The sequence below is a fragment of the Proteiniborus ethanoligenes genome (genome assembly GCF_900107485.1).
GTDB lineage: Bacteria > Bacillota > Clostridia > Tissierellales > Proteiniboraceae > Proteiniborus > Proteiniborus ethanoligenes.
In genome coordinates this window covers 1-47,009 of record NZ_FNQE01000029.1, presented here as the reverse complement: position 1 = coordinate 47,009, position 47,009 = coordinate 1, and the positions used below count along the sequence as shown (strand labels likewise).

Annotated in this window: 46 protein-coding genes, 1 other RNA gene and 2 riboswitches; of the genes, 10 read left to right on the top strand and 37 right to left on the bottom strand. The window is 33.5% G+C overall.

From position 1 onward, the window contains the following. Nucleotides 1–356 precede the first annotated feature (356 nt). The 6 genes from BLV37_RS11930 to BLV37_RS11905 all read left to right on the top strand — a co-directional run bounded on the left by BLV37_RS11930 (nt 357) and on the right by BLV37_RS11905 (nt 3,040). On the top strand, nt 357–542 hold the full coding sequence (locus BLV37_RS11930; RefSeq protein WP_091731802.1) for a hypothetical protein: 186 nt from the start codon (nt 357–359) through the stop codon (nt 540–542). Nucleotides 543–602: 60 nt separating this feature from the next. Beyond that, nucleotides 603–941, top strand: coding sequence for a hypothetical protein (locus tag BLV37_RS11925; protein WP_091731799.1), 339 nt, complete (start codon nt 603–605; stop codon nt 939–941). A 16-nt stretch (nt 942–957) separates the two neighbouring features. Then, on the top strand, nt 958–1,527 hold the full coding sequence (locus BLV37_RS11920) for a JAB domain-containing protein (RefSeq protein WP_091731797.1): 570 nt from the start codon (nt 958–960) through the stop codon (nt 1,525–1,527). A 174-nt stretch (nt 1,528–1,701) separates the two neighbouring features. Next, nucleotides 1,702–2,169, top strand: a complete 468-nt coding sequence (locus tag BLV37_RS11915; RefSeq protein WP_091731794.1) for a DUF4177 domain-containing protein — start codon at nt 1,702–1,704, stop codon at nt 2,167–2,169. Nucleotides 2,170–2,250: 81 nt separating this feature from the next. Beyond that, complete coding sequence (locus BLV37_RS11910; protein ID WP_143031516.1) at nt 2,251–2,517, top strand: hypothetical protein; 267 nt, start codon at nt 2,251–2,253, stop codon at nt 2,515–2,517. A gap of 13 nt (nt 2,518–2,530) precedes the next feature. Continuing rightward, a complete protein-coding gene (locus tag BLV37_RS11905) occupies nt 2,531–3,040 on the top strand; it encodes a hypothetical protein (RefSeq protein WP_091731790.1) in 510 nt (169 codons plus the stop codon). A 40-nt stretch (nt 3,041–3,080) separates the two neighbouring features. Here the strand turns inward: BLV37_RS11905 and BLV37_RS11900 are convergent, their stop codons facing one another. Then, complete coding sequence (locus BLV37_RS11900) at nt 3,081–3,383, bottom strand: hypothetical protein (RefSeq protein ID WP_091731787.1); 303 nt, start codon at nt 3,381–3,383, stop codon at nt 3,081–3,083. Between the two features lie 230 nt (nt 3,384–3,613). Then, nucleotides 3,614–4,114 (bottom strand): hypothetical protein, encoded by a 501-nt coding sequence (locus tag BLV37_RS11895; RefSeq protein WP_091731785.1) that lies wholly within the window; start codon nt 4,112–4,114, stop codon nt 3,614–3,616. A 97-nt stretch (nt 4,115–4,211) separates the two neighbouring features. Between BLV37_RS11895 and BLV37_RS11890 the strand changes: the two genes are divergently transcribed. Beyond that, nucleotides 4,212–5,825 (top strand): recombinase family protein, encoded by a 1,614-nt coding sequence (locus BLV37_RS11890; protein WP_091731782.1) that lies wholly within the window; start codon nt 4,212–4,214, stop codon nt 5,823–5,825. Nucleotides 5,826–6,111: 286 nt separating this feature from the next. On the opposite strand, the gene BLV37_RS11885 is transcribed toward BLV37_RS11890, so the two are convergent. Together BLV37_RS11885 and BLV37_RS11880 are read right to left on the bottom strand one after the other, a co-directional pair. Continuing rightward, nucleotides 6,112–6,897, bottom strand: coding sequence for an APH(3') family aminoglycoside O-phosphotransferase (locus BLV37_RS11885; protein WP_176967972.1), 786 nt, complete (start codon nt 6,895–6,897; stop codon nt 6,112–6,114). A 46-nt stretch (nt 6,898–6,943) separates the two neighbouring features. Beyond that, nucleotides 6,944–7,183 (bottom strand): hypothetical protein, encoded by a 240-nt coding sequence (locus BLV37_RS11880; RefSeq protein ID WP_091731776.1) that lies wholly within the window; start codon nt 7,181–7,183, stop codon nt 6,944–6,946. A gap of 419 nt (nt 7,184–7,602) precedes the next feature. Here BLV37_RS11880 and BLV37_RS11875 point away from each other — a divergent pair, with 419 nt between their 5' ends. Further along, complete coding sequence (locus BLV37_RS11875; RefSeq protein WP_091731773.1) at nt 7,603–7,971, top strand: AbrB/MazE/SpoVT family DNA-binding domain-containing protein; 369 nt, start codon at nt 7,603–7,605, stop codon at nt 7,969–7,971. A gap of 2 nt (nt 7,972–7,973) precedes the next feature. After that, entirely contained in the window at nt 7,974–8,264 is a 291-nt protein-coding gene (locus tag BLV37_RS11870; protein WP_091731770.1) for a type II toxin-antitoxin system RelE/ParE family toxin, read from the top strand. 283 nt (nt 8,265–8,547) lie between these two features. Here BLV37_RS11870 and ssrA read toward each other — a convergent pair. The 33 genes from ssrA to BLV37_RS11705 form a co-directional block, all read right to left on the bottom strand. Then, nucleotides 8,548–8,898, bottom strand: a transfer-messenger RNA (tmRNA) gene (gene ssrA / locus BLV37_RS11865). Between the two features lie 149 nt (nt 8,899–9,047). Then, the gene (gene smpB, locus BLV37_RS11860) at nt 9,048–9,515 is read right to left on the bottom strand and encodes an SsrA-binding protein SmpB (RefSeq protein WP_091731768.1); all 468 of its coding nucleotides are present in this window, start codon (nt 9,513–9,515) and stop codon (nt 9,048–9,050) included. A 137-nt stretch (nt 9,516–9,652) separates the two neighbouring features. Beyond that, entirely contained in the window at nt 9,653–11,770 is a 2,118-nt protein-coding gene (gene rnr / locus BLV37_RS11855; RefSeq protein ID WP_091731767.1) for a ribonuclease R, read from the bottom strand. 17 nt (nt 11,771–11,787) lie between these two features. Continuing rightward, entirely contained in the window at nt 11,788–12,339 is a 552-nt protein-coding gene (locus BLV37_RS11850; protein WP_091731764.1) for an HD domain-containing protein, read from the bottom strand. A 226-nt stretch (nt 12,340–12,565) separates the two neighbouring features. Continuing rightward, a complete protein-coding gene (locus tag BLV37_RS11845; protein WP_091731762.1) occupies nt 12,566–13,735 on the bottom strand; it encodes a D-alanine--D-alanine ligase family protein in 1,170 nt (389 codons plus the stop codon). A gap of 47 nt (nt 13,736–13,782) precedes the next feature. Further along, the gene (locus BLV37_RS11840; protein WP_091731759.1) at nt 13,783–15,426 is read right to left on the bottom strand and encodes a UDP-N-acetylmuramoyl-tripeptide--D-alanyl-D-alanine ligase; all 1,644 of its coding nucleotides are present in this window, start codon (nt 15,424–15,426) and stop codon (nt 13,783–13,785) included. A 44-nt stretch (nt 15,427–15,470) separates the two neighbouring features. After that, a complete protein-coding gene (locus BLV37_RS11835) occupies nt 15,471–16,244 on the bottom strand; it encodes an alpha/beta fold hydrolase (protein WP_091731755.1) in 774 nt (257 codons plus the stop codon). Nucleotides 16,245–16,529: 285 nt separating this feature from the next. Then, complete coding sequence (locus BLV37_RS11830; protein WP_091731752.1) at nt 16,530–18,533, bottom strand: sodium-translocating pyrophosphatase; 2,004 nt, start codon at nt 18,531–18,533, stop codon at nt 16,530–16,532. Nucleotides 18,534–18,563: 30 nt separating this feature from the next. Continuing rightward, nucleotides 18,564–18,794 (bottom strand): preprotein translocase subunit SecG, encoded by a 231-nt coding sequence (secG, locus tag BLV37_RS11825; RefSeq protein WP_091731749.1) that lies wholly within the window; start codon nt 18,792–18,794, stop codon nt 18,564–18,566. Between the two features lie 163 nt (nt 18,795–18,957). Continuing rightward, complete coding sequence (eno, locus tag BLV37_RS11820; RefSeq protein WP_091731746.1) at nt 18,958–20,253, bottom strand: phosphopyruvate hydratase; 1,296 nt, start codon at nt 20,251–20,253, stop codon at nt 18,958–18,960. 119 nt (nt 20,254–20,372) lie between these two features. Further along, a complete protein-coding gene (gpmI, locus tag BLV37_RS11815) occupies nt 20,373–21,905 on the bottom strand; it encodes a 2,3-bisphosphoglycerate-independent phosphoglycerate mutase (protein ID WP_091731743.1) in 1,533 nt (510 codons plus the stop codon). Nucleotides 21,906–21,920: 15 nt separating this feature from the next. After that, nucleotides 21,921–22,664 carry a triose-phosphate isomerase gene (tpiA, locus tag BLV37_RS11810; protein WP_091731741.1) on the bottom strand — a complete coding sequence of 248 codons (744 nt, stop codon included), beginning with the start codon at nt 22,662–22,664 and terminating at the stop codon, nt 21,921–21,923. 16 nt (nt 22,665–22,680) lie between these two features. Then, complete coding sequence (locus BLV37_RS11805) at nt 22,681–23,877, bottom strand: phosphoglycerate kinase (protein ID WP_280140144.1); 1,197 nt, start codon at nt 23,875–23,877, stop codon at nt 22,681–22,683. A 140-nt stretch (nt 23,878–24,017) separates the two neighbouring features. Further along, a complete protein-coding gene (gene gap / locus BLV37_RS11800) occupies nt 24,018–25,028 on the bottom strand; it encodes a type I glyceraldehyde-3-phosphate dehydrogenase (protein ID WP_091731734.1) in 1,011 nt (336 codons plus the stop codon). Nucleotides 25,029–25,054: 26 nt separating this feature from the next. Beyond that, nucleotides 25,055–26,098: a sugar-binding transcriptional regulator gene (locus tag BLV37_RS11795; protein WP_091731731.1), complete on the bottom strand. Its 1,044-nt coding sequence runs from the start codon at nt 26,096–26,098 to the stop codon at nt 25,055–25,057. A 336-nt stretch (nt 26,099–26,434) separates the two neighbouring features. Further along, a complete protein-coding gene (gene rpoN, locus BLV37_RS11790; RefSeq protein ID WP_091731728.1) occupies nt 26,435–27,814 on the bottom strand; it encodes an RNA polymerase factor sigma-54 in 1,380 nt (459 codons plus the stop codon). 313 nt (nt 27,815–28,127) lie between these two features. Continuing rightward, entirely contained in the window at nt 28,128–29,060 is a 933-nt protein-coding gene (locus tag BLV37_RS11785) for an ABC transporter permease (protein WP_425287125.1), read from the bottom strand. Then, nucleotides 29,060–30,166 carry an ABC transporter permease gene (locus tag BLV37_RS11780; protein WP_091731723.1) on the bottom strand — a complete coding sequence of 369 codons (1,107 nt, stop codon included), beginning with the start codon at nt 30,164–30,166 and terminating at the stop codon, nt 29,060–29,062. Before BLV37_RS11780 ends, BLV37_RS11785 begins: the two co-directional genes overlap by 1 nt. 21 nt (nt 30,167–30,187) lie before the next feature. Continuing rightward, nucleotides 30,188–31,708, bottom strand: a complete 1,521-nt coding sequence (locus tag BLV37_RS11775) for an ABC transporter ATP-binding protein (protein ID WP_091731720.1) — start codon at nt 31,706–31,708, stop codon at nt 30,188–30,190. A 107-nt stretch (nt 31,709–31,815) separates the two neighbouring features. Then, nucleotides 31,816–32,898 (bottom strand): BMP family lipoprotein, encoded by a 1,083-nt coding sequence (locus BLV37_RS11770; RefSeq protein WP_091731718.1) that lies wholly within the window; start codon nt 32,896–32,898, stop codon nt 31,816–31,818. 229 nt (nt 32,899–33,127) lie between these two features. Further along, nucleotides 33,128–34,312 (bottom strand): glycine/sarcosine/betaine reductase complex component C subunit alpha, encoded by a 1,185-nt coding sequence (gene grdD / locus BLV37_RS11765; protein WP_091731715.1) that lies wholly within the window; start codon nt 34,310–34,312, stop codon nt 33,128–33,130. Nucleotides 34,313–34,323: 11 nt separating this feature from the next. Next, the gene (grdC, locus tag BLV37_RS11760; protein WP_091731712.1) at nt 34,324–35,862 is read right to left on the bottom strand and encodes a glycine/sarcosine/betaine reductase complex component C subunit beta; all 1,539 of its coding nucleotides are present in this window, start codon (nt 35,860–35,862) and stop codon (nt 34,324–34,326) included. Between the two features lie 180 nt (nt 35,863–36,042). Beyond that, the gene (gene grdB / locus BLV37_RS11755) at nt 36,043–37,353 is read right to left on the bottom strand and encodes a glycine reductase complex selenoprotein B (protein WP_091731710.1); all 1,311 of its coding nucleotides are present in this window, start codon (nt 37,351–37,353) and stop codon (nt 36,043–36,045) included. A gap of 36 nt (nt 37,354–37,389) precedes the next feature. Next, a complete protein-coding gene (grdA, locus tag BLV37_RS11750) occupies nt 37,390–37,866 on the bottom strand; it encodes a glycine/sarcosine/betaine reductase complex selenoprotein A (protein ID WP_091731708.1) in 477 nt (158 codons plus the stop codon). Between the two features lie 45 nt (nt 37,867–37,911). Beyond that, complete coding sequence (locus BLV37_RS11745; protein WP_091731706.1) at nt 37,912–39,198, bottom strand: glycine/sarcosine/betaine reductase component B subunit; 1,287 nt, start codon at nt 39,196–39,198, stop codon at nt 37,912–37,914. Between the two features lie 107 nt (nt 39,199–39,305). Beyond that, nucleotides 39,306–39,623, bottom strand: a complete 318-nt coding sequence (trxA, locus tag BLV37_RS11740; protein WP_091731703.1) for a thioredoxin TrxA — start codon at nt 39,621–39,623, stop codon at nt 39,306–39,308. A 46-nt stretch (nt 39,624–39,669) separates the two neighbouring features. Then, on the bottom strand, nt 39,670–40,614 hold the full coding sequence (gene trxB / locus BLV37_RS11735; protein ID WP_091731700.1) for a thioredoxin-disulfide reductase: 945 nt from the start codon (nt 40,612–40,614) through the stop codon (nt 39,670–39,672). A 109-nt stretch (nt 40,615–40,723) separates the two neighbouring features. Beyond that, nucleotides 40,724–41,110: a GrdX family protein gene (locus BLV37_RS11730; RefSeq protein WP_091731697.1), complete on the bottom strand. Its 387-nt coding sequence runs from the start codon at nt 41,108–41,110 to the stop codon at nt 40,724–40,726. A gap of 81 nt (nt 41,111–41,191) precedes the next feature. Next, nucleotides 41,192–41,264: riboswitch (glycine riboswitch) on the bottom strand. A 1-nt stretch (nt 41,265) separates the two neighbouring features. Continuing rightward, nucleotides 41,266–41,368: riboswitch (glycine riboswitch) on the bottom strand. 182 nt (nt 41,369–41,550) lie between these two features. Then, on the bottom strand, nt 41,551–43,152 hold the full coding sequence (locus BLV37_RS11725; RefSeq protein WP_091731694.1) for a Na/Pi cotransporter family protein: 1,602 nt from the start codon (nt 43,150–43,152) through the stop codon (nt 41,551–41,553). A gap of 86 nt (nt 43,153–43,238) precedes the next feature. After that, nucleotides 43,239–43,709, bottom strand: a complete 471-nt coding sequence (gene trmL, locus BLV37_RS11720) for a tRNA (uridine(34)/cytosine(34)/5-carboxymethylaminomethyluridine(34)-2'-O)-methyltransferase TrmL (protein WP_091731692.1) — start codon at nt 43,707–43,709, stop codon at nt 43,239–43,241. Nucleotides 43,710–43,819: 110 nt separating this feature from the next. Beyond that, entirely contained in the window at nt 43,820–44,296 is a 477-nt protein-coding gene (locus BLV37_RS11715; RefSeq protein ID WP_091731689.1) for a hypothetical protein, read from the bottom strand. Nucleotides 44,297–44,392: 96 nt separating this feature from the next. Continuing rightward, complete coding sequence (locus BLV37_RS11710) at nt 44,393–45,445, bottom strand: FecCD family ABC transporter permease (RefSeq protein WP_091731687.1); 1,053 nt, start codon at nt 45,443–45,445, stop codon at nt 44,393–44,395. 19 nt (nt 45,446–45,464) lie between these two features. Next, nucleotides 45,465–46,421, bottom strand: a complete 957-nt coding sequence (locus tag BLV37_RS11705; protein WP_091731684.1) for an ABC transporter substrate-binding protein — start codon at nt 46,419–46,421, stop codon at nt 45,465–45,467. A gap of 336 nt (nt 46,422–46,757) precedes the next feature. Here BLV37_RS11705 and BLV37_RS11700 point away from each other — a divergent pair. Further along, nucleotides 46,758–47,009: transposase (locus BLV37_RS11700; RefSeq protein WP_091731681.1), on the top strand; the 252-nt coding region annotated here is incomplete at its 3' end.

Here is a 47,009-nt window from a genome sequence, read left to right as displayed (position 1 = left end):
AAAGGATCTTAAAAGAGCATGAAGACAATAACCAGTAGGTCCAACTTTAGACGAATGATATTTTGGGAAACTAGACAAATCAATGATATCGAAGATTTTTTCATAAAATTTTGTTTTGCTATTAGATGTAAATAAATCAATGTTATTAAAGATTAATTGACGTTCAAACAAGGGCTTCGCCTCCTTAATATAATATTTGGTGGTACTTATATTATTTGACATAAAGAGGCGAAAACCCTTTTTGAAAATAGAAATATTTTTGAGTGATAAGAAAAAATCACTGTATAGAACACAGTGATTTCAAGCGTTGCAAGTTATGACAAACGCTAGTAATAAAAGATAAGGAGGTGATAATTATGAACAATAATATACTTTTGAATAACGGTAAAAACTTTTTAAAGGCTGGTTTAACACTAGTTATTTACAATACTAGTAGGGATATGCTTAATCAAATATCTAGAAATACTATCGAAACACTAGTAAGAGATATTAGAAAAGTAAGGTCAGAAATAAAAGACAGAAAAGCTATTAATGCAAATTAACAGTGAAGGAACTCATTTTATATGAGTTCTTTTTTTACTTATTGAAAGGAGGAATAGTAAATGGAACAAGAAGCTATTGATTTATTTTATAGTGAATTTGGATATCTTCCAGATCAGAATGAATTAGAAGATTTTATCGAAGAAAGGTTTGGTTATGGAAACTTTAAATCGTATAAACACAATAAATCTTACGTTAGTAATCCTACTTTAGATTTAATTAATGAAGTTAAAGATATAATTGATGAAATTCGTAATAAAGCTAAGTCCTCGTCGACGATTAAAGATAATGATAAATCAAGCGAGTTTATTTTTATGCTTTTAACTTTCTTATTAAAGTCAGGAATCTATTTTCTTATGCAAGAAGGTTATAAGCGAGACTATCAGAACATGAATATATAACAAAGAGGTGACTACAATGAAGGAATTGCTACGAAGTATTTTAAAAGAAGAAAGTGTTCAATATATAGAAAATAACTATCCAAATCTCAAAACCTTAGCCAATTCTACAAAAAAAGAGTTATTACAAATTCCTGGAGTTGGTGAAAAAAGTGCTAAACAACTAAAAGCAATCTTTGAAATAAGTAAACAATTATTACTGCCTAAAGATTCATCTTGCTATATAAAATCGCCTAAAGATATCTATGATTATGTTAAATCAGTAAGTCTTTTCGAAGAAGAAAGAGTAATTGCAATTCTTCTTAATACTAAAAACAAGGTTATCAGTCATACAACAATATCTGTTGGAAGTTTAAATTCTTCAATAATTCATCCTAGAGAGTTCTTTGCTCCAGCAGTAAGACTTAGGGCTCATAGTATAATCGCTGCACATAACCATCCAAGTGGAGATCTCACCCCCTCAAAAGAAGATATTGAGATTACAAAGCGATTAAAAGACTCTGGTAACGTATTAGGAATTAAGCTCCTTGATCATATTATTGTAGGGGATAATAAATATGTTAGCTTAAAGGAATATGACATAATATAAAGTCTAGTATAAGTAATAAAAGGGAAATCAGTTAGCTCTTTTGGAACCATGCAAGCAATATTAACATGGCTCATTTGTTTCTTACAATATTACCTGTTAATTATTAGAGGAAAATGCAGTTTTATGTAGAACTGAGTATTAATAATACTTTTTTATAAGGGAGGATGTATAATAATGTCTGATAATTCAATAGCTTCAGAAGAAGAACAAATAACTACTCAAGAATCTATTACTCAAGATGAAATTAAGGCAAAAAAGAAGAAAACAAAAAACTGGTCACAAATACTGATAACAACTTGCTTAATATTGATTCTCTTTATGACTTTCTTAATTTACACAGGTCAGGAAGTGCAAGTTGCACCACAGCAATGGGAATACAAAATCATAGATGTTTTCCCTAATCAATCAAATAATAGAACTGGTGCAGGCTCTGGTGAATATAATTCAATATCTCCATCACCATTTGAACTCAATGAATTGGGTTCTGAAGGATGGGAGCTAGTAACTTCATATCTTGAAATGGAAACTGCCTATCCTAACTTTGGAAACGAAGATTATGTTACAGGAATTAGAGAAAATGTGAGGCCACAAAGGTTAGTGTTGATTTATAAACGTCCAATTACTTCACAAAATTCAAATTAAGGATATAAAAACGAGGTTATATAAATATAACTTCGTTTTTTATTTTGGTTTGAAAAAAAATATAAAATTGGGAGATGAATTTTGATGTTTAATATAAAGCTAGAGCCACAAGAACAACCATGTGGAGCAAGATTTAATAATCAAGTTGTTATGACTAAAGGGTTCAATGAATTATTTGAACCCTTTTCTTCTTTGATAGCATTAACTACATTGCAAAAAATTATCAAGGAAAGAGTAAATAGTAAAGAAGAAGCTGATTATCTCCAGGTCGCAATGTGTCAGGATAATAAATTCTGGGTAATAGACGATGGATCTTATGTCACTTTCTTATTACCGAGTGAATATTAAAGGAGTGTTTTTTATGGTTGATACTAGATTTATTGTTAGATTGAACGGTAAAGAGTTTGTAAAATATGAAGGTCTACTGAATGCAGCGCATGAAATGGGCTTAAAGTCTATCAGGGTTGAAATAATCCAACTTCCTAACGATTCTAATAATATGACTGCCATATGCAGAGCTAACGTTGAGAACGATGCTAGCGGTGTGTACGTTGATTATGGAGATGCAAGTCCTCAATCAGTTAATTCCAAAATAGTCCCACATATTATCAGGATGGCTAGTACTAGAGCTAAAGCAAGAGCATTAAGAGATTTCACTAATATTGGTATGACAGCTATTGAGGAACTTAATCCTAATGACGTAGAAGTATCAGAACCACCTACTATTCCTCAATTAAATTTATTAAAGAAGTTATCAAAAGAGCTTAATCTTAGAATTGACTTTAATGAACTAGACAAGAAAAGTGCATCGGAGATGATTGAAGAATTTAGTAAAGCCAAACGAGAATACCAGCAGAAGAAGGCTACTTAATATTCTTGGGAGTGTTAATAACAACCCCCTATTTTAAATCTCAACCGATCAAATACTTTTCTAATTCCCAAGTCTTATCATTCTTAAATAATTGAATCCTTGGCTCTTTTCTTATATATATTTGGTAATGTTTAATGTTTCCTGACTTGTCTTTTCGAGTATTAGCAATCTTGGTGTACTCAAGAATTATTTCTACTGGGACTTCAATTATACATTCATGTTTCATTTCAAATTCTATGTATTGATCTTTAGACGATTTAATATTTTCTAACGACCCAGGTGAAATACCAAACCAATAGCATTTATTGGCTTCATGATATTTTGAAGAGTATCGTTTTGTCAAATTAAACACCCTCCTTCTTCAGCTACAGTCAATAAATTTATTACTTTTTCTTTTAACCTCAACATAATACTAGCAACTAGAAATACTTCAACTATATCTCTACACTACTACATCAAGAACCTTCTAAAGACTTAATGTGCCAACATATTTACGATTAGGAAAGATATTGAAATGTTTTTCTTACTTGATCTCACGCTCTTAAATTTGTTACCATATATAGAAATTTTATATCACATGATTTCAATCAAGTGGAAACTGTTTTTAGGATAACTTCTATAATCTTCATAATAATAATTATCTATTGAGTCATTGTCTAAATCTACAATTTGTACATTGCATATTCTTGTAACATCAAGATAAAACTCGCTTTTCGATGACGGATGAAATCTCACAATCATATTATCCTCAATATCTACCTCTATTCCAGAATTAAAAGATATATATCCCCAATCCCATGAAATTAACAGGTCTACTTTCAAAATTCTATCTTTAATAATGGTATCAATAAATTTCATACTGGCAAAGTAATCTTTATCTGGATTAAATTCATTATCTTCAAGTTTATTAATGTCTAATGCCTTAATATCAATAAGAGACTTGTTATTATAGGCTATATTTATTGCAGCCCTAATAATTTTACTTTTATCACTATCAAATTCATCTACCAACTCAAGAAGTCTCTTATTATCTTCATTAGAAATTCTTGCAATAACTCTTTCATCTTTATCCACCTAAATCACTCCTTTTCATTTTTATTATATCATTCTATAAATGATATTTTATTTTGTATGACATTAAATTTTTAATAATTTTCAGGAGGTTTTTGTTATGACAAATCAAATAAAAGCTGTAGCTTACGCAAGAGTATCAACTAGAGAACAGGCTGAAAATGCTACTTCTATCCCAGCTCAACTTGAAGCTATAAGGAATTTTTGTAAACAAAAGGGTTGGATTTTAGTAAATGAATTTATTGATGCTGGCAGAAGCGCCAAAACTGATGAAAGACCAGAATTCCAACATATGATAGCCTTAGCCAAAAAATCTAATAGAGGTTTTGATGCTATAGTAGTCCATAAATTCGACAGATTCAGTAGAAATCGTGAAGACCACGTCATTTACAAGTCTCTTCTAAAAAAAATAGGGGTTCATGTCTATTCAGTAACAGAACAAACAGATCCAGAGACACCTCACGGTTTTTTAATAGAGGGTATATTAGAGGTTATTTCTGAATTTTATAATCTTAACCTCAGAAAAGAAGTATTTAAGGGTATGACTGAAAACACTAAAATGGGATATCGAAATGGTGGAGTTGCCCCTTATGGGTATAGGCTTTCTAAAGTTTCAACTACTGATGGAGGTGTAAAAACAATATTAGTTTTGGGACCTGAAGAAGAAGTTAATATAGTTAAAAGAATATTTCATATGTATGTATACGAGGGACATGGTGCAAAAAAAATAGCTAGTATATTAAATGAAGAAAGTATTCCATCTGCTACAGGTGGTAAATGGCCATATACCTCTATTCACACAATACTTCATAATGAAGTTTACATGGGTGATATGATATGGAATAAATTTGACTATAACAATGGAAAGAAAATGAAACCTGAGTCTGAATGGATAGTGCACAAAGATGCACATCCGGCAATAATAAGTAGAGAAACATTTAGGCTAGTTAAAGTAAAAAGCAAAGAGAGAAGCCCGCACGAAAAACCTTTTGTACCAGGTAGGTCGCCTTTTATTTTGAGAGGATTATTAAAATGTCCTAAATGTAATGCTAATATGGTAAGTAGTCAAAGTGGAGGTAAAACTAAAGCTGGAATCTCTAGAAAATACTATGTTTGTGGTACATACCTGAGAAAAGGTAAACAAGCTTGTGATTATATTAGCTATAACAAAGAAAAAATTGAAGCTAGTGTTAAAGAAGTTATTCTAAAAGAGTTTACTATGATGTGCCTGCCGAACTCTTTGCTTAATGAAATAGAAAAATATAATAGTGAAAAAAATAGAGAACTTAGATATCAATGCGAAACTCTACAAAGAGATATTCAGCTATCAAAGGATAGAATGAAAATGTTACAACAAGATCTTAATCTTGCTCCAAACAACGAGACGCTAAAAAGGTATATTGATGATTTGAAGGTACAAATTGAAAATAATAAAAAGCAACTTTCTAGTATTGGAAATTCTCTTAAGTCTACTAATAACTATGATAATGATATTGAAATAATAATTGGAGACTTGAAAAATATATTAACAACATTTAACTCAAAACCCCCAACTGAGCAGAATATCATTTTGCATAAATATATCGATAAAATCACAGTAAATAGTATAAATAACGTAATATCGATATATATCAAAATACTAAGCCCAAGTATCAAAAGTACTGAATCATTAATATTATTAGAAAAGGTTTTATATGGTGAATATCTTAGATAATAGAGCCATCCGCAACATCGTTATGAGATTTTAGTCTTATCATATAGACATAGATAAAAAGCATAGAAAAATTGCTATACCCGTAACCACTACGAGTATAGCAATTTATTTTTTTCTCTACATTTTATTCAAAACGTAAAAATTCTTATGAGTTTGTCTAATAACTCCAATCTTAATACAATTTAGCAATACTCTATTATCGCTAAAAGGTATATTAACGCTAAATTGTTTGCACCTACCTATAAAGACTTTTTAATATATATTCTAGTTTATAGATAACACATAATTAAAACAATTCATCCAGTAGAATAAAATATTTGATTTTATTCCAATCTGGTACTATATTTAACTCCTCAAAAAGTATTGAGGCATCAAACCCTTCATACACCTTTCCTCCATACTTTCCATCATAGTTATGCTGTAAGCTTCTATAAAAAAGAGCAATATCCTGGTATTTATCGGCAATACCGCTTCTCCCTAAATCTATAAAACCATTAATTTTATCATCTTTAATAATAATATTGGGCAGACAATAGTCTCCATGAGAAAATACAAGCTCTTCATCTGGTTTGTTTTCCTTTAACCATTGTAATAATTTTTCTGGACTTTCAAACCCTTCAGCCCCATAAGTTGTGGGCTCTGCATCTTCCATATCACAAAGGTTATTTCGAACACGAAACTCAGCCTGTCTTAATTTATTGTCAATTGAATTATTAAATGGACATTTAGATATGTCAACACTCCATAGCATTTTCAAGCCATCCGCTAACAATTTTACTAAATGCATTGGATTTTCAAGTAGTTCTGATGAACATGACATCTTGCCTTTAATTCTGCTCATTAGTAGATAGTTTATCCCATTATGCTTTTCAAAACATAAGACTCTTGGGACAGGAAGTTTATCAGATATCCATAACATCATTATGTGCTCATTATCTGATTCCTCCTGTTGCTTTTCAATCTTTAATACCATATCTTCAAAGCAAATCACTTTTGCGTTTGACATTCCGATTGTATCTATTGAATAAGGTATGCCCCCAATTATCTCTTTTATCTTATTTGGTAGGTTCAATGCTATCCTCCTTAAATCTATATAATACACATAAAATATTGTGTCCTTACTTAATCTTTTTAATTTCCTCAATAATAGTCATTGTACAATAAAATATTGTAAAAATGGTACTTATGCAAAAACTAATTATAAGGGAAGCGTCTCCACCATGAAATACTAAATCAATAATAAATGCTACTCCAAACATTGTAAACAAGAATATAAGAAAAGTATATAATGCTGATTTTAGTACCTTCTTCATAAATCTATCGTTGTATTCTTCTATTTCTTTTTCTTTATCGTTCATATAATCTTCTCCTTTCTATTGCGTATAAATATACATATATACATCAATTATTTTAATTTTATATTCTGAATTGTCTTTATTCTATCATATGTATTAACTAATTTCTACCAGATTATATTTGAAATAAAAAAACAACCCACTAGTCTAAGGCTCTGTAACCTCCAAACCAGCGGGTTCTGACTTTTTATAATAATTCCTGTTTAATTTTAGTTCCATCCCTGAAGTAAAATGTAATATCATTTTCAATAACTACCTTATCTATGGTTGATGTCCATAAAACTTCATCAAAGTTTTTCTACAACTTCCTCCTTATTTTTTATTGAATTTTCTTTGTATCCTTGTTATAATGGTTATAAGGATACAAAGATATAGGTATTATATTTATGAATTTAGCATATACTATAAAGGAGGCTATAAATATGTCTACGATTAATATGGAGCGTGATATTATGGATCGTAAAATAATCAGCGTTTCAAAGAAGCGTCAAATTACGATACCTTTACAATTCTATAAACATCTTGAACTTGGAAGCGAAGTTGAATGCTCACTTGAAGATGGTAAAATTGTCATTCAGCCTCTTCATAGAGAACCTAGTGAATTTTCCGTTGAAATCCTCGAGGACCTAGTTTCTCAAGGATATTCAGGTGATGAACTAGTAAAGCAGTTTAAAATACAAAGTAAAAATATCAAAAAAGCTGTTACCAATATGCTTGAAGAAGCAGATGTCATTGCAGCTGGTGAAAAATCCTCAGCAAACTTTGATGACATCTTTGGTTCAGAGGACTGATTATGTACGAAATACTATTCAGTCCTCAAGCTGAACGCTTTTTTAAAAAATTAAAGGAAAAACCTCTAAAAAATGCATATAAAACAGCTTTACTAAAATTAAGTGAAAACCCTTATATCGGTCAACCAAAACGTGGTGATTTATCTGGTGTTTATGGTTTCGATGTAAAATATAAAGGTATCAATTATGAAATTGCCTATACCATAAGTGAGGTTGATGGTAAAAAAATTATTGTACTTCTTGCTGGAACTCGTGAAAACTTTTATGAACAACTAAAGCGATATATTAAATAGCTCTCAAAAAAGGGCTATTTTGCTTCTATACCCTTGATAGCCCATATAAAGAAATAATATTAATATATAGAAATAGGAAGCCTTTCTTAATTGTTAACTCCCCCAATCCTTATCGTTAAAAAGTGCACCCACCCAAAAAAACTGCACACCCGTGTGCATAATTTAGCATTACTGTGTGCAAATATAGAAAATTCATCTTAATTTTATCCCCAAAAACAACGAAAACCCCTTGAAATCAAGGAGTTTCTATTGTATCTATTGTATCAATATTTAAGTTCTTTTATGGTGGAGGCGGTGGGAATCGAACCCACGTCCGAAAGCACTTTATAAAGAGCTTCTCCGAGTGCAGTTGCTAGTTTAAGTTATCGCCTCATAGGCCGCCTAGCAACAGGCTTCCTACTACACTATCTCCAATTTATCCACTATAGGTCGAAGAACCCCTATAATAGTTCCCTGCTTACTTGGCGCCTAGCTTCTAACGGGCAGGACCGTTAGAGTAGACGTAGCTGCTCTTAGGCAGCTAGTGCGTAATTATCGTTTGCGTTTAATTTAAGTTTGCCACTTTTAACGTTGCTTGGCGACAACGACTCGCTACTCTTTACTCCACACCCCCGTCGAAACCATTTTCGCCCCCAGGATGTATATTAATTAAGAATTAAGAATTAAGAATTAAGAATTAAGAATTAAGAATTAAGAATTAAGAATCTTAATACTCATCATACATCTTAATTAAAATCTAAATTGAAAATCAATTATAAAAGATAAAGAATTACAATTATATTTCTAGCTGTATTTTTCACTCATGTGTTTTTGAATTCTTCTTTCTGCGTCTTTTTTTGCTATGTCTTCTCTTTTATCGTATAGCTTTTTACCCTTAGCAATGGCTAATTCTATCTTTACCTTGCCGTTTTTTAGGTATGCACTTAGTGGTACTAGGGAATATCCTTTTTGAGTAATATAGCCAATTAGCTTTCTTATTTCGCTTTTGTGTAAAAGTAGCTTTCTCTTTCTTAAAGGGTCTACATTGTATATATTACCTTGTTCATAGGGGCTTACATGCATGCCATGAATAAATACCTCATTGCTTTCAACTATAGCATAGCTTTCCTTTAAATTGACCTTACCTTGTCTAAAGGATTTAACCTCAGTGCCAGTGAGAGCAATGCCAGCTTCTATAGTATCCTCTATGAAGTAATCATGCCTAGCTTTCCTATTGGTAGCTAATGTTCTATTCTGTCCTTTTGTACTCATAAAAATCCCACCATTACCTAATTTAAGTGCAAATTAAATTATAGCAAAAACATATTATTATGTCAACTATAGTTGTTGAAATAATTTTCCATTTGAAAATTTCAATATAGAAAAAACTAGCTATATAAATAAAATAGCTAGTCTTGAATTATATTGAAATCAATTTGTCTGTTAGCAATATTTGTTCCTACTACTTTAATATTAACTTTGTCACCGATTCTATATATTTTATTTGTTCTTCTTCCAATAAATCTATAGTTTGGTTGGTCGTATTCATAGTAATCATCTATTAAACTACTTATATGCACTAGCCCCTCTATTGTGTTGTCAAGCTCTACAAATATGCCAAAAGGCATTACTCCGGATATAATACCCTCGTATTCTTCTCCAATTCGACTTGACATATACTCTACCTTCTTCAAATCATCTGTTTCTCTAGAGGCTTCATCTGCTATTCTTTCTGTAGTAGAGGACTGTTCTGCTACCTTAGGAAGTATTGAATTTAATTTACCTATCCTTTTTTCATTAATCTTGTTGTTTATAAATTCTTTAATTATTCTGTGAATCTGCAGATCTGGATATCTTCTTATAGGTGCTGTAAAGTGGGAATAGTATTTTGCCGCTAATCCAAAATGACCTTCTGGCTCTGAGCTATATTTTGCTTTTCTTAAGGATCTTAGCATAAGAGTATTTATAATATTTTCTTCTCTCGTATTCTCTATTTTCTTAATTAATTCTTGTAGCTCCTTTGGATGTATTTCTTGAGTTCCCTTTAGATGGTAGCCAAAATTGTGGATAAATTTATTAAATTCATTTATTTTTTCCATGTCTGGGTCTTCGTGTATTCTGTATAAAAATGGAATATCTGCCCAATACATGTATTCGGCCACTGTCTCATTGCTTATGAGCATAAATTCTTCTATCATTCGGTTAGCTATTCTTCTATCAAACTTTTTAACCTCTATAGGATGACCTTTTTTATCTAATATTATTTTAGCCTCTGGAAAATCAAAATCTATGCTTCCTCTTTCTTCTCTTTTCTTAGTTAATATATGACATAGCTCTTCCATTAATTTTAAATCATCTAAAATATGGGCATATCTTCCCAATTGCTCTTGATCATTATGTTCCAACAAGTCAGATATGTTATCATATACTAGTCTTTCTTTACTTTCTATAACCGTCTCAACTATTTGATGATCTACAACTTTTCCACTTTTGTTTATTTCCATAAAAACACTTAATGTAAGCCTTGGTTCTCCTGGATGTAAGCTACATACTCCATTTGAAAGCTTCTTTGGTAGCATTGGTATTACTCTATCTACAAGATATACGCTAGTTCCTCTTTTAAGAGCTTCCTTATCCAAGGGCGAATTTTCTCTTACATAATATGTTACGTCTGCTATATGTACTCCCAGTTTGTAGTTACCATTATTAAGCTTTTCTATAGAAATGGCATCGTCTAAATCCTTTGCATCTGCCCCGTCTATTGTAATTATAGTCTTATCTCTTAAATCTAATCTTCTCTTTATTTCAGCCTCATGTATTTCCTCTGGTATCCTTTCTGCTTCTGCAATGACTTCCTCCGGGAAATTTTCTGGTAAACCATATTTTTTTATTATGGCTAGTATATCAGTACCTGTATCATTTTTATGCCCTAGTATCTCAACTATCCTTCCTTCAGGATTTCTCCTTTTCTCAGGCCATTTTGTAATTTCGACTATTACTATTTGATTAGTTTTGGCATTGTTTATATCTGACTTTGGAATGAATATATCCATGTTTATTCTTGTATCACTAGGTATTACAAAGCCAAAATTTTTACTATTTTCAAATGTTCCTACAACAGTTTTATTAACTCTTTCTAAAATTCTTATTATTTCTCCCTCTTGGCTTCTACCTTCTCCGTTTTTGCTTATAAGTCTTGCTACTACCTTGTCTCCATGTAGTGCTCCATTCATATCATCCGATGAAATAAATACATCCTTAAGCTCTTTATTATCCGGTATTACAAAACCAAATCCCCTCTGATTACACTGGAGTTTTCCTACTACTAGATTCATTTTTTCTGGAATACCATATCTATCTTTATGAGTCTTTATAATTAACCCTTCCTTTTCCATTTCATCTAATAGTTTATAAAAATCTCTATAATCTACAGAATCAATTTCAAAGGCTCTTGCAAGCTCTTCTCTAAGCATAGGCTTATATGCTTGCTTTTCCATGAATTCTACTACCTTACTCTTTGTATTCATAAGATTCCTCCATTTTATTAAAGTCCCAATACAACATTAATTTGCCTCATTGCTTCAAGTCCTATACCAATAAATTCTTCTAAAGTTAAGCCTATATGACTGCAAGCTTTAATTTGTTCCCTATTTGCTCCTTTTGCAAAAGTTTTTTCATGGAATCTATTTATTATGAACTGTGTGTCTATGGCATATAGCTTCTTCTCTGGTGATATCAGGGCAGAAGCTACAATAAGTCCTGTTAGTGGGTCTGTACAAAATAGTGCCTTATCCATTAGGGATTTTCTTTCTAGCCCATGAACTTCATTATGTGCCTTCACTGCATGAACAATTTCTTCATCATAGCCTAGATTCTTAAGCATATCCCCGCCAACTAGACTATGTCTTTCTGGATCATCTGCAGTTGTATCATAATCAATATCATGAACTAATCCTGCAATCCCCCATTGATTTATATCCTCTCCAAATCTCTTCGCTAGTCCCATCATTACTGCTTCCGTTGCATACATATGCTTTAATAGGTTTTTATTTTTTATATTTTCCTTTACATGCTTTAGTGCTTCTTCTCTATTCATTTTAGTTCTCTCCTTTGTATGTTAATTGCTTTTCAAAAACGACTTTGTATATTTTTGTCAAAGTTTCTTATTCCATATTATAGCATAGTTTAAGAATTATAGTTGAAAATATTTTTCAAAAAAACAAAAATACCCTTCATTCTTCTCAGAGAAAAAATATCTTTCTGAGCATAGGTGAAGGGTCTCTTTACAAAAATACAAGCTTATATTCATATTTTTTATATATCTATATTTTCTTTGCCTTGCTACCGCCAAACTCTATTCTCTTAAATAAATCCACATCATATGAATACATATTTTCATTTTTTTCCTTATGTGCAGCTAATGAAATGTCTATAAGCTCACTTATTAAATCCTTGAAGCTTATTCCCATTGGCTCCCATAGATAGTAGGCTACGGAGCCTGGAAGAGTGTTTATTTCATTTACGAAAACCTTTCCTTCTTTATCTAGAAGAAAATCTATCCTTGCATTTCCTCTACAGTCGATAGCCATAAAAGCTTTTTGAGCTGTATCCTGTATTAGCTTTGTTGTTTCTTCTGGAATATCTGCAGGTATATTTCTGCTGCTTCCCTTAGAGCCTTTAGTGTTGCTATTTATATACTTATCCTCGTAAGTAAGGAGTTCCTTCCAGCCTACAGGCTCTTCACATAATGATGCTCTTATGTTGTCATCATAGCCCATAACAGCACAATTAACTTCTCTTGGATTTTCTACGCTTTTTTCAATTATAATCTTTCTATCATATCTTATGGCTATTTCTATAGAATCCATAAGGGTTTCTCTATTCTTTGCCTTTGTAATACCTACACTTGAACCAAGATTTGCAGGTTTTACAAAAACAGGATAACCAAGCTTTTCCTCTACTTCTTTAATTATTTCTTCCTTATTTTCGAACCATTTTTTTCTAAAGAACCAAATATGGTCAACTATAGGTAATCCGTGCGCTTTAAATACATCCTTCATGGTAACCTTATCCATACCAACTGATGAAGCTAATACTCCGCCGCCAGTGTATGGAATATCTATAAGCTCAAATAAGCCTTGAATGGTTCCATCCTCACCGTTAGTACCATGTAAAGCAATAAATATAACATCTACAGTTTCCATTAGTTTTTTACCTAAAAAGCCTATTGCCTCTGGATGAGTATAGTATTTATTATCCCTAAATACAGGTGTCATTATTATTTCTTTTGCATCCTTTAAATTATCCTCTTTAAAATTTTTAAAATTCATTAAACTACTACCAGTAAGCCACTTGCCTTCTTTACTTATATATATTGGCACTACATCATATTTTGTTTTGTCAATATTCTCTATCACTTGCATTCCTGTAATTACAGAAACCTCATGCTCTACGCTTCTTCCTCCAAATAATACACCTACTCTTTTTTTCATGAATATTCCCCCATTTCTTATATGTGCTGATTAAACCCGAGTACATTTTATTCATTATAGTTATCTGGCAAATCATTTTCAAATAGCACTACATCCTTTGGTCTTACAAGATGCTGCAATACTGCAGTAGCTTCATTTAAGGTATTTACAACAAATACATCTTCTTCCTTAAAGCCTTTTTCACAAATTCCCTCATATATAGGTTTAGTTCTGTTTTTACCTATAAGTATAGCATAGTCACATGCTTCTGCTATATATCTTCCAAATTGTCTGTTGGCTTCTTCTTCTTCTTGACCTAGCTCTATCATTCCAGGAGTAACTATAATCTTTCTTCCTTCTTTAAATTGACTAATAACATCTAAGGCAGCCTTAGAACTAACAGGATTTGAGTTAAATGCATCATCTATTATTATTACTCCTGTACCGGGATTTATTAATTGTAATCTATGTGGAACAGGCTCTACTTCTTTTATTCCTCTAGCTATTTCTTCAAAGGTTAATCCAAGGGCTACTCCTACAGCAGCACCTGCAAGGATATTCCCAATATTATGCTCTCCTAATAGCTTTGTTTCACATTTTATTGTATTTCCATTTTTGTCGTTTAAAATAAATGTGGAGCCTATTTCTGAAACCTCAATATTTGTAGCATATATATCTAATAATTCTATGTTTTCTGTACCATAGAGTATTTTCTCTTTAAAAGTTTTATCTGCAAGCTTTTTTACGTACTGATTATCATAATTAAATATGGCAATACCTTCAGGTGGTAGTGCTTCTATAAGCTCATACTTTGTTTTCATTATATTATCTATATTTATAAATGTTTCGAGATGTGTAGGACCTATTGATGTAATAACACCAATTTTAGGATTGGCTAGCTCTGCCATTTCCTTTATTTCACCTATATTTCTAGCTCCCATTTCAACTACAAAGGCGTTATATTCAGAGCTCAATGTATTATTTATTACTTTACTTACTCCCATTGGAGTATTATAGCTTTCTGGTGTTTTTAACACATTATATTTTTCCTCTAATATCTTTGCTGTTATAAACTTTGTACTGGTTTTGCCATAGCTTCCTGTTATCCCAACTATTTTAAGATTTTCGAAGCTTCTAACCTTATCATGTGCCATGTCAAAATAATACTTATTTATAGCATTTTCTATAGGGTTAACTAATATATTTGACAAATACATAGTATATGGGACTAAGTAATATAGTATTCCCCCAGCCATATGTAGAATTATTAGATATTTGAAAAAATCTGATGTAAATAATCCATATACTACTGTTAGAACCGCTAAGATAAAAATATTTACAATATACATAGCAGCAAAAAGTCTTTGTGTACGCTTTGTATAAACCAAATCTTTTTTTACATTTTCTTTTTTAAAGTTTGTTGATACAATAATTAAAGCACACCAAAAAACTATATAAATCATATTATATAATTGTTGTTCTAAATTAAGCAATACTACTGCAAAAATCAAAGTTAAAATAATAAATATATTAACTTTAGTTGAAAATACTTTATACTTAAAGTCTTTTATCCATTTTAAGTAATTTCCATTACTATAGCCTTCAAGCTGCATCATATGTAACATAAATCTACTTCTGTAAAAGAACCCTATACCCCATACGATAATGCTTATAACTCCAAGTACTATCAAAGGCCCATTGTTTCCTAACATCAAATCCACTCTCCTAAAAAAAATACAAATTTCATCGTTGAATATTAGCTTATTTTATCCTTTTCTAAAAAGCTATCAATTATTGCCTTAAATCTGCTAAATTGGTCAAGATATGAATAATGCCCTGCATTTTCAAGAATAACTAACCCGCTATCTTTAATTTCCTCTTCCATTATTTCTCCCATGTATACAGGAGTAGCATCGTCATCTCTTCCCCATATCAAAAGGGTTGATGCATTTATTCCCTTTAATAGAGGTCTTAAGTCTTCATTTACTAACCTCACTAGTATTTTTCTCATTATACCATCAGCATCTTTATAGTCAGTAGAGCCAAATCTTTTATAAAATTTCTCCATTTTTTTCTCTTTATCCATCCAAAAGAATATTGTACCATATGTTTTTTTCAAAGCTTTAAAGGTGTAAACCTTTATATAATAATTTAACTTCCTCTTTGGAATCAAGCCTGCACTATCTATAAGCACCATCTTTTTTACTAGCTCTGGGTATTTATTTGCCAATACTAGAGATACTCTTCCACCATGTGAATGTCCTATTAATATTACTTCCTCCATTTTCATAGCATCAATGAAGGCTTTAGTAATTCTTCCATAGTCGTAAGCACCTAAAACTTCATTAGGCTTCTGACTCATGCCACAGCCTGGAAAATCTATAGCATAAACCTTAAAGTGGTTTTTAAGATGATTAAATATAGGCATTATAGTCTCAATGCTGGCTCCCCATCCATGAAGTATTAAGATATTTTTACCTTGTCCTTCGCTTATATAGTTTATCTCCATGTTTTCAATATTTATTTTCATAATATATACCTCTAGCTTTTATAATTTTTATGTTGAAGTACTATATGATTATATCAAAACTTCAAAGAATATTCCATAGCCTATATTCTCGTGGCTTTTAGCTTTTTTTGCCAATTTAGTCTTTTTTCTTAAATATATTGTCGTATTATTTAGGATTATGACAGCTTTTGATAGGGATGGGATGGATATTTTAAAAAAATAATTAATATAATTATAGTTTTATTCAATTTTGCACATCAAAAAGAAGGTAATCTTTAGACTACCTTCTTCTAAGTTACTATTTAATTAGAATAATCCAGTAAATTTTAAGAAAAGTGGTGCAAATACTAATGCTACTATTGTCATAAGCTTAATTAATATGTTAATTGAAGGTCCTGATGTATCCTTAAATGGGTCCCCAACAGTATCACCAACAACTGCTGCTTTATGGGCCTCACTACCTTTTCCACCATGGTTACCTTCTTCAATATATTTCTTAGCATTATCCCATGCTCCGCCTGCATTAGCCATAAATATTGCCATTAGAACACCTGTTACTAATGAACCAGCTAATAAACCACCAAGAGCTTCTGTTCCTAGTATTACTCCTGTAGCTATTGGAGCAATAACTGCTAATATACCTGGAATTATCATTTCTCTTAGAGCAGCTGTTGTACTTATATCAACACATTTTTTATATTCTGGTTTAGCTTTCCCTTCCATTAAACCAGGAATTTCTCTAAATTGTCTTCTAACTTCCTCAATCATACTAAATGCTGCTTTACCAACAGCCTTCATAGTAATAGCTGAGAATAGGAATGGTAGCATACCACCAATTAGCAATCCAGCGATTACTGTTGGTTTAGTTAAATCTATGCTTTCAAGTCCTACTGCCTGTGTATATGAAGCAAATAATGCTAATGCTGTAAGCGCAGCTGAGCCTATAGCAAATCCTTTTCCAACCGCTGCTGTTGTATTTCCAACAGCATCTAGCTTGTCTGTTACAATACGTACTTCTTTTGGTAGCTCACTCATTTCTGCAATACCACCAGCATTATCTGCTATTGGACCATATGCGTCTACAGCTATTGTCATACCTGCTGTTGATAACATACCTACTGCTGCAAGTGCTATACCATAAAGTCCTTGAGCAGCGTTTGTTGTTCCACCTGAAGCGTAGAATGCAACTAGTATGCCTACTGCAATAACGATAATAGGCCAAGCTGTTGACATCATACCTACAGACAATCCACCAATAATATTAGTTGAAGGTCCTGTCTCAGATTCATCTGCTATACTTTGAACAGGTTTATAATCTCCAGAAGTGTAGTATTCTGTAATTTTAGCTACAACTAAACCTACTACAAGTCCTGACACTATTGCAATAAAAGGTTGATATGAATTAAATAATGACTTGCTTAAGAAAAACGCAACCATAACTGTTAACACCGCACTTGCAAGTGTTCCCATATTAAGTGATTTTTGAGGATCTGAGCCTTCTTTTGCTCTAACAAAAAATGTTCCTATTATAGAAGCTATAACTCCAACTGCTGATAATAACAATGGGTATAGTGCTCCCTTAGTCTCAAATACAACTATTCCTAAAGTAATAGCTGATATTATTGAGCCTACATATGATTCAAATAAGTCTGCTCCCATACCTGCAACGTCACCAACATTGTCTCCTACGTTGTCTGCTATAACTGCTGGATTTCTTGGATCATCTTCTGGTATCCCAGCTTCAACTTTACCTACAAGGTCTGCTCCTACGTCAGCGGCTTTTGTGTATATACCACCGCCAACACGTCCAAAAAGTGCTATTGATGAAGATCCTAATCCAAAACCGGTAATAATTGCAGGGTTACCTATTGTAATATAAAGAATTCCTATACCTAAAAGTCCTAAGCCTACAACTGACATTCCCATAACTGTTCCACCAGAAAATGCTACGTTTAAAGCTTTGTTCATTCCACCTTCTTTAGCTGCATTAGCAGTTCTAACATTGGCTTTTGTAGCCACCTTCATACCAAAAAATCCTGCTAAAGCTGAAAAAACTGCTCCTATTAAAAAGCTTACAGCAGTTAATGGGTCTATTCCTATTGCTAAAATAATAAACAACACTACAACAAATATTGCTAATGTCTTGTACTCTCTTGAAAGAAAAGCCATTGCTCCTTCTTCTATATAGGATGCTATTTCTTTCATTCTATCAGTACCAGCGTCAACTTTATTAATTGTAGTAGCCTTATAAAAAGCAAATAATAAAGCAATTACTCCAACGACTGGCACTACATATAACATACTATCCATTTGTATTTTTCCTCCTTGCTGATTATATAATTACTGCAACGCAGTTAAAACTAAAGCTGATATCACGAATACTATTGCAGAAACAGTAGTTACTTTGCTAAGTATCCCTTCATAACTTCTTCCTTTGCTTTTACCCCAAATACTCTCTGCACCACCACCTATACTTCCAGATAGTCCTGCGCTTTTTCCTGATTGCAATAATATACTAGCAATAAGAGCTAAACTTGCTATCACTATTAAAATATAAAATAATATAGTCATCTCTCCCCACCTCCTGTCCTGTCATAAACACAATAATTTTAACACAGTAAGCCTATAAAATCAACATGTATTTGTTTTTTTAAGCCAATTAGCCGAATAATATTAACAAAATTTCATTAATATTATTCGGCTTTTTTAAGTTAATAATTCACATTTAATAATACTATCTATTTTTTATATTATAGAATACTTCCTTGCCTTTGTATTGGCTAGTTTCTCCAAGCATATCTTCTATTCTTAACAACTGATTATACTTAGCAACTCTATCTGTTCTTGAAGGTGCACCAGTTTTTATTTGACCTGCATTTACGGCCACCACTAAATCTGCTATTGTTGAATCTTCAGTTTCACCTGATCTATGTGAAATTACTGATGTATAGCCTGCTCTTTTAGCCATTTCTATAGCATCTAGTGTTTCTGTAATAGTTCCTATTTGATTAAGCTTAATTAGTATTGAGTTAGCTACCCCTGTCTTGATTCCTCTTTCTAACCTTTCTGTATTAGTTACAAATAGGTCGTCTCCTACAAGCTGTATTTTTTCTCCAAGTCTTTCAGTTAATGCTTTCCAGCCTTCCCAATCATCTTCATCTAAACCATCTTCTATGGACACTATTGGATATTTTTCTACTAAGCTTGCATAGAATTCTATCATTTCTGCAGAAGTAAACTCCTTTCCTTCTCCTGCTAATGTGTAGATTTTTGTTTCCTTATTATACATTTCTGTGGCTGCAACGTCTAATGCTAATAACACATCTTCTCCAGGCTTATATCCAGCTTTCTTAATTGCTTCTACAATAGTAGCCAAGGCTTCTTCGTTTGAACTAAGATTTGGTGCAAATCCACCTTCGTCACCTACGGCAGTATTTAATCCCTTATCCTTTAATACTTTTTTAAGATTATGGAATATTTCTGCTCCCATTCTTAAAGCTTCTCTAAAGTTTAAAGCCCCAACAGGCATAACCATAAATTCCTGTATATCTACGTTGTTATCAGCATGTTCGCCACCATTTAATATATTCATCATTGGAACTGGTAGAGCCTTAGCATTTACTCCGCCTAAGTACTGATAAAGTGGAAGACCTAAAGCATTTGCTGCTGCTTTTGCTACTGCCATAGAAACTCCTAGTATAGCATTTGCCCCTAGTTTCCCTTTATTATGCGTCCCGTCTAGCTCTATAAGCTTCATATCTATAGCGACTTGATCAATTGCATCCATTCCTATGATTTCTGGTGCTATTATATTATTAACATTGTTTACTGCTTCCATTACACCTTTGCCTAGATATCTTTCTTTATCGTTATCTCTTAATTCTACTGCCTCAAAGGCTCCCGTTGATGCACCTGATGGTACTGCTGCTCTTCCAAATGAGTCACTTTCTGTCCAAACTTCAACTTCAACTGTTGGATTCCCTCTTGAATCAAGTATTTCTCTTGCATAAATATCAGTTATCATTGTCATGTTTGTTATCCTCCTTATTTTTCTTTTAAAATTTAGATTCTTCCCAAATGCTCAGAATGACACTAATATAACTAAGTGGAGCAGTAGTTAAACTATCGTTACACTATTGTTCAGCTCCCTTACTTAATAATTAATGATTTCCCAGTCATTTCCCGGGGAATGTTTACCTCCATCATATCTAAAAGAGTAGGTGCTATATCTGCTAAAATACCCTCTCTAAGCTTTACATTTCCTTCTCCTACAATGATACATGGAACTCTGTTTACTGTATGTGCAGTAAGTGTGCCGCCTGTTTCTTCCTCTATCATTTCTTCAGCATTCCCATGGTCCGCTGTAATAAGTACCTTTCCATTATGATTCTGTATTTCTTTCACTATCTCACCTAGACATGAATCAACAGTTTCTACAGCCTTTATTGCTGCACTAACATCTCCAGTATGGCCTACCATATCTGGATTAGCAAAGTTCAGCACAATAAAATTATATTCCTTACTCTTAATTCTTCTTATTACTTCCTCTTTTACTTCTATTGCACTCATTTCTGGTTTTAAATCATATGTAGCTACTTTAGGAGAAGGTATAAGCACTCTTTCCTCTCCTTCGTTAGGTTTTTCGACCCCACCATTAAAAAAGAATGTAACGTGGGCATATTTTTCTGTTTCTGCAATTCTAAGCTGCTTCATGCCTAATGAGCTTATATACTCTCCTAATGTGTTTGTATGGGATTGGGGTTTATAAGCTACTTGGACATTTTCTATGGTTTTGTCGTATTGCGTCATACATACATAGTAAGTATTGACTTTCTTGCTACGCTCAAAACCTTCAAATTCTGTGTCTACAAAAGCTCTAGTAAGCTCTCTTGCTCTATCTGGTCTGAAATTAAAGAATATTACAGAGTCCTTATCCTCTACTGTTGCTATAGGCTTATTATTGTTGAATATAACAGATGGTACTACGAATTCATCTGTTATATTATCTGCATAGGATTTATTAATAATCTCTAATGCTGAGCCTGCTGTTATACCCTTTCCAAGTATTAAAGCATCATAAGCAAGCTGAACTCTATCCCATCTTTTATCTCTATCCATTGCATAATATCTTCCCGAAACAGTAGCAATCCTTCCAACTCCTATTTCATCTAGTTTACTCTCCAACTCCTCTAGATACCTTTTTCCACTTTGAGGTGGCACATCTCTACCATCCAAGAAGCAGTGTACATATACTTCTTTTAAGCCATGTTTTTTAGCAAGCTCTAGCAGAGCATATAAATGAGTGTTGTGACTATGAACTCCTCCATCTGATAAAAGTCCAAACAAGTGTAGTTTTGAAGTATTCTCTTTACAATTTTCTATAGCTTTTAAAAATTCTTCTTTACTAAAAAACTCTTCATTTTCTATTGATTTAGTTATCCTAGTTAACTCTTGATATACAATTCTACCAGCACCTATATTTAAATGCCCTACTTCAGAATTACCCATTTGCCCAGCAGGAAGACCTACGGATAATCCACTAGCTTCTAATGTAGTACTTGGATAATTTTCTGTTAACATTCTATAGTTAGGAGTGTAGGCCTTTAATATTGCATTCCCTTCGTATTTCTTCCCTAATCCCCAACCGTCTAATATAATAATAGCCACTAAGTTTTTCGTCATATTTGCATCTCCTTACTAGAACCTAATTAGCTTAATAAATTCGTCTGACTTTAAGCTGGCTCCTCCTACAAGTGCCCCATCAATATCTGATTGACTCATTATTTCAGCGATATTGCTGGATTTAACACTACCGCCATACTGTATTCTAACTTTTTCTGATATGTCTTGACTATATTTATCTCGCAGTATATTTCTTATGAATGATATCATATCATTAGCTTCTTCACTTGTAGCTGTTTTACCTGTGCCTATTGCCCATATTGGCTCATATGCAATAACTATCTTAATAACTTCCTCATCATCTATATGGTCTAAAGCTTTTAGTATTTGAGATTCTACTAGTTCTTTATGAATATTCTTTTCTCTTTGTGCTAAGGTTTCACCTACACATACTATAGGATTTATATTATGCTTTAAAGCAGCCTTTGTTTTTTTGTTTACTATCTCGTCCGTTTCTCCAAAATATTGTCTTCTTTCAGAGTGACCTATTATCACATAATCTACTCCAATTTCTTTAAGCATTAAAGGAGATATTTCTCCTGTAAAAGCTCCACTTTCTTCCCAATGCATATTTTGTGCTCCGATTTTTAGCTCTGTACCTTCTATTTCTTTTTTCACCTGACTTAATGTGGTAAATGGAACACATACAACTGTTTCTACATCTTTTTTTAATCCGCTCTTTATCTCTTTAACTAAATCTATAGCTTCCTCTATAGTCTTGTTCATCTTCCAATTACCAGCTATAATAGGCGTTCTCATCATGCTACCTCCCTTTTTACTTATTGTCTATTGCAGCAATACCAGGAAGGATTTTTCCCTCAAAAAACTCTAGGGATGCTCCTCCTCCTGTAGATATATGTGTCATTTTGCTATCTAGTCCTGTTTGCTCTACTGCAGCCGCACTATCTCCTCCACCGACAATAGTTATTCCTTCAGCCTCTGACATTGCCTTTGCTATAGCATTAGTTCCCTTAGCAAAGTTAGGCATTTCAAATACTCCCATAGGTCCATTCCACAGAATAGTCTTAGCTTCTTTTATTACCTTTGAAAAGCCTTCTATCGTCTTTTCACCAATATCTAGTCCCATCATATCTTCAGGTATATTATCTATACTAACAGTTTTAAACTGGGCTTCATTATTAAATTCACTAGCTACTACTATATCTACAGGTAGTATAAGGTTTACATTTTTTTCTTTTGCCTTTTGTATTAGCTCTTTAGCTAAATCTAGCTTATCGTCTTCAACTAGTGATTTTCCTATTTCTAAGCCTTGAGCTTTTAAGAATGTATAAGCCATTCCACCACCGATAAGCAAACTATCTACTTTATCAAGGAAGTTCTCTATTACACCAATTTTATCAGATACCTTTGCTCCACCAAGAATAGCCACAAACGGTCTCTCTGGATTGGACATTGCCTTACCCATAACTTCTATTTCCTTTTTAACCAAATATCCTGATGCTGATGGTAGCTGACTGCTTAGTCCTACATTAGATGCATGAGCTCTATGTGCAGTGCCAAAGGCATCATTTACAAATAGTTCTCCTAGAGATGCTAATTGCTTAGCAAATTCTTCTCCATTTTTTTCTTCTTCTTTTCTAAATCTTGTATTTTCCAACAATACAACATCTGATTCCTTCATGTTGTCTACTATTTCTTTAGTCTTATCACTTACTACCACGTCATCTTTAGCGAATATAACTTCTTTATTTAGTAGTTCGCTTAATCTTTTTGCTATAGGCTCTAATGTGTATTTAGGATTAGGTTCTCCTTTTGGTCTTCCGAAATGAGACATTACAATAGCCTTTCCACCATTTTTCATTATGTACTCAATAGTTGGAAGTGCACTTCTTATTCTTCTATCATCGGTTATTTCACCCTTGTCATTCATGGGAACATTAAAGTCGCATCTTACCAATACTCTTTTTCCAGATACATTTAAATCTTCTATACTTTTTTTATTTAACATAATATATCCTCCTTAATGGTGCTAAAGATAATATAGACTTCTATCAAGGGAATTTACCCTGTTCATGTGTATGGTTATGGATTATACTTCTAAAGTGCTTAAAAGCCGGTTTAATAGCTAAGCTATTAAACCGGTCCCATTTATTACTTCCACTTATTTGCCATTAAAACTGCAGTATCTACAACTCTTGCTGAATATCCCCATTCGTTGTCATACCAAGATACTATTTTAACCATATTGTCTATTACCATTGTTGATAATCCATCTATAATTGATGAACGTGAATCTTTCTTATAATCTATTGAAACTAATGGCTCATCTGAATAGCCTAATATGCCTTTTAATTCACCTTCTGCAGCTTCTCTTAATACATTATTTACCTCTTCAGCAGTTGTAGACTTTTCTACCTCAAATACTACGTCTACTACTGACACTGTAGGTGTTGGAACTCTCATTGCCATACCATTTAGCTTTCCTTTTAATTCAGGAATAACTAATGCTACTGCCTTAGCAGCACCTGTTGTTGTAGGTATTATAGACTCAGCAGCAGCTCTTGCTCTTCTTAAATCCTTATGGGAACCATCAAGGATTCTTTGATCATTTGTATAGGCATGTACTGTTGTCATTAATCCTTTTACAACTCCAAACTTTTCTACTATTACTTTAGCAAATGGTGCTAAACAGTTTGTTGTACATGATGCATTTGAAACTATTTGATGTTTCTCATGATCATAATCCTTTTCGTTAACACCCATAACTATTGTTACGTCTTCATTTTTAGCTGGTGCTGTAATTAATACTTTCTTCGCACCTGCTTTTATATGCTTCATATTTCCTTCCTTATCTCTAAACTTACCTGATGACTCAATAACTAGGTCTACTCCAAGCTCTGCCCAAGGTAAGCCTTCTGGATCTCTACTGTTTACTACTTTTACACTTTTACCATTTACGATTAAGCTATCTTCTGTTGAGTCAATTGTACCCTCAAACTTACCAAAACAAGTATCGTACTTGAATAAATGTGCTAAATCAGCTGGTTTTTGAGAACTGTTTACTGCAACTATTTCTAGCTCTTTTACATTGTCCTCAAAAGCAATTCTCATTACATTCCTTCCTATTCTACCAAATCCATTAATAGCAACTTTAATTGACATTAAAATTCCTCCTTTTATATTATTAGCTACTTGCTTATAGTAGCATTTTTAGACATTGTTAATATTTTTCTTGCAGCTCCTTCATCAATTACAAGGGTCATATTACTATGCAATTTACTTATAGCAATAATAGCTTCTGCTTTTTCTTTTCCACTAGCAACGCCAATTACAGTATCTATGCCCTTAAAATCGTCCAAGGATAAGCCTATTGTGCTGGTTTCTAATACAATATTACCATCTGTATTAAAATAATGCCCAAAGGCTTCTGCTACAGCACCTTCTTTTTTTATTTTTTCTATCTTGTCTGGCTCCAATTCTCTTCTTTGAGCCATTACATCTGCTCTTCCAATGCCAAATATGAGTACATTCATATTTTTAATCATATCTAAGACCTCTTTGATTTCATGAACTGTCATTAAGGCCTTTAAGGCTTCTCCTCCTACATTATCAGGAACTTGAAGCAGTCTATAGCTGCCACCTATTTTCTTTGCTAAGCTTGCAGCAATGTTATTGGACTGTGTTTCAAGATCTTTACCTAATCCTCCCCTGGCTGGTATCACAAGCACATCTTTTTTATTTTTGTCAGCAGTCATTTCTTCTGCTACCTGTGCCATAGTTGTTCCACCAGTAATTCCTATAATGTCGCCATCTTTAATTAATTGCTTTATGAGGAGAGATGCAGTTTTACCCATATCCTTAAAGGTTATTATATCTTCACTTGAATCCCCTGGTACAATATATACCCTATTTATATTTAGCATATCCTGAATCTTTTTCTCTAGATTATTGAGACCCTTAAGTCCATGAATATAGTCTTTTAATCTTTCAATTATTAATCTTCCCTCTTCTGTTACATTCATACCGTTAGTTTCAATGCATAGAAGTCCTTGCTCTTTTAAAACACTTACTTCCGTTCTTATAACTCTTTCTCCTACGTTTAAGCTGTTTGCTAGAGCTCTTCTTCCTATGGGTTGATTATAATATATATTTCTAAGTATTATGTATCGTTTTTCTAGAATATCGATTATTTCTGGTACAATTTTTCTTTGAAGCTCTAGTAAATCCTTCATAAAACCACCCCTCTTGGACGATAGTGGGCCAATGTGTCGAAAAATGACCCATCGACAAAGCGTACAACCTAAAGTTCCATCATAAAATGTTAATTACTATCTTATTAGATTTTTACTATAAATAGTATTTTAATCTTTGTTGTATATCATGCATATTGGTCGGATATTGTCCCGTATATGATGATATTGTCCCAAGATTTTCATAAAAAAATGGTACATCTTCATTATATATATAGTCTTTCTAAAAATCAATACCTTGTTGAGTTTGTTAATAAAAAAACATATTTTGTACCAAACAGGAAGGATTCTGATTCCTTTCCTGTTTGTATAGTATGCTTAAAATCTCCTTCTGCCTGATGAAGATGGGATACCTAGTTCATCACGATATTTAGCTACTGTTCTTCTGGAGATATCAATATTTTTTGATTTAAGAATTTTTACTATTTGCTGGTCGCTTAGTGGTTTTTTAGGATTTTCCTCATCTATTATTTCTTTTATAATAGATTTAATACTTGTTGAAGATATGCCACCATCTCCTGTAGAAACACCACTAGAAAAGAAGTATTTTAGCTCAAATAATCCTCTAGGTGTCTGTATATACTTTCCATTAGTAGCTCTACTAACAGTTGATTCATGGACACCAATATCATCTGCTATATCTTTTAATGTAAGTGGTTTTAATGACTGCTTGCCCTTTTCAAAAAACTCTATTTGAAATTTTAGTATAGACTCTACTACTTTATATATTGTCATTCTTCTCTGCTCTATGCTTCTTATTAACCATGTAGCTGAATTTAACCTATCTGTAAGAAAGTTTGCCGTACTTTCATCACTTGTCCTAGTCAAGAGCTGTCTATAGTAGTTGTTAATAATTAGTCTAGGAGTAGAAGATTCATTTACACTAATAATATATTCTCCATCTACATAATATAAGTACACATCAGGAGTTATATATTTAATGTCGTCACTATCATGTGCAAACCCTCTTCCTGGCTTAGGCTCTAAGGATTTAATTAAATCACATATCCATTGGACATTCTGAACAGTAATATTCAATTCCTTTGAAATTTTAGCTATTCTATTTTGTGCTACATCCTCTAAATGATTTTTTATAACTGCTTTCACATCAGAGTTTTCTATGCCTTTTAGCTCTAATTGAAGTAGTAAGCATTCTTTTAAGTCTCTTGCGCATACACCTATAGGCTCAAAGGTTTGAACAAATTTGACAACGTTTTCTACATGCTTGGGCTCTACACCTAACTGTTCTGAAATTTCCTCTATATTATTAATTAGATATCCATTTTTATCTATGTTTTCAATAATAAATTCTCCTATTTCTCTTTGCTTCTTATCTAGTATTGAAAGGTTTAGTTGAAAAAGCAAATGCTCTTTTAGAGAAGTGGGTGAAGAAACATAGCTCTCAAATGTAGTTTCTTTTTCGTCCTTGTTATAAGAGCTAGCATAGCTTATATCGTCATACTCATTAATATACTCTTTCCAATCTATTTCCTCATTTTTATTTTTTATTTCTTCTATATTCTCTTCAGGCTCTCGCTTATTCTCCATCTCTAATAACGGATTAGCCTCCATCTGGCTTTCTACATATTGCCATAGCTCTTGACTAGTAAACTGAAGTATCTGAATAGCTTGTCTTAACTCTGGAGTCATTATTAATTTTTGTGCTTGTTCCAATGTTAAATCAAATCCTAGACGCATATGGCTCACTCCCTACATAATAATGGATTCAAATTAAAGTATCACAAAGTAATATTACTTTGGTATCACTTACTATGTTAATCTTTATAGTACTATTATACCAGATAATAATACTTTACTCAAAAATTAATAATATATACTTCTCACATTTCGTAAATAAAATAGATCCTTCATTACACTTAATTGATGAAAAGGCATAGTCCTAAAAGAATAAGAGGAGCTATAGCTGTTTTATCCTAAGTGTCATCGAAGGATCTCTGTAAGTATATATATATTTTATTAATTTATGTTTTACACTTAAACAAATATTCTCTTACTTTTCACCTTTATCATAAGGCTTACCGCCTGCTGCTGGTCCTACAGCTCTACCAACTACTCCTACGAGAGCAAGGATAGTTGCTATATATGGCAATGCCTGTAAAAATTCTGATGGCACCTTTAAGCCTAGCATAGATGCTTGTATCTGTATAGCTTCTGTAAGCCCAAAGAAAATGCTTGCTAGCATAGCTCCTACTGGATGCCACTTACCAAATATCATAGCTGCTATAGCTATAAAACCTTTTCCAGCAGTCATTCCTTCTCTAAAAAGGTTTACAGCGCCTAATGATAGAGAAGCTCCTGCAAGCCCTGCTAAAGCTCCACTTATCATTACACAAATATATCTTGTCTTATATACATTTATACCAACTGTATCTGCTGCTCTTGGATGTTCTCCTACTGATCTAACCCTTAATCCAAAAGGTGTTTTCCACAATACATAGTATGACACAGCAACCATTATAAATGCCATATATACAAACACAGGTAATTGTGCAAAAAAGCTTCCTAATACAGGTATTTTTTCAAGCCCTAGGAATAAGTTTTTAGATAACATTTTATTTTGTAATGGGTCAGTTTGTCCTGATCTATGCCATATAATTTCTAGCAAATATGCTGTCAAACTTGTAGCCAAAAGGTTAATAGCTACCCCTGTAATAGTTTGGTCTGCTTTTAAATGTATTGCTAATACAGCAAGTAGTAAAGAGGTAATAATGCCTACAATTATTGCAGTTAGCACACCAAGCCAAGGTGAGTTGGTAAAATGAGTGGTTAAAACTGCAAAAAATGCCCCCATTATCATAATACCTTCTAAGGCTATGTTGAAAACTCCTGATCTCTCGGAGAATACTCCTCCTAAGGATGCAAAGATTAGAGGTGTTGCTAGTCTTAATGCTGAAGCAAGTATAGCTAGTATTATAAAAAGCATTATGCCACCTCCTCAGTTTTATTCTTTTTTTCTCTGTGCTTAGATATAATTTTTACAATTTGTTCGCCTGCGATGAAAATTATAATAACTCCTTGAATTATTCCTACGATTTCCTTTGGAATACCAGCAATTTGCATTCTTCTTTCTCCATTACTAAGTATTCCAAAAAGGAGAGCACTTACTAATACACCAATTGGATGATTCTTTCCTACTAAAGCTACTGCTATACCTGTAAACCCATATCCTGGTAGAGCTGGTGCCATATCTACTTTATAAGTCAAGCCTGCAACCTGTGCTGTTCCTGCTAACCCAGCAAAAGCACCAGATATAAGCATTGATATAATCAGGTTTTTAGTTATGCTTATACCGCCATATTCTGCTGCAAATGGACTCTGCCCAACAGAACGTATTTCGTAACCTAATGTAGTTTTAAATAAAATAAAATATGCAACAAAAGCACATAGTATGGCTACTATTAAGCTTGTATTTACACTTGAGTGTCCAAATATTGAAGGAAATAAATCCTTAAACTTTGTAAGCCTTGCTGCTTGCGGTAATAATACAGTGTGCGCTTTTTGTGCACTGCCTTCTAGTGTAGAAGGGTTCAAAATAGTTCTAATAAAATAGTTCCCCACAAACATAGCTGTATAGTTTAGCATTATACTAGTAATAACCTCATGTATTCCAAGTTTAGATTTTAAAAATCCTACTATAGAAGCCCACAATGCCCCTCCAAGTGCTCCAGCTAAAAAAATCAGTGGAACAAGAAGGAAATGTGGTAAGTTTTGGAATACAAAAGCTACAGCTACAGTTGATATAGCTCCAGCAATATACTGGCCTTCGGCACCAATATTAAATAAACCACATCTAAATGCAAAAGCTATTGCAAGTCCAGTAAATATAAGGGGAGTAGTTTTCAACAATGTTTCTCCAAAAACAGGTATGCTACCAAAGCTACCGCTAAAAAGCGCTCCATATGCTACTAATGGACTGTTACCTGAAATCACTATAAATATAGCTCCAATTACGAATGATATAAGTACAGCAAATGCAGGAAACTTTACATTATCAAAAAAAATCTTAAGTTTACTGTCTTTACTATTCATTTTCTCACCTCTCTATTCTCACTAGTCATCAGCTTTACCTCCAGCCATCATTATACCTAGCTTTCTTTCCGTAGCATCCTTAGAATCTACAATTCCTACTATGTTTCCATCATAAATAACTGCTATTCTATCTGCTAGTGCCATAACCTCATCTAGCTCTAGGGAAACTAGTAAAACAGCCTTTCCTCTATTTCTTTGTTCAACAATTCTTCTATGAACAAATTCAATAGCTCCAACATCAAGTCCCCTAGTAGGCTGGGAAGCAATTAATAACATTGGATCTCTGTTGATTTCTCTCGCTATAATTACCTTTTGCTGATTACCACCTGATAGAGATTTTGCCGCAACTTCTTCATTAGGTGTTCTTACGTCAAATTCTTTAATCAACTCTAGTGCATGCTCATGAATCTTTTTATAATCCATAATACCATTTTTGCTATAAGGTTCTTCTCTGTGATTTCCTAATATCATATTTTCTGCAAGAGAGTGGTTTAAGACTAATCCTCTTTTGTGTCTATCCTCTGGTATATGACCTACGCCAATATCTATAATTTCCTTTGTACTACATTTAGCAATATCTTTTCCATTCAGTTCTATGATTCCTGACTTTGCTTTTCTAAGGTGCGTAAGAACTTCTACAAGCTCTGTTTGTCCATTACCATCTACTCCAGCTATAGCAAGTATTTCTCCTGCCCTTACATTAAAGCTTAATCCCTTTAAAGCTGGTAAATGTCTATTATCTAAAGCTTCTAGGTTTTTAACCTCAAGTATTACATCTCCAGGTTCTTTATCTTCTTTTTCTACCACTAGATTTACTTTTCTACCTACCATGAATTCTGCTAATTCATCGGTATTTGTGTCTTGGGTATTAAGTGTACCTATTACCTTGCCTCTCCTAATAACTGTAACTCTGTCACTCATAGTCATTACTTCTTTAAGCTTGTGGGTAATCAAAATAATTGATTTGCCTTGATTCTTCAAATTGTCTAATATTACTCCTAGTTCATCAATTTCTTGAGGAGTAAGAACAGCAGTTGGTTCGTCTAATATTAAAATGTCCGCTCCTCTATAAAGAGCTTTTAATATCTCAACTCTTTGCTGCATGCCTACACTAATATCTTGAATCTTTGCATTTGGATCCACTGCTAGTCCATATTTGTCGGATATTTCTATTACATCTTCAATAGCCTTTTTCATATCTAGATTAAGACCAAAAAACTTCGAAGGCTCTGTACCGAGTATTATGTTTTCGGCAATAGTAAATGGTTGAACAAGCATGAAATGTTGATGTACCATCCCTATACCTTTTTCAATTGCTATATTAGGGTTATCGATGCTGACTTTTTCACCATGAATATAGATTTCTCCCGATGTAGGTAAATATAGACCGTACAATATATTCATTAGAGTAGTTTTACCTGCGCCGTTTTCTCCTAATAATACATGTGTTTCCCCTTTTTTTAATGTGAAATCCACATTGTCATTAGCTACTACTCCAGGAAATATTTTGGTAATATTCTTCATCTCTACTACATAGTCCAAGCTCATTCCCTCCTTTTATAGAAAATAAAGGTCAGATGGTTTAACACCTGACCTAGTATGATTATACTTTTTTTATATCCTATTTTCAATATTATATAATATGGATATTATAATTGTGGCGCTTCAAAAGCTGTAAATTCTGCTTCTATCTTAGGAACAACTATTTTGCCATCGATTATAGCTTGTTTATGTGTTTCCATTATAGCCTTAACATCTTCTGGTAAGTTGCCTGCATTGTCACTATATCCCATACCATCGTTGCTAACATCAAATGTGTACACTTTACCGCCTTCAAATGTTCCTTCTTTAGCAGTTTTAGTTATTTCAAATGTAGATGTATCAACTCTCTTAATTGCTGAACATAGAACATGCTCTGGAGCTAATGCTGATTGGTCTTGGTCAACTCCTATTGCCCAGAAGCCTTTTTCTTCAGCTGCTTGCATTAATCCAACGCCAACTCCACCTGCAGCATGATATATAACGTCTGCACCCATTTGATGTTGAGCAAGTGCTATTTCTTTACCTTTTGCTGAGTCATCAAATGAATCTGCATATTGAACAAATACTTCTGCATTTGGATTAACTGCTTTTACTCCAGCTCTAAATCCATACTCAAATTCTTCGATTAGAGGGAATTTCATACCACCAATAAAGCCTATTTTATTGGATTTTGTAGTTAATCCTGCTGCTACACCTACTAGGTATGAACCTTCGTGGTTAGCAAATGTAAGTGATGCTACGTTTGGAGCATCTATAACAGTGTCAACCACTGCAAATTTTTGCTGTGGGAACTGTTCTGCTGCAGCCTTCATGCTTTCCTCAAATAGGAATCCTACTCCTATTACTAGGTCTGCACCTGATTCTGAGAAGCTAGTTAGGTTTGGGCCATAGTCATCAGCTGATTGTGACTCTAAAACCTTTGCTTCTACGCCTAATTCTGATTCTGCTTTTTTAAGTCCAGCCCAAGCTGAATCGTTAAATGATTGGTCACCTAATCCACCCGTATCTGTTATCATACCTACTACAAATTTCTTATCATCTTTAGGAGCTTCTGGTTGAGCTTGATTATCTCCAGGTTGTTCATTTGATTGATCTGGTTGTGCTGGTTGTTCTGTTTTTGGAGTACATCCGATTGCTAAGGATAACACTAAAACAGTTACTAATGTTAATGCTAGTAATTTTTTTGTCATCTTAAATCCCCCTTGTAATTATTATAATATTTTTATGTATTATCTGTGTTGTTTTTGTTTTACCAACAACAATTATAATATTCTACACAAATCGTGAAAACCCTTTTTTATTTTAAAAATTAATTCATCTTAATAATTACTATATGCTCCAAATTTGCATTTTACTCATTATATAGAGGCTATAGAACCGAGAATAATTATTCTCGGTTCTATAGTTCTATTTAGTTTGTTAACATGGGTTTGAGCCTTCTGCAATATATCCTGCCTTTGTAAGAACTTCAACTGCAAGATCCACCTTAGCCTCATTAACCATTACTATTGGACCAGTACAGCCCATTCCACTTTCAGCATATATGCCTTTTTTCCATAACTCAATAACTGCGTCTTCTAGCTCCATGATGTCTACTCCTGAGATTGAACCTGTTACTATTTCTTTATCAGGAGCCACTACTTCCATTTGCTCATCGGAGCTTTCTTTTTTGTTATCCTTTTTTAAGCCTTTCAGAATGTCTTGAAGCTTTGCACTGTTTGCTTTAGCAAACTCTTCTTTTGATATTTTATCAACCTTGCCTTTTGCAAGCTCACCAGCGAACTCTATTGCATTGGCTACAACTGGAACTCCTGATGCCCTTGATAATATAAGGATAGTTCTCTCATAATCCTCCCCAATACCAGGTCCATATCCAAAGCCTAAAGCTTCATAATCTCCACCTGTAGAGTATGATGAAAATATTTTCATAAGTAGATTTCCAGTTAATGAGTCAGTTACCATTACATCTGGTGTGCCTGTTAATAAGTCGTTTCCTCTCATAACTGCACCACCATCTGATCTCATGGTTTCAGCATAGCTAAAATCATAGCCATTGGCTTTTAGCTCATTTAAGGCTCTCTCAACTTGTCTTACTCCATCTACATTTAAAAGACCTACTGTCGGGTTTTTAATTCCCATTGCTTTTGCAGTGATTATTCCATATAAAGCATTTTTTATCATGCCTTCTACTCTATGTGCAGATGAAGTCCCTGTAGTAGTAGCTAGGTACATTTCTCTCCCTTTACCCGGTGTAATTACTCTACCTACAGTAGATACTCCTAATGGGAATGTGTAGTGCATTGTAACAGCACTTTTAATTTCACCACTATCTAAAAGCTCTTCCATTCTCTTATGCTGTTCTTCTTCTGTATTAGCTTCATATATTTTAAGCTCTGTTTCTACCTTTGGTCCAATTAGAACCACTTCAATTGTAGAATTTCTTTTTTGAGCTAGCTCGGCTCCCTTTATGATGTTTTCTACACCATGCTCGCTGCCCAATACAGTGATGCCCACCTTTACTCTTTGACCAAATTGTCCAGTTTCTACAGCATCTGCTATATCATTAAATACTTTTCCTATTATATTTTTGATATTTTCTGACATTTATATCACCTCTAATTTCCTAATAGATGTGACGCAAATTCTCTCATAGCCTCTGCTACTAATTTTTTAACCTCTTCTTCTGAAACGCCTTTAGCATCCTCAACTTTTCCACTGTTCTTTTCCATAACTATAGATACGCCATCAAATAAATTTGTCATACGTCCTAAGAACAAGCTACCTTTTCCAACTATCATAGCTTTATCTATTTCTCCATTAAGCATAGCCTCTCTACCAAATCCAACATACGGAACTCCTGATGGAATGTGTCCTTGAGTTGGAGCCCATCCTGGCAAACCATGTTTATCTCCAAAGGTTGCTACATCTGCTCTTTCGAGCTCGCCTCTTTTTACTCCAAGTGCAGCTATCATTTTGTAGTTTGCAGCAGGTACATCTCCTGCTCCTGCTGGTTTAGTTATATCTGGGTTTTGCATTTCAACAGAGTATTTATCTATATCAGTTATCTTTAGGTTTCCTTTATCTAATGGAGTCGTTATTAGTGAAGTTATAACAGCCTGTGGTGAAGAACCTGTACCCACAGTATGTCGACCTACTAAGTCAGTTCTTAAAATTGGATTTATTCCATCGTTTTTGCTTACTAAAACTGCAAATCCTGCAACTGCATCTTCTAGTATAGGTAAACCTTTCTTAACGTGGTCTTTACCATTCATGCCTAGCTTAGCTGTTGCTCCACCTGCTACAATAACTACATTTTGGTATACTCCCGCTTGTACTAGCGCAGCAGCTTCGATTAATGAGTGTGTTGGTGCTGCACAAAATCCTCTAGTATCTGAGCCAGTAGCATTGTTACAGCCTACCATTTCTGCTATAGCCTTTGCAAAGTTGCCTCCGCCTCTTTGATTCATATCTCCACATGCTTCTTCAGAGCATTCAATTACATATTCTATATCATTTGCATCTATTCCATTTTTGTCTAATAGATTCATTAGTGCAAGAGCACCAGATGCTTTAACTACTAAGTTTTCAAATATTGTATGAGCATTTAGATTAATATCTATTTCATGAGCTCTCTTTACACATCCAACTATTTCATTGTCATGGTAAATAGCCTCTGCATGATACTCATCTATTTGCTTTTTAATATCTTCTATTGAGTCTCCTTCTTTAAGCTTAGCTAATAATTCTTCTCTTATTAATGGATGCTTAGCAAGCTTAGCTTTCACACTTTCTGCAAAAGATTTTTCTAGTTTAACTAGGTCGAAAGCATCGCTCATTTGCATTAGACCTATGAATTCATCTTGAGGCATTATTTCTCCTAGCTCACCAAATCTTTCAGCACCCTCAACTTTTTTGTCATACCATGGCATTTCATATTTTGCCAATTCTTGTGGATTTAATGACCCAATATAGGTTTGGTTAGGTGGATAGCTTACTACTTCTTCAAAGCTACGCAAATGCTTTGGGAGCTCTTTTAAATAATCTGAGTTAGGATTGATAACTCTTTCTGAAGTTTGTGTTGTACCATTGTGTAATACCATATCTGGTGTGTGTGCTAGTATGTAACCAGCACCTTTTACTACTGGGAATGACATACACTTCACCTCCAAAATAATTAAAAATTATTATTATTTATTGTTATTGACTCGCAGCTGGCAGCTACATACTATAAATAGTCTTTAGCTACTAAGCTATGGCTTATAAAAGGGTGATGAATAAACACCACCCTTTTATTTGCTTTTGCAACTGCTAGCTGCGAATCGCAGCCAGCACAATTATTTATCAAAAACTGTTTGACCTTCCACTTCAGTTGTTAAAGCTTCTAGTGCTTTTTCAACTAATTTTCTTCTTAATTTCTTTTCTTCTGCTTTCTCTAAGCTTGGATTCCCAAGTGGATGTGGTATAGCTATAGTTGGAACTATTCTGTTAGCACCTACAGTCAATGAGATTGGCACTACAGTACACATATGAACAACTGGAATACCTGCTCTCTCAACTTCTTTAACCATCGTTGCACCGCAACGTGTACAAGTGCCTCAGGTGGAGGTTAATATAACTGCATCCACGCCATCAGCTTTCAGTTCTTTAGCAAACTCTGCTGCAAAAGCTTTTGAGCTTGCAACTGCTGTACCATTTCCTACAGTAGTGTAGAAGTATCTATGAAGTTCTCCAATTTTTCCTTCCTTCTCTAGATCCCTAAGAACATCTACAGGTAAAACTCTGTCAGCATCAATATTTGCATATACAGGGTCATAACCACCATGAGCTGTTTCATAAGTTTCTTCTGTTAAATCTTCTACTCCAGCAATATCATATTTTCCGTACTTAGAAGCACTTGAAGATTCAATATGATCAGGATTTCCTTTTGGAACTATACCGCCGGAAGTTACTAGGGCGATTTTAGCTTTAGTAATATCTTTAACTGCTGGATTTGGATCTACTCTATCGAAATCAGGCATTGGGAACTCTGTAACGAATTCTTCTCCTTTAAGCTTGTTAATAAGCATGTCAACAGCTCTTTCAGAACCTCTCTTATCAACAAAAACATTTCTTCTAATACCTCTAGGTATATACCCTTCATCTGCTGGTGAACCTATTTCTTCACCTTTAGCCAATTTAAGAGCTAACTTTGCCATATCTTTTACTGCTGATCTCATTCCTGCCGCATTATTTTTTGTTTCTACAATATAAACACTTTTCTTAAACATATCAGCGCCAGGATTTTCAATGTACATACCAGTTAAAACAGGGATTCCTAGTTCATTTTTTACAGCATCAGTGATTGTTCCACACGCAACACCATATCTACCTGCATTAAAGGCTGGTCCAGCAATGAATAAGTCTGGATTATATTTCTTAATCATGCTAATTACTTCTGCTTTTGCTTCTTCTAGGTTTTCGTTAAAGTAAGAGTCACCGCAAATAATTGTTGCAACTATTTCAGCTTCATCACCAAAACTTTGATTAAATGCCATTCCTGGTCCAACTACTGTTTCTCTTACTTCTGGTTTATAATCAGCCTTTTCTTCTCCACCTATTCCAGCAAAGAATTGGTTGATATAATGAACAACTTTTATTTTACTCATTAGTATCCCCCCTCTCGTATTTTTGGGTAGTTTTATTTAATCATTAAATTTTCCATATTCATTTCTTATTGAACTTACTTCTTCAATTATTTCATCAACATCTAGAACCATTTCCATCATGCCTATTTGCTCATCATAAACGTCTGCATCAAATTCATCCTTAACTTCTGGTTCTACAACGTGGTAAACTCTGAGTCCTAACTGGACTCCTGCCAATGGACCTGCAAAAGTTGGATCTCCTGCTGTAACTGTTTCAGCTGCTAAACCTGCAGCTTCACCTTCAGCAGCACCTAAAAGAACGATAATATTCTCTGCACCGTGCTTTTCTGTTAAATCCTTAACTCTTTGTTGATTCTCTAGGTCCATTGCTCCTGCAGCCGTTCAGACAAAACACTCTGTAGATGCGAAAACTACTTCTGCGTTAGTCGTCTTTAAACATTCTTCGACAGCTGGAGCTGGTATACCATCTCTATCGCCTATTACGATAACTTTTTTGCCATCAAATAGTCCCATCTTCACACTTCCTTTCAGTTTTTGTTTAAATATATTTATGTTTGTTTAGAATCCTCTTGCTGTTAGTTTATTGAAGCCAAGCTCATTTGTAGCACCTGTAATAGCTTGAAGCTCTACTACTATAGAACCATCTTCTCTTAAACTTCCATCAAATCCACCAGCAATTGTATTTACTGGATCAAGATATCCAATAACCTTTTCTAGTGCTGGTAGTTCTATTACTTCGTTAGCATTTCCACCTGTAACAACTGCATTTGCTAGCGGATCAGCATCAGCTAATGATTGAGATGCTCCATCTCTACCTGCATATTCGTCAGTTACGATTACAGTCTTTATGCCTTTTTGTTCTATTTTTTTGCAGTTCATGATTAAGTCAGTATCTGGATTTCCAAATCCTTCCTGTGATATGATGACACCATCAACACCAAGATATTCTGCTAATTTTGCAGACCAATCTGATGATCTTTCCTTATCCGCTAAGTAAACATTTTCATTTGTTATAATTACTCCAACAAAGTTTAGTTCTTTTCCATGTCTTTCAAATAAGTCGTGAACAACTGGGTTGTTTAAGTGGTGATAAGTAGTATTCTTGTCACAAGCAGAAACACAGTTACCACTTATGATAGCACCATCTAAAAGCTCTGTTGGGTAAATCAGTGTAGATAAGGTTTGTTTAGCGTCAACACCATAAACATAAGTATCATGCATCAAGCCTTGGCTTTGAAGCATCAGTACATATGCTACCTTTGGGAGTTCAGGATATTTTTGAATTCCTTGAAGTAATGGTAGCGTTTCATATACCTTTACTTCATTTGGTGTTACTTCTTTACCTGCTTCTCCAAGATAAGCAGCAGCTTTTAATCCCGCAAATCTAATAGCTTTTTCATGCTCATGCTGTTTTAAACCATCTCTTGGTTGAATAACTAAAACAACATTATTAGTTTGAGAGAATGGTGTGTAATCTGCTCCAGGTCCAGTCATGTCTATAATACCTTCTTGGAATGCAACCACCTTTCCTGTCGTAACAACTGCTGCACCTTTTAGCACATGGGTTCTACCTGTTCCAACTGTTTGAACCTTAGAAAGTACTCCTGGGAAAATTCCACCAGGACCTTCAGCCTTAACTCTCGGTTCAATAACGTCCTTAACAGGAGTAATTCTTACGCTTTCACCTGGTCTTGCCAACTCTACATCCACACTTTTAATGTTGTCATCATCGCTTATTCTTGCAATAAGCTCCTCCTTGTTGACAAACAAAATACCATTTTCTACCTTTGTTTTGTCGCCAAATTGAACATCCTTAATGATAATATTACCTATTTCTAGGCGCATAGAGTTCACCTCCTCTTGATATTTCACTAATGTGACATGTTTTATTGTAACCCTAAGCAGTAAATTTTATAACCTTCACTACTTAGGTCAGTTACCAAAATCATTCATTAAAGATATTTTTGAATCATAGCCTCTACATTGGCTGGTGTTGCATCGTCCTTTACTAACTCGTCAATTTTTTCACCGTCTTTGTATATTGCTATAACTGGCAATCCTAATATTCTTTGTGAAATAGCAAGTCTTCTTGCTTTACCTGTGTCAAGTTTAGTAAATTTAACTTTATCACCATATTTTTCTGAAAGCTCCATGATATGTGGCATTAAGGCTTTACAAGGTTCACACCCTTCACTCCAGAAATCAACTAAAACATGTCCCTCTGCTTGAAGTACTTCAACTTCAAAAGTATCTTTGTCAACAGCTAACATTCATATCCCTCCTAATATATTTGTTTTATTTAAAAAATTTCTATTTTTATTCCTCAAAAACGCTTTCTATGTACTTTTCAGCTTGTGTAGCAGCTATAGCACCATCTGCTGTTGCTGTAACCACTTGTCTTAGTGATTTAACCCTGCAATCACCAGCTGCAAATACTCCCGGTATATTAGTTTTCATATTATCATCTGTAATAATATAACCATTTTCCATGTTTATCATGCCGTCAAACAATGAAGTTACTGGGTCATAGCCTACAAATACAAATATACCAAAAGTGCCATCATCTTCATTAGCAAAAATTTCTGTTTCTTCTCCAGTTACTCTATTTGTAAGTATCATTGATTCTACTATGCCATCGCCTTTAACTTCCTTAACTACCGAATTCCATATAAAATCAATTTTTTCATTTTTAAAAGCCTTCTCTTGAATTGATTTAGCAGCTCTAAGTTCATCTCTTCTATGAATAATAGTCACTTTTCTAGCAAATTTAGTTAAATACATTGCTTCTTCAACAGCTGAATCTCCTCCACCTATTACAAAAACTTCTAAATCAGTAAAGAAATCTGCGTCACAAGTTGCGCAATAGGAAACTCCCTTACCAGTAAGCTCTTTTTCTCCTGGACATCCCATAAGCTTAGGCTTTGCTCCTGTAGCAATTATTATTGATTTTGCGTGATATTCGCCTTTTGCTCCTTTAACAATCTTAATTTTGTCTTCTAACTGAACCTCTTTAACTTCATCTAGTACCCTTTCTGCCCCAAACTCTTCTGCTTGTTCTACCATTCTAGCAACTAGTGATGGGCCTGAAGCGTCCTTTTCTGAGCCTGGGTAGTTGGCTACTTCTTCAGTAGTAACTATTTGACCACCAGCCTTTTCTCTTTCTAAAATAAGCGTTTTCATTTTTGCTCTTGCCGCATATAATCCTGCTGCTAAACCTGCTGGACCTGCTCCGATTATTATAGTATCGTATAGATTTGCCATTAGCGTCACTCCTTTAATTTTATACTATTATATACCCAATTTACTATTGTGGTTAACAGTAGCAAATAATACTGTTCAGCAACTAAAATTTACCCAAAATTACCCTGTTTTATTCAAAATTAGTCATGTTATTTAAAATACCTTCTATTAGTGAAAAATCTACTGTCTGGAAATCTAAAAGTGCTATATCAGTCCAATTTGGAGTCATCTTGTTCTCCATAAATTTTCTGGCAGTGGTTATGGCACTCTCTATAATTGATAACGAATTATAATCTAAGTTTTTTTTATTTTTTGAAATAAGAATTGTTCTATATGGAGTTTCATTAGGCTTAATGCTGCCTGCTAGGGGATGTGATAAAAGTATATGACCCAAATGTATTTTGTCTCTTACAGTTTCCAAAACACCTATATAGTCCTTTTCGCAGAACTGAATTTCATATGTAGAAGAAAATACATCTTTTATTAGTGGGTTATTCGTAAATATAATACAGCTCATAGGTTTCACTCCTTATAATGTACATACAATTATTTAGAGACAAAAAAACAGAATAGAAGTTTACATTATTATGTGCCCCTCTACTCTGTTCTAAACCTGAGAGATTCTTCTTTTTAAAGAATTGCCCCTTCGGTGCCATAGGCTTTCCAGAGAACTGTCCAAATACGGTCCTTTTGCCTGAGAGCTTCTCCATAAATGGCAAACTTATGACTTACTCCTTCGGCGCCAAATTTAATTGGTCTCTTCCGCATTTTTCATTCAGCATTTATTTAATTATAGAATTGTTAAATAAAAATCAATCTTGTTGTTCAAGAACATTATAATATATATTTTTTTTATATACAACACTTTTTATCACTTTTTTATTAAAAAATCATTAAATATCTTTAATATTTAATGATTTTTTTGGTTATTTTCTATAAACTTATCTGGTTTATCTCTTATTTTAGAGCATCTAACATATACAGAGCAATGTTTGAAGAATGGTCTGATATTCTTTCAAGATTGCTTATCATATCAAGAAATATTATACCTGAGCTTGGTGAGCATGACTGAGTGTTTAGTCTTTCAATATGTCTAGCCCTGTATTCCTTTTCCATAATATCAACCTCTGCCTCTAAATCTATTACTTCATTTGCTATTACAGGGTCTGCAGTTTTAAAGGCCAATAAGGATTTACTGAATGTATTCTCTACCTTATCAAACATAACATGAAGTTCATCAAGAGCCATATCTGTAAACCAAAGCTTTTCATCTATTCTAGTCTGTGATAGCTCTGCTATATTTTCAGCATGGTCTCCTACACGCTCTATATCATTGATTGCATGAAACAAGGTAGTTACTGTTGCATGCTGTGCATCTGTAAGAGGCGCATGAGAAAGCTGGATTAAATATTTAGTTATCTCTCTTTCAATTTCGTTAATAAGCTTTTCTTCCTCAAACACTTTTTGAGTTAGGCTCTCGTCTTTTGCGTAGAAGGATTCAATTGCTGTTCTTAGATTCTCTCTAACTATTCTACCCATTCTTAGGACCTCTTTAGCTGCTTGACCTACTGCTATGGATGGTGTTTCAATAATTCTTGTGTCTAAGTATTTTAAACCTTGTACCTTTTCTTCGTCTCCTTTAATGAGCTTCTCAGCAATAACAACTAACAGACCAGCAAACGGGAATTGAATAACTACATTAATAACATTAAACAATGTATGTGCATTTGCAATTTGTCTTTCTATATTGTTAGGTGAAAAATAAATTACTAATGATTCTACAGGCTTTCTTAATACAACCATAAATATAATAGTGCCTACTACATTGAATAAGAAATGCATAAGTGCCGCTCTTTTAGCTGTTTTATTAGCTCCTATACTTGATATAAGTGCAGTTGTTGTAGTACCTATGTTATCTCCAAAAAGTATAGGAAGTGCAATATCTATACTTAAAAGACCTTGACTAGCTAGTGCTAATAATAATCCTATAGAAGCACTACTGCTTTGTACTATAGTAGTTATCCCAAATCCTACAATTATCCCAAGTACAGGGTTTTTTAAGCTAGTTAATATATCATTAAAAACTTGGGAATTGCTCAATGGTTTTAGATGACTACTCATAAAATCCATACCAATAAATAAAATACCAAATCCTATCATGATTTCAGCAATTTCTTTATTCTTTTTCTTAGATGAAAAAAGCCAAATAGCCACACCTATGGCAACAACCACAGGCGCATAATCGCTTAGCTTAAATGCTATAAGCTGTGCTGTTACTGTGGTACCTATGTTTGCTCCCATTATTACTCCTACAGCCTGGCTTAATGTCATTAAACTTGCGTTTACAAAGCCTATAACCATTACAGTAGTAGCACTACTGCTTTGAATAACTGCCGTCACAATAATACCTACAATAACACCCATAAATCTGTTACTCGTCAATATTTCGATAAGCCTTTTGAGCTTTTGACCAGCTGCTTTTTGAAGGCCTGTCCCCATAAGATTCATTCCATATAAAAATAGTCCCAATCCCCCCAAAACACCAAAAGCTATTTCCATGATAAACCTCCTGTTTTTATTTATTTGCATACTAGCTGCAATTTGCAATTTGTATTAAATAATTTCATCCTTAAAGTTTATATTACTCATATTAAATCTGGAAATCTTAATTGCCTTAAAGCTTCATATACCACAATAGCAACAGAATTAGAAAGATTTAGAGATCTAGCCTTTTCATCCTCTACCATGGGTATTCTCATTGTCATTTCTCTATGTTTTGCAAGAATATCCTTTGGAAGTCCTGCTGTTTCTTTTCCAAACAATAAAAAGGCTCCTTCTTCAAAGCTAAAATCCGTATAGCTTTGAATTCCTTTTGTAGTTACAAAGTAAAATTTACTCCCCTCGTTTTTTTGAAAAAATTCATCTAGGTTTTCATATACATGTAAATCTAGCAAGTTCCAATAATCGAGTCCTGCTCTTTTTAAATGCTTATCGTCTATTGAAAAACCCAATGGCTTTACAAGATGAAGAGATGTCCCTGTTGCTGCACAAGTTCTAGCAATGTTGCCTGTGTTTTGTGGAATCTCCGGCTCTACTAATACTACATTTAACATCATTATTGGTCCCCCGTTTTGTCAACTCGTTAATATATTTAGTATTTTTTATCAACCTTTATGATTTTACTAATGTTTTTTAATAAAGTCAATTGATAAAGTTAACAAAAATTTTATTTTTCTTTTGTGTTTAATAATATTATCATTCCCATTTTTTCCGATAAATCTTCATATGTAATTATAGTAGCTTTCCTATCTAAGACCATGTAATCAAAATCTCTTCCTTGAATTATTCCATAGCTTGTTACATTCATTGAAACTCCATTTTCATACAAGCTAGCACATGAGTTCCCGATAATGAGCTTACAAAGGCTAAAAATATCTTTTTTAGCATCTCTATCTATATTAACTACAGGAACACCTCCCATTAGCTTTAAGCAAATAAGCTTAGCAAGCTCCTCAGAAATATTAATCATTATTTGACCTGAAATAACTCCTGATAAAGCTACTACTACAATTACACCATCGTAGAATATTATTTCAGAGTCTAAAGAAACCCTGCCATCATTTAAGTCTATGTGGATAACTTGTTTAAATATTTCAATTGCATTTTTATTGAATGTTTTTACTATGTCTGTATCTCGTATCATTATCCCTCCAACAAAATTATATCATAAATAAAAATAGATTCTAAAAAATATTTCTTAGAATCTATTTTTATTAATAATATTATTATTTATACAGTTTTATATATTCTTCTTAGATTTTCTTAAAAGATAAATAAAAAACGGTCCCCCAAAAAATGCTGTAATTATACCAACTGGTATTTCAGTTGGTGATATAATTGTTCTGGCTAAGGTGTCTGCAAATACCATGAATATCCCTCCCGCTAACATTGAGGATGGTATTAGTATTCTGTGATCTGGTCCTACTATTAATCTCAAAATATGAGGGATAATTAATCCAACAAATCCAATTATCCCACTAACTGAAACTGCTGTTGCAATAATAAAGGAACAAATTATGAGTATGATTATTTTTGCTTTTTCAACATCTATGCCTAAATTTTGAGCTGATTCTTCACCTAGAAGCATGATATTTAAATCTTTAGAAAAAGAGGTTAATAATGCCATAGATAATATCATAGGTAAAAATACAGCTCCTAAATGATCCCATCCTTTCCCCGAAAAGCTACCTAGTGTCCAATAAATGATTTTTGTCATATCCTTTGTATGCATTATCATTAAAAAAGATAATATAGCTGTAAGAAATTGGCTCACAGCAATACCAGAAAGGAGTAAGATGGTTACAGGGACCTTGTTTTTAACCCTAGAAATCCAATACACCACAAAGGTAGTAGCCACTGCTCCAACAAATGCACCTATAGATATGGCTGAAATCCCTAAGCCAATCCAGCTCAGTCCGAAGATTATTGTAATTCCTGCCCCCAATGCAGCTCCTGAAGATATACCAATAACATAAGGGTCTGCCATTGGGTTCTTAAACATACCTTGAAATACTGCTCCTACACTAGATAATGCGGCTCCTACAATTATCCCTATTAAAACCCTAGGTATTCTTATGTTGAGGATTATTGTTTGGTAAGACTTGGGAATATTGCTTATGTCGATGTTCTTTCCTATAAAAGGTACTTTAGATAATACAATCATCAATGTATCTGTTGCATTGATCTTTGCTGAGCCTATAGTTGAAAATATTACAATACTAATAGCAAGAGCCACTATTAGTACTGTAATAATCAAACCTTGTTTTTGTCTTTTTATCTTTTTAAATTCCATTCCAATCCCTACTTTGTTTTTAATCAAAAAGCTCAGGATGTATGCTTTTTGCTACAATTTCAAGACCTTGAACTATTCTAGGACCAGGTATAGAAATTAATGGATCTAATATATAGACTCTGTCATTCTTTATTGCATTTATTTCGTTAAAGCCTGATCTTGATTTTATTGATTCAATTGTTTTTGTTTCAACGTCTTTAGATGTAAGATAAACATCAGGATTTCTTTCTATGAGCTGCTCTAAATCAAATTGAGCATATGCTCCCTGGGCATCATTAGCAATATTGTCTCCTCCAGCAAGACTTATTAATTCGTCTATAAAGGAACCTGGACCTGCTGTTTGAAGGGGCTCATCCCAAACCTCAAAAAATACCTTAGGCTTGTTAGCCTCTTTTACAGTGTTCAGTATAGTATCTTTCTTTGAGAGCATCTCCTGAGTTACTGAATTAGCTTCTACAGTCTTATTTGTAATTCTGCCTATTTCTTCAATTAAGTCAATTACCTCGTCAATAGATTCAGGGGCATAACCGAGAACAGCTATACCAGAAGATGATAGCTTGCTATTGACGTCCTCTTTACCAGGCCCGTATTGAATGACTATGTCTGGATTTAGCTCTAATATTTTTTCTATGTTTACATTAAATGCATCACCGACTTTTTCTTTTGTAGTTGCCTTCTCTGGGAAAACACAATAAGGCGTTACTCCTACTATTTCCTCATCTAGTCCTAATTCAAAAAGAATTTCTGTATGACTTGGCGCAAGAGATACTATTTTAGTAGGTTGTTTTTCTAAAGTTATTTTATTTCCAAAGCCATCTACAATCTCCATAGGATATGTATTTTCACTTTGCTCTATTGGAGCTAAATCATTTTCCTTGTTTGGTTCTTCTTTTTTTACAGCACAACCTGTTGCTAAGGTAAGCATCATTACAGTAATCATCATTATTGTGATAAATTTCTTCAACATTTTGATCATTATTTTTCTCCTCTCGTTATCATATTGTCTTAGGTTACATAGAATGCATATTATAAATAATAGCAAAAGGGATATATTATTTCAAGAAGTTATATTTATAAGCATTGATCACCATAAATACTTATTAGGCTCTTATAGTCCTTGTGATTCTTTCTAATCATTTTAATATCTCCCTTGTCCTTTGCATAAAATACTAGCAGCTCATATTCTTCTCTATTTTTTTTATCTAATTCAAGTTTTAGATTTTCTTTTTCCTTCGTATCTATTTAGCCCCCTAACCGTTTTGGACAATCACACACGATTATAGTAAAATATAATCAACAGGAGGTTGCCAGAATGAGAAGCAAAAATACAAGATATCCAGAAGAATTTAAACGTCAAATTGTTAAAGAAGTAGAGGAAGTTGGTAATGCAACTTTAGTAGCAAGAAAGCATGATATTGTCCCAGGCACGGTTACAAGATGGGTTAGAGAATCAAAGGAAGCTAACAAAACGAATAATCCTCTTAATATAGATTATAGCACTAATTCCTCCTTAGATAAGGAGAATGAGCAACTAAAGAAGCTATTAGGCGAAAAGGATCTTGAA

Coding starts and splice junctions, on each gene's coding strand:
- BLV37_RS11715 (WP_091731689.1), bottom strand. CDS start 44,296: ATGATACGAGATACAGACATAGTAAAAACATTCAATAAAAATGCAATT.
- BLV37_RS11770 (WP_091731718.1), bottom strand. CDS start 32,898: ATGACAAAAAAATTACTAGCATTAACATTAGTAACTGTTTTAGTGTTA.
- BLV37_RS11830 (WP_091731752.1), bottom strand. CDS start 18,533: ATGGATAGTATGTTATATGTAGTGCCAGTCGTTGGAGTAATTGCTTTA.
- rpoN (WP_091731728.1), bottom strand. CDS start 27,814: ATGCGTCTAGGATTTGATTTAACATTGGAACAAGCACAAAAATTAATA.
- BLV37_RS11705 (WP_091731684.1), bottom strand. CDS start 46,421: ATGATCAAAATGTTGAAGAAATTTATCACAATAATGATGATTACTGTA.
- rnr (WP_091731767.1), bottom strand. CDS start 11,770: ATGAATACAAAGAGTAAGGTAGTAGAATTCATGGAAAAGCAAGCATAT.
- BLV37_RS11880 (WP_091731776.1), bottom strand. CDS start 7,183: ATGAACGATAAAGAAAAAGAAATAGAAGAATACAACGATAGATTTATG.
- trxB (WP_091731700.1), bottom strand. CDS start 40,614: ATGGCAAATCTATACGATACTATAATAATCGGAGCAGGTCCAGCAGGT.
- BLV37_RS11930 (WP_091731802.1), top strand. CDS start 357: ATGAACAATAATATACTTTTGAATAACGGTAAAAACTTTTTAAAGGCT.
- eno (WP_091731746.1), bottom strand. CDS start 20,253: ATGACAATGATAACTGATATTTATGCAAGAGAAATACTTGATTCAAGA.
- BLV37_RS11730 (WP_091731697.1), bottom strand. CDS start 41,110: ATGAGCTGTATTATATTTACGAATAACCCACTAATAAAAGATGTATTT.
- BLV37_RS11780 (WP_091731723.1), bottom strand. CDS start 30,166: ATGAATAGTAAAGACAGTAAACTTAAGATTTTTTTTGATAATGTAAAG.
- BLV37_RS11835 (WP_091731755.1), bottom strand. CDS start 16,244: ATGAAAATAAATATTGAAAACATGGAGATAAACTATATAAGCGAAGGA.
- BLV37_RS11920 (WP_091731797.1), top strand. CDS start 958: ATGAAGGAATTGCTACGAAGTATTTTAAAAGAAGAAAGTGTTCAATAT.
- trxA (WP_091731703.1), bottom strand. CDS start 39,623: ATGTTAGCTGTTGACAAAGATACTTTTGAAGTTGAAGTACTTCAAGCA.
- grdC (WP_091731712.1), bottom strand. CDS start 35,862: ATGTCATTCCCAGTAGTAAAAGGTGCTGGTTACATACTAGCACACACA.
- BLV37_RS11875 (WP_091731773.1), top strand. CDS start 7,603: ATGTCTACGATTAATATGGAGCGTGATATTATGGATCGTAAAATAATC.
- gap (WP_091731734.1), bottom strand. CDS start 25,028: ATGTCAATTAAAGTTGCTATTAATGGATTTGGTAGAATAGGAAGGAAT.
- BLV37_RS11725 (WP_091731694.1), bottom strand. CDS start 43,152: ATGGAAATAGCTTTTGGTGTTTTGGGGGGATTGGGACTATTTTTATAT.
- BLV37_RS11840 (WP_091731759.1), bottom strand. CDS start 15,426: ATGTTAGGAAACAATGGGCCTTTGATAGTACTTGGAGTTATAAGCATT.
- BLV37_RS11785 (WP_425287125.1), bottom strand. CDS start 29,060: ATGCTTTTTATAATACTAGCTATACTTGCTTCAGCATTAAGACTAGCA.
- BLV37_RS11745 (WP_091731706.1), bottom strand. CDS start 39,198: ATGCGCCTAGAAATAGGTAATATTATCATTAAGGATGTTCAATTTGGC.
- BLV37_RS11710 (WP_091731687.1), bottom strand. CDS start 45,445: ATGGAATTTAAAAAGATAAAAAGACAAAAACAAGGTTTGATTATTACA.
- BLV37_RS11850 (WP_091731764.1), bottom strand. CDS start 12,339: ATGAATAGAGAAGAAGCACTAAAGCATGTAAAGGAAAATATAAAAAAT.
- gpmI (WP_091731743.1), bottom strand. CDS start 21,905: ATGACGAAAAACTTAGTGGCTATTATTATATTAGACGGTTGGGGATTA.
- BLV37_RS11795 (WP_091731731.1), bottom strand. CDS start 26,098: ATGAAGGATTTACTAGAGCTTCAAAGAAAAATTGTACCAGAAATAATC.
- BLV37_RS11925 (WP_091731799.1), top strand. CDS start 603: ATGGAACAAGAAGCTATTGATTTATTTTATAGTGAATTTGGATATCTT.
- BLV37_RS11915 (WP_091731794.1), top strand. CDS start 1,702: ATGTCTGATAATTCAATAGCTTCAGAAGAAGAACAAATAACTACTCAA.
- trmL (WP_091731692.1), bottom strand. CDS start 43,709: ATGATGTTAAATGTAGTATTAGTAGAGCCGGAGATTCCACAAAACACA.
- BLV37_RS11905 (WP_091731790.1), top strand. CDS start 2,531: ATGGTTGATACTAGATTTATTGTTAGATTGAACGGTAAAGAGTTTGTA.
- secG (WP_091731749.1), bottom strand. CDS start 18,794: ATGACTATATTATTTTATATTTTAATAGTGATAGCAAGTTTAGCTCTT.
- grdD (WP_091731715.1), bottom strand. CDS start 34,312: ATGTCAGAAAATATCAAAAATATAATAGGAAAAGTATTTAATGATATA.
- BLV37_RS11870 (WP_091731770.1), top strand. CDS start 7,974: ATGTACGAAATACTATTCAGTCCTCAAGCTGAACGCTTTTTTAAAAAA.
- BLV37_RS11890 (WP_091731782.1), top strand. CDS start 4,212: ATGACAAATCAAATAAAAGCTGTAGCTTACGCAAGAGTATCAACTAGA.
- BLV37_RS11845 (WP_091731762.1), bottom strand. CDS start 13,735: ATGAAAAAAAGAGTAGGTGTATTATTTGGAGGAAGAAGCGTAGAGCAT.
- smpB (WP_091731768.1), bottom strand. CDS start 9,515: ATGAGTACAAAAGGACAGAATAGAACATTAGCTACCAATAGGAAAGCT.
- tpiA (WP_091731741.1), bottom strand. CDS start 22,664: ATGAGAACGCCTATTATAGCTGGTAATTGGAAGATGAACAAGACTATA.